Here is a 55096-nt window from a genome sequence, read left to right as displayed (position 1 = left end):
CTCGGGCTGCTCCCCCCGGAGACGGGCTGGGCGAGCTGGGACGAGTTCAGCACCTGGGCGGCCAAGGTCACCCAGGGCACCGGCGGCAAGGTGTCGGGCGTCCGCGACGAGAGCGCGAACATCAGCTTCTTCGAGTACTGGCTGCGGCAGAACGGCAAGGAGCTCTACGACGGCCAGAAGCCGGGCTTCACCACGGAGGACGTCACGGCGTGGCTGCAGCTGTGGGCAGACATGCGCCAGAGCGGAGGCGCCTCGTCCGCCGAGGTCGCCCAGCCCGCCAACGCCGGTGACATCTCCAAGAACACCGTCACCACGAAGCAGACGGCGGCGAGCTTCTCCTACGACAACCAGCTCACCGAGCTCAACAAGGCCACCGACCACGACCTGGTGCTCGTCCCGATCCCCGGCGCGGCGAGCGGCGCCTACGCACGGCCGTCGCAGTTCTTCACCGCCTACGCACGGGGCGAGAACGTGGGCACCGCCGTCGACGTCATCAACTTCTTCGTCAACGACCCCGAGGCCGGGGCGATCCTCGGCACCGAGCGGGGGCTTCCCCCCAACGACGACGTCAGTGCCGCCCTCGTCCCGACCTTCACCGACGAGCTGAAGTACGTGGCCGCCTACGACGACCGCGTCACGGGTCAGGCAGGGGACACGCCTCCCGTGCCCGCCCAGGGTGACAACCAGATGGGCCAGCTGCTCATCGCGGCTGCGGAGAACGCGGGCTTCGGGCGCCAGACCCCGCAGGAGGCCGCCGCGGAGTTCGTCTCCCAGGCCACCGCCGAGCTCGAACGCGCGAGCAGCTGACCGGGAGTCGCGCGATGAGCAAGACACTCGAAACGCCGGCAGGAGTGGTGGCGGGTGCGGCAGCGGTGGCCGCCCGGCCGTCCGGTGACCGCCGTTCGGACCGGAAGCGGGAGGCCGTCGCCGGCTACGTCTTCCTCTCGCCGTGGCTGCTCGGCCTCTTCGGCATCACCCTGCTGCCGATGCTGTACTCGCTCTACCTGAGCTTCACCGACTACGACCTCCTGCAGGACCCCGAGTGGGTCGGGCTGGACAACTACGTCCGGATGTTCACCGACGACCCCAAGTACTGGCACGCGGTGGGCGCCACCCTGGTGTTCGGCCTGGTCTCCGTGCCGCTGAAGCTCGCCGTCGCGCTCGGGGTGGCGCTGCTGCTCTACCGCAACCGGCGGGGTGTCGGTCTCTACCGGTCGCTGTACTACGTGCCCTCGCTCCTGGGTGGCAGCGTCGCGATCGCGATCGTGTGGCAGACGCTGTTCGGCGGTGCCGGTGCCGTCAACGAGGTACTCGGCTTCTTCGGCATCGAGGGTCGGAGCTGGATCGCCAACCCGTCCACGGCTCTGGGCACGCTCATCCTGCTCGCGGCGTGGCAGTTCGGTGCGCCGATGGTGATCTTCCTGGCGGGTCTGAAACAGATACCCGCCGAGATGTTCGAGGCGGCTTCGCTCGACGGTGCCGGGCGCCTGCAGCAGTTCTGGCACGTCACCCTGCCGCTGCTTTCGCCGGTGCTGTTCTTCAACCTCGTCCTGGAGACCATCGCCGGGTTCCAGGGGTTCACGGCGGCGTTCGTGATCAGCGGCGGCCTCGGCGGACCGGCCGACTCCACCCTGCTCTACACGCTCTACCTCTACCTGCGCGGATTCGGTGACTTCCAGATGGGCTACGCGTCCGCGATGGCGTGGGTGTTCCTCGTGGCGCTGGGCGTCGTCACGGCGCTGGTGTTCCGCAGCGGCTCTCTGTGGGTCCACTACGCCGACGAGGGGGAGCGCTGATGGGCGTCCCGACCACGATCGCCCCGGTCACGGTCACCCCGGAGCCGGCGACGCCACCTGCTGTGTCGCGGCGCTGGTACGACGGCGCGGCGGCGCACGTGGTGCTCGTCGTGCTGCTGGTCGTCGCGCTCTACCCGATCGTCTACATGATCGGCACCTCGTTCAAGGCGCCCCAGGAGATCTCCAACAACATCGACATCTGGCCACGTGAGTTCACGCCCGGCAACTACGCCGAGGGGTGGGCCGGCATCCCCGGGGTCTCGTTCGGCCGGTTCTTCTTCAACAGCATGGTCATATCCGTCGGGGTGGTGGTGGGCAACGTCGTGTCGTGCGCGCTCGCCGCGTTCGCGTTCGCCCGGCTGCGCTTCCCGCTGCGGGGCGTGTGGTTCGCCCTGATGATCGGCACCTTGCTGCTGCCCCACCACGTGCTGATCGTGCCCCAGTACGTGCTGTTCAACGCGCTGGGCTGGATCGACACCCCGCTGCCGCTGATCGTGCCGAAGCTGCTCGCCACCGACGCGTTCTTCGTCTTCCTTATGGTGCAGTTCATGCGCGGCATCCCCCGCACGCTCGACGAGGCCGCCGCGATCGACGGCTGTGGCCCCTACCGGCGGTTCTTCCACGTCGTGCTGCCGCTGACGAAGCCCGCCCTCGTCACCACGGCGGTGTTCTCCTTCATCCAGACCTGGAACGACTTCTTCTCCCAGCTCGTCTACCTCAACGACCTGACGAACTACACGGTCCCGATCGGCCTGCGGCTGTTCCTCGACTCCAGCGGCCAGAACGCGATCGCCCCGATGTTCGCGATGTCCGTCCTCTCGCTCCTGCCCGTTTTCCTGTTCTTCCTGTTCTTCCAGCGGCTGATCGTCGACGGGATCAACACGAGCGGGATCAAGGGATGAGCGAGCTTGCGAGCGAATCATCGATGCGGCGCCTTCGCGAAGCGTCGACCGAGCGTAGCGAGGGAGTGCGATGAGCGAGCTTGCGAGCGAATCATCGATGCAGCGCCTTCGCGAAGCGTCGACCGAGCGTAGCGAGGGAGTGCGATGAGCGTCGCGGGCCGAGGGAGTGCGGTGATCCGGCGTCGCGCGCCGGAGCCGACGGGTTCGGGGCGCGGCTGGAAGGAACAGCTGCGACGGGTGTCGGAGCTGTGCCTGCTCGGTCTGCTGGCCACGGCGCTCAGCCTGCCGCTGGTGACCGTCGGCGCGGTGGTGGCGGTGCTTTCGTCCGCGGTCGCGCACTGGGCCGATCACGACGACCTGCCGCCGTGGCGGATCATGGCGGCCGAGCTGCGCCAACGCCTGCTTCCCGGCGTCGCCGTCAGCGTGGTCGGCGTGCTCGCGGCGGTCGTGGTGGTGAATCAGGTGCGGTGGCTGGCCAGTGGCGCGGTTCCGGGCGGAACCCCGGCGCTGGTGGCGCTGCTCGTTGCCACCGCAGGCCTGCTCGCCGTGGTGCTGTTGGCCGTGCCCCGGCTCGCGGGAGGCGGCTCGTGGCGGGCCGCGCTCGCCGGGGGCTGGACCGCTCTGCTGCGGGTGCCGGCGGCCGGGGCGGCCGCACTGGGCGTCACGCTCATCGCGGCGCTTCTCGCCGTGACGCTGCCGGGGGTGGGGCTCCTGCTGCCGGCACTGCTGGTGCTTGCCCTGCACGCGCTGCACCGCGCACTGGTGCTGCCCCGGAGCTGACCCGAAGATCGCCTCGAGATCCGGATTTCGGCCTTGCGGAGGGCGAAAAGCCGGATCTCATGACGATCAGACGGGGCCGGTACCCCGCACGAGGGCCGCGCTCGCGCGAGTGGCGCGGTCGGCGATCTCGTCGATCGTCGGGTGGCTGCGGTCGAGGTTCGCCGCGGCGCCACCGCCTAGCCGGCGGCGCAGACGGGACGCCGGCTGAGCTGGCTTCGGCCGGCAGAGCGACCACATGTGGGCAGCGGTGACCGAACCCGGTCGCCGCCGCCCGGCGGATGGAGGTGAAACGACTGTCCGACGGCCATCACAATGACGAACGGATCTACGTCATGCGTCGCACCGGGTCGAGGGCCGCGTGCAATGCGGCCGGACGCCGCGCAGCATGTAGCGGTGCGCGGCCACCCAGCGATAGCCGCGTACGGCCAGCGGCCGGACCCCCGGGATGCGGAACAGCTGCAGTAGTGGGATCCCGACGGCCGCGGCCAGGGCTGCGGTCATCGCTTCGGCGCCTCGCAGCCGCGCACCATCGGCATGGATCCACCACGCCTCGCGGAGCGCTTCCTCGCGGGTCAGCCCGGTGAGCTCCAGTACCCGACTTCCCTGCAGCGGCAATGCCCTGACGCGCCCACGCCGGTCCCAGCGCTGCACGGCGTACACCGCCCGGGTGCAGAATCCGCACAGCCCGTCGAACACCAGCACCCCGCCGCTGCCGGGCACGGCGAGTACCTGTTCCCTGGGGCCGATCACCATGGCGTGGCGCTCGCTCTGATTCACGACGTCATCCCGCGAAGGGCGCGTTCGAGGTCGAACCAGGACGCGAACGCCACGCCCGTGAGCTGGTAGCGGAACCGGATGCCCATCACGGCAAGGATCCCCCAGTGCATGGCGAATGCGCCCAGCGCCCAGAGCCGCCCGAGCCTGCGGTCGACCAGTGCCAGCGGCGCGCCCAGCTCGAGGACGAGCGAGGTCACCGCCATTGCCGTGAACAGTCGCCGGTGTGGGTAGAGCCGGTAAGCCAGCGGGCTGGCGTGCGAGCCGAAGACCTCCTTGCGCAGGCCGTCGATCGCGACCTGTCGGCGCAGGCCGTCACCGCTGGCCCATGCCCAGCCCGACTCCCCTGCAACCTTGGCCACGCCCGCCAGCAGGTATGCGGCCGCCGTGCACCCGTTCATCAGGTGCAGCGGCCAGCCATACCGGGGGTGCGCGGCGGGTGCCGGCTCGCTCCGGAGCGCCGCGGCAATCGACACCGCATCGGCCGCACGGCCCGCGCTGAGCGCGAGCGTATGCAACACCAGCAGGTTCTCACTGTGGTAGACCATCGACCACGAGTTGCGGTAGGCGAGTGTCCATGTCAGCAGCGCAGCATGCATCCGCGCCACGACGGATCCGCCTATGCCGAGCGTGAAGAGCGCGGCGCTGACAAGAGTCGCGTCGTTGAGCGCGTCGGCGACGACGGGTGGCAACGGCCGCGCCAGCACCCGCACCGGACCGACGGGCGCGAAGAGTTCGGGCTTGGTCCGCACGATGTTGCGGAACTGCCGGCGACGGGATAACAGGTGCCGCAGCGTGTGGCCGCCGATCAGCACGCGCACCAGCCCGAGTCGGGCGGCCGGCACGGGCGTCACGAGGCCCGGCCGTAGCCGCCGGATCACGGCCGTACCTCCGCTGAAGCCAGCACCGTCGACTCACCGTCGACTCGTCTGCTGGTCAGGCAGTCGTCCAGGTCGAACAGGGTGCGCACGACCTCGACGCGGATGATGTTCCCCCAGTCCGGACTGCGGGCGACGCGGGCAGCCAGGTCGTCGGCGTAGGCGTCCGGCCGGGCCTCCCGCACGGCCACCCGGTACAGCTGGCGGCGCACCTGGTTGACACCACCAGTGCCGAGCGCGCCGGAAGGCAGGGAGCGGCGGCCGCCATCCGCGGTGACCCCGACGGCGTAAGTGACGGACATCTGACGGCTCCGCTTGGCGCTGAACATCGGGTACCACGACAGTGGGAATCCGTCGACGCGCTCGAGTCTCGGGCGCCGGTACTGCAGTAGCGGGCTCAGGACGGACGCCAGCACCGCTGCCGAGAAGACCACGGCCCGAGTACGTTCCCCGCGGTGCCATCCGATGTTCTTGTGCCGATCACCCATGATGCTCATCCAGAGGTCGCGGGCGATGTGTGGGCGACTGTGGGACAAGGAGCGTGCTCTGGCATGCGCCTCGACTTGCACTGATCACCACGTCCCGGAAAGGCTCTCGGCATGCCCCTTCTCCGATGACCACCGGCTGGCGGGGTGGCCGGCGCCTGCCGTCCGATTCCTGGCGTGAGCGGGACGTCCAGATCGGATCCATTCGGCGATCGAGGGACTCTTCACGGAGCTCCTCGGGTAGTGCATCCCACACATTGTGGACCAGGACGTTGGAAAACTCGATATCGGATATATTGTGACCTTCTCCGGCCTCTGGCCGTCCGACTCTTCGGTCGGCATCGGAAACGTACTCTTGCCGCGAAGCGGCTACCAGCACGCGGTACTCGTCAGAGGAGCTCTCGTCTATCATGGACAACCCGGTCTGTGCGTTGATCGGCTCGTGGAAACGCAAGCGCAGAAGATCGCGTTCAGGATCGGTGAACGCCGTGCGCCCGTGCATCGTGACGTGCGAATTGATGAATGCCGGAGTGACTCGTGATCGGCCTCGAATGAACTAGACAAGCCGCTACTCATTCGTTCACCAGGCGGCTGGGGTTGGTTCGGGCGGCTCGGGAGAGGTCGTTGTTGCTGACGCCGAGGTGAATGCCGTGGTCGGCCATGGCGGCCAGGACATGGGGAGCCAGGGCGGGATCGGCTCGGGCCATGGCGGCCATGAGCCGGGAGAAGTGACGCCGTTCGCGGAGGGCGTCGCGGTTGAGGACTGCGGGACTGTCGCGTCCGGCCAGTTCCAGCCCGCGTAGCAGCAGGGTGTCGAAGCGGGTGGGATCGGCACTGACGTCCGTGATGCGTTGGCGGGCGCTCCAGCAGGCGGAGGCCCAGACCATGCCATCGTCGTGGGGATCGCTGTCGGGCCCGCCCTGGAAGTGGGCCATCGTCCAGCGGGGGTCGAGTTTGCGTCGCCGTCGTTCGGTGTGCGGGATGGCGTGACGGTGCCAGCCGTAGATGTCGGGGGTGCCCAGCATTATCGCGGCGATCACATCGGCGGTGCCTTCGTCCAAAGCGGTCTTCTTGTTGGTCTGCTGCTCGGGTGGACGCAGCCGGTTGAGCCTGAAGTCCGCGGTGTGCCGGCACACGTGGTGGCCGACCTCGTGGCAGATGATGGCGGGATTGTGGGCGGGTGCACGGAAGTACTGCTCGGTTCCGGACCGGGCGACGAAGCCCGCGCCGCCACCCAGATGCACCTCTCCGGCTGGGCTGGTCGCCTCCGGGTCGGCCCCAGCTCCCTGGCCGGGCAGGCGGTAGTGCCCGCCACCCCACCCGCGGGACTGCTCGTGCATTCCGATGCGAACCAGCAGATGTGGCAGCGGGTGGCCAAGCAGCCCGCTGACATACCGCAACGTCCGCTGGGCATGGAACGCCGTGTTGACCACTCCGAACGCCCGCGCCGCCCGGTCGGCCGTCGCACCGGCCCACGGACCACCCCCGGCGGAAGGATCGAACACCAACCCCCCGCCGGTGAACAACGCCCCGCCGCGCTCGTCGCGGACCGTGACCTCGGGCAGCACTACCTGCGCCGACTCGGCCTCGATGACATCGAACTCGATCTCCTCGAGCCGGCCCGGTCCGTCCCGCCCCTCGGACCCGCCGAACCCATCGGGCAGATAGACAGCCGCGCGGGTCATGCCGGAACCGCCGCACCGCTCAGCAGTTCCAGCACGCCACCGGCGTTCACCTCCACCGACGACAACACCTCGAGCCCGCTCACCGCCGCCGCGTCACCGGCGGCCCGCAGGGCGTTTGCACGTATCCGCTCCTGCATCAGCCGCCGCCGGATCGGTAAAATGCGTCCACATCACTCGGAGCGCCTATGGCCGGTGCTAGACGCTCGACGCACGGCGGAAGGATCGAGCGGGTCAATGATCTGGTCGCCGGCCCCCACCGGCTGACGAAGATCGTCTCGTGCATCGTCTCCCCCCAAATGATGTGCCTGTTGTCGGTTTGCCGATGGCCACCGCAGTCCATTGGTCCTTCTTAAGGCGGTCTTTGGTTCGCCGTGGACGAGCGGCATGAGGTCGCGCGGCCTCGCTGGCGTCGATTCGGCGTCGTCGTCGCTGACGAGTGGATCAGGATCGGTGGAAACCCGCATCGCTTCCCACCGGCGACGTTTTCATCGCCTTTGTAGGCGGCGTCTGTCCGCCCTATCCTGTTCAGGGTAACCGGAGCTGAGTACGTGCTGCCAGTAGTTGTGGCGGGACGCTCATCATCCCCCTGATGACACATTAACATGCTCACTCTTCCTTCGTTGCCGTGCAAGTCGTACAGGGATTTAGCGGCGTTGGTTTGCGGAGAATAAGGGCCGAATGGCCGAGTAGGGCAAGCCGCACGGGTGGCGCGCCGGCGCAGAAAGTAAGGACAAGGACAATGTGCGGCAAAAGATCGTTCTTGACAGTTCGCGGCCTTCGGTCGGGGATGCGATGCGGCGCGTGATTCAAATGACCAAGCGACTGTTTTGCTTTCAGTCGCTCGGTGCGGACGGTGCCGAGTCGATCGAGGGGCTCGGTGAGCCGACCGGCCGCGCGTCTGTACCGGCTTCATCACCCGTAACTGCGCCACCGGACATGCTGGTGATCGAGCGGGAGCCGGCCTGACCAGTGCTCCGGACCGTCGGCCCGGCGGACCAGGACAACCCGGTGCTGGTCGGCGACGCGGCTGTCAGAGAGTGCCCTTGGTGGACGCGATCCCGGTGATGCGGGTGTCCGGCTCGACGGCCGCGCGTAGGGCGCGGGCGACGGCCTTGAACTCGGCCTCTGTGATGTGGTGCGGGTCGCGGCCGTCCAGTACGCGGACGTGCAGGGCTAGGTGGCCGTGGAAGGCGAGGGATTCGAAGACGTGGCGGTTGAGGACTGTGGGGTAGTGGCCTCCGACGACGAAGCCTTGCATGACGTCGGGTTCGCCGGTGTGCACGGTGTAGGGGCGGCCGGAGACGTCGATGACGGCGTGGGCGAGGGCTTCGTCCATGGGGATCCAGGCGTCGCCGAAGCGGCGGATGCCTTTCTTGTCGCCCAGGGCTTGGCGGATGGCTTGTCCGAGGACGATCGCGACGTCTTCGACGGTGTGGTGGGCATCCAGCTCCACGTCACCTTCGGCTTGCACCGTCAGGTCGAACGCGCCGTGTTTGCCGAGGGCGTCGAGCATGTGGTCGAAGAACGGCACTCCGGTGGTGACCTCGGTGGTGCCGGTTCCGTCGAGGTCGATCTCGACGAGGACCTTGGATTCTTTGGTGACTCGCTCGACGCGGCCGATCCTGCTGGTCATGTGTGTAACTCCCGCTCCACCACGTCCGCTGCGACCTGCAGGAACGTGTCGTTCTCCTCCGGTGTGCCGATCGTGACGCGCAACCGCTGCGCGATCCCGACATCGCGGATCAACACACCGCGGTCGAGGAACGCCCGCCAGGCCCGGGGGGCGTCGGCGAAACGGCCGAACAGTACGAAGTTGGCATCGCTGGGCACCACGTCGTACCCGATGGAGGCGAGATCCGCCACCACGCGATCACGCTCGGCGCGCAACAGCGCCACCGAACCGAGCGTGGCATCGGCGTGCCGCAACGCAGCACGCGCCGCGGCCTGGGTGAGGGAGGAGAGGTGATACGGCAGCCGGACGAGCTGCAGCGCGTCGACCACCGCCGGTGCGGCGGCGAGGTAGCCGAGCCGGCCGCCGGCGAAGGCGAAGGCCTTGCTCATCGTGCGGGAGACGATCAGCTTGCGCCCGTGGGTGGGCAACAGGGTGATCGCGCTGGGACGGTCGGAGAACTCGGCATAGGCCTCGTCGACCACCACCACCCCGGGGGCCGCGTCGATCAACGCAGCCAGCTCGGCGGGCTCCAACGACTGGCCCGTGGGGTTGTTCGGGCTGGTCAGAAACGTGATGTCCGGGGCGCGCTCACGCAGCACCGCCACCGCCGCGTCGACGTCGACCGCGAAGTCGGCGCGCCGCGGCGCCGGGAGCCACTCGGTGCGCGTGCCCGCCGCGATGATCGGGTGCATCGAGTACGACGGCTCGAACCCCACCGCCGTGCGCCCGGGCCCACCGAAGGTCTGCATGATCTGCTGCAGGATCTCGTTGGAACCGTTGGCGGCCCACAGGTTGGCCATGCCGAGCGTCACACCGCTGGCGCCGGTGAGGTAGGCGGCGAGGTCGGTGCGCAGCGCCTCGGCGTTGCGGTCCGGGTAGCGGTGCAGATCGACCGCAGCCGCATGGACGGCCTGTGTGACGTCCGCGACGAGCTCGGGCGGCGGCGGGTAGGGGTTCTCGTTGGTGTTGAGCCGCACCGCCACATCCAGCTGCGGCGCACCGTAGGGACTGCGGCCACGCAGGTCGTCACGAAGAGGCAGGTCGTCGAGGGTGACCTCGCCGCCCACTGCCGAGAGAAAACACGTCACTGGCCGAACCTCGCTGTGACCGCCTGGCCGTGCGCCGGCAGATCCTCGGCGGCGGCGAGCGTCACGACCTGGTCGGCCACGTCCCGCAGCGCCTCCTGGCTGTAGTCGACGATGTGTACGCCACGCAGGAACGTCTGCACCGACAGCCCCGCGGAATGACGCGCACACCCGCCCGTGGGCAGCACGTGGTTGGAGCCCGCGCAGTAGTCACCCAGCGACACCGGCGCATACGGGCCGACGAAGATCGCGCCCGCATTGCGCACCCGCAACGCAACGGCGCGCGCGTCCTCGGTCTGGATCTCCAAGTGCTCAGCGGCATACGCATCGACGACGCTGACGCCATCGGCCAGGTCGGACACCAGCACCGCCCCGGACTGCGGCCCGGTCAACGCCGTGCGGATCCGCTCGGTGTGTTTGGTCTGCGGCACCTGGCGCCCCAGCTCGGCGTCGACGGCGTCGATGAGCTCGGGTGAGGTGGTGACCAGCACTGAGGCGGCGTTGGGGTCGTGTTCGGCTTGGCTGATCAGGTCGGCGGCCACGTGGACGGGGTCGGCGGTGGCATCGGCGAGGACGGCGATCTCTGTGGGGCCGGCTTCGGCGTCGATCCCGATGTGCCCGCGCAGCAGGCGTTTGGCGGCGGTGACGTAGATGTTGCCCGGCCCGGTGACCATGTCCACCGGTGCGAGTTCGCCGCCGTCGGTGTCGGTGCCGCCGAAGGCCAGCAGCGCCACCGCCTGCGCACCTCCGACCGCCCAGACTTCCTCGACCCCCAGCAACGCCGCCGCGGCGAGGATCGTGGGGTGGGGCAGCCCGCCGTGCTCGGCCTGCGGCGGGGAGGCCACCACCAGCGACTCGACCCCCGCGGTTTGGGCGGGGACGACGTTCATGACCACGCTGGACGGGTAGACCGCCAGCCCGCCCGGCGCGTAGAGGCCCACCCGCCCTACGGGCACGAACCGTTCGGTGACGGTGCCGCCCGCCACCACGTCGGTGACGATGTCGGGGCGGCGCTGATCGGCGTGCACCGCACGGGCCCGCGCGATCGAGGTCTCCAACGCCGCCCGCACCGACGGGTCGAGCGCGGCGAGTGCACCGGTGAGGGTCTGCGCGGGCACCCGGATCCCGGCTGGGCGGACCTTCTCGAACTGCTCGGCGAACTCCAGAGCGGCCTGGGCCCCCCGCTGCCGCACCGCGTCGACGATCGGGCGGACTCGATGCAGCACCGTGTCCACATCCACCTCGGCACGTGGCAACAGCCCACGCAGATCGGCGGTGCGGGGTAGGGGCGCGGCGCGCAGGTCGAGTCGGCGGAGCATGGGCTCCCCGGACGGGCGAATCATCATATTCTTCGACAATGTAGAACTCCCATCTCGACCTGGTAAAACGAAGTTTCAGCTTCGGTGGGGGAACGTCCCGATCTTGTCGGCGCAGCTCACGGGGCGGAATCGGGCAATTTCAGATTCATGCCGACCGCCCGCCGTCGATGACGACGGCTGAACCGGTGATGTAGGCGGCCTCGTTCGAGGCCAGGAAGGCGATGGTCGCGGCGATCTCGTCGGGCTCGGCGACGCGGCCGAGCGGGATGTGCGCCAGGATCTCCGACAGTGTGGCGGGGTCCGCGAGAGACGGCTCGGTCATCGGGGTGCGGACGTAGCCGGGACACACGGCGTTGACCCGGATCCGCCGGTCGGCGAGGTCCAGTGCCAGGCTCCGCGCCAGGAGCACGGCGCCTCCCTTGGACGTGTTGTAGTCCGCGAAGCTCCGCTCCGTCTGGAACGCGTTGACGCTGGCCATGAGCACGACCGACCCACCCTCCGCATCCGCGCTCATGGCCCGGGCGGCCGATTGGGTCGCCAGCAGCAGGCCCCGGACGTTGACGTCGAGGACCCGCATGAACGCGTCCGGGTCCAGGTCGAGCGCGTCCTTACCCTCGCCGTCGATGCCCGCCGCGGCGACCAGGACGTCCAGGCGCCGGCCGATGCGCGCGGCCGTGGCGACCGCCGCATCCATCGCCGCCGGGTCCGTGACGTCGGCCGCCTCGCCCTCCACGGTCACGCCGGGCGGCGCCGCCGCCCGTGCCGCCTCGATCGCCGAGGCGACCTTGCAAGGGTCGCGGCCCACCAGGAACACGCCGGCGCCCTCCGCGGCCAGTCGGCATGCAGCAGCCAGCCCGATGCCCGAGGACCCACCCGTCACCAGCGCCGTCCGTCCCAGAAATCGCCGTCCGTCCCTCAGTTCCATCGCGGCGGACCGGTGTAGGGCGAATGCTTCTTGGTCATCATTGCTCCCAATTGTTCCCGGGGGCGACCTGGGTCACCGGCACCTACTGAAGACGATGTGGAGGCCTGCGTCTGTGACAGCCGGCTGCGGTTTCGTGGGCGCAGAGGGAGTGGTTTGCGTCATACGACGACCGGGTTCGGGAGCACTGAATTTCCGGTTCGCCGAATACGAGGGAATTCTGGACAGTCAGTTTCTCATCGGGCCGGCGCAACGGATCCGGCCACCGGGGACATGAAGGAGACAGTCCCGCTCCTGCAACGAACAGCGCCGGCATCCGAGATGGACCCGGCCGCTGCAACGTTTCGGTCGCGATCAGCGAGCCGTGGGTATGAGCCGCCGCCTTGGCCTCGCCCTGGTCGTGTCGGTCGCACTGGTGTCCGGCGCGGTCGGAGCGGTTGCCGCCCCGCCTGGCGGCGGCGTGGCGCTGGGCGGGGCGGTCTTCGCCGCGCCGGCGTCCACGCGAACCGAGGTGGCGGGGAAGGTGATCTTCATCGCCGACGGTGACACGGTGCACGTCAGAGACGCGCTCGGCTCAAGGGTGAAGGTGCGAGTCCTCGGGATCAACAGCCCGGAGGACCGCAATCCGCAACTGCCGGCGCAGTGTTGGGGACCGGAAGCCACTCAGTTCGCCCGGACCACGCTGCTGAACAAGCAGGTCACCGTCGTCAGTGACCCCACACAAGACGCTTTCGACCGTTACGGGCGCGTCCTGGGCTACGTGTACTTGGCTGACGGCTCCAACTACTCCGTCCTCGCCGCGAGAGCGGGCGCCGCCCGTACCTACGTTTTTCACCGCCGACCGGTGACCGAGTACCCAGCCATTGCCGCCGCCGAGGCCGAAGCCCGCGCCGCAGGCCGCGGCCTGTGGGGTGCCTGCCCAGCCTGACAGCAACTGGGAAGGGGCAGCAGCTCGGCCCGGGTGTGCCGGGACTTTAGGCCTTAGTTCGATCATCGCGAGATGCGGCACTGTACGCCCATGAGTACGCAGATGAGGACCTCTGCGGGCCTCTGGGGCGCCTTGCAGAGAGCGCAGCGGGCGCCGTCTGTTCACAACACCCAACCCTGGCGGTGGCGTCTTACCGACGTCGGTGTCGAGTTGTACGCCGATCGCACCCGCCACCTCGTCGATACCGACCCCGACCAGCGCGACCTGATCATCAGCTGTGGAGCCGCGCTGCACCACCTCCGCGTCGCCCTCGCCGCGGCAGGCCTCGCGGCAAGCGTCGGCCGCCTGCCCAACCCGGACAACAGCGACCACCTGGCGACGATTCATCTCCGGCCTGGATCACCCGAGCCCGCGGACACCGAGCTCGCACGGGCGATCGAGCTCCGCCATACCGACCGGCGCCGGTTCAGCGCCCAGCCGGTCCCCGCGAGCATCATCGCGGACCTCGCGGCCAATGCGACGGCCAACGGAACGGTGCTTCACTCCGTCACCGACGACGCCTCGCGACGACAGCTGATCGCCGTGCTCGTGGAGGCCGCGTCCCAGCAGCGCCACATCCCCGGCTACAGCGCAGAGCTCACGATCTGGACACGGCGCTACACCGACGCACGCGACGGCGTGCCCCCGGAATCTCGTCCCGCCACGGGTGCACAGCCCATGGGGGTGGGTCTGCGCCCATTCCCTCCGGGACGGCTTACCAGCCCCGCATATCCGAGTGAGCCCGATCAGGACGGCTCGACGCTGCTGGTACTCACCACCGCCGAGGACAGCATGTGCGACCGGTTGCGTGCCGGCGAGGCGACCAGCGCGGTCCTGCTCGCGGCCACCCGTCACCGGCTGGCCACAACCCCGCTCAGCCATGCCCTCGAGGTCCCCCATACCCGCCGACAGCTGGCGTCCCGTGTCCTGCGAATGCCTCGTGCTGTGCCGCAGCTCGTCATCCGCATCGGATGGGCCACAAGCGGGCTCACGCTGGTACCCACCCCGCGCCGGCCACTGGAGTCCGTGCTGCTGCGCCACTGACCCTCTCCTCGGCTCGGGGCAGGTTCGCAGTGGTGTCCCCGAGGCCCTTCGGCATGGGGGCCCCGGACCCCCTGGCCCTGTCCGGTTACCGCGCCTCCCGCCAGCCTTGACGAGGGCTGCCGCAGCAGCGCAGCCCGGACGGAGGGAAGCGTGATGGACGGTCACGCGACGGAGGCAACCACCCGAGACACGCGTCCCGTCGTCGTCGGAGTGGACCGGTCGGACTCGGCGCGGGACGCCACCGAGTGGGCTGCCGACCTCGCTGCGGTGTGGGGCGTTCCGCTGCGGCTGGTGCACGTCGTTCCCGGTACCCCGGACGACGGACCCACCCCGCCGACGCCGCCCTGGTTGGCAGAGCTGGCACGATGCGCCGAGCGGGTCGGGGCGGACGTCGGCCTCGCGGGGGTGGTGTCGGGAGCGACTGTGCAGATGGTCGCGGACGAGGCATCCCGAGCTCGGCTGCTCGTTCTGGGCAGCTACGGCGAGGGGGCATGGACGGGCATGCTCGCGGGTTCGGTCGCGCATGGTCTGATCGGCGGCGTCCCGTGTCCGGTTGTCGTCGTGCGTGGTCCCGCTCCGCAGGTGCCGCCGCCGCGGAGTGGCCCTGTCGTGGCGGGTGTGGACGGCTCCGCCGCCGGGCACGCTGCGCTGATGCTCGGCGCAGATCTCGCGGAATCACTGGGTGCGCGGCTCGTCGCTGTGCACACCTGGGCGGACATCGTGCCCGGCCCGCACGAAGGTGCTCCTCAGAGCCGGGAAGACAAGAGCGTTCTGGCTGAGGAAGGCGCGCACCTGCTCGACACCGAGCTCGACATCGTTGCAGCGGCCCACCCGGCGCTACCGGTCGAACGGATCCTGGCCGAGGACACGGCGCTGCGCGCGTTGATGCACCACGCTTCCTCGGCCCGGATGCTGGCTGTGGGGTATCGGGGCCGTCACGAGGTCAGCGAGATGACGCCCGGTTCGACGAGTGGCGGGCTCGTCGAATTTGCTCCGTGCCCGGTTGTGGTCGCAAAACCCGATTCCGTCGGTGATGAAGGCCGGGCGGCACGGACCTCCGCGACGGTGGCCGAGTGAAGACCGGTACGAGAACCGCGGACATCGACCTGCTGGTGGCCCCATGGGCTGTGGTCGCGGGTCTCGTCATCGGCCCTGCTGCGGCCGCCGCCACACGTCTCGGCTGCGTGTTCGCACTCAGACGCCGCTGGAGCGCATGTTCTCGCCGGCTCGGCGAGCGCCTGGGTCGATGCCGCGCCACACCCCCTCGGCGAGATGGAGGGACTCTGCGATCGGCTGGGAGGTCGCGATCGTGACAGCCTCGGGCCACGGGTCGGCATCCTCGCTCATCGCCGCGGCTATGGGCAGGTTTGCGTCCGACGCGCTGCCGACGCGGCGCGCGATGCGCTCCGCCGCCAACTCGGGCGGGGTTTCGCAGCGGAGCTGAATGATGCGGCTGTGGGTGCGTCGGGCCAGTTCGTCGGCGTGCTGTCGGTACGGCCGCGAGGTCCAGGAGGCGTCGAGCACCACCGATTCACCCTGCGTGAGCAGGCTTTCGGCCCGGCGCAGGAGCTCGGCGTAGAGCTTGTCGGTGCGCTCGGGGGAGTAGATGCCCTGCAGGTAGCCGGCGGTGGCATGCGTGGTGGGATTGATGCCGGCGAGTTCCTTCCGGATGCGATCGCTGGAGAGGACCGCGGCGCCGAAGCGGTCGGCGAGCCCACCGGCGAGTGTGGTCTTGCCGGTGCCGGGCAGGCCCCCGACCAGCACCAGACGCACCTCGCCTTCGCACAGGTGGCGCAGCGTGATGGCGGTGTGTTGCTCTGCCTCCTCGGCGGCGCTCGGGTCGCCCTGGGTGTGCCGGATCCAGGACACCTTCGCCCGGACGAGGGCGCGGTAGGCGATGTAGTGGTGGCGCAGCGAGACGGGCGCCGGGTCTCCGGAGAACTCGATGTAGGCGCGGAGGAAGCGGTGGGCGAGGTCGGGGCAGCCGAGGCGTTCGAGGTCCATCGCGAGGAAGCTCACGTCATCGAGAGCGTCGACGAAGCGCAGCCGGTCGTCGAACTCGAGGCAGTCGAGCACCCGTGGACCGTCATCGAGGAAGAACACGTCCGCCGCGATGAGGTCGCCGTGACCGTCGAGGATGCGGTCGTCGCTGACGCGGTCGGCGAACAGGGGGCCGCGTCCGTCGAGGAACCGCAGGGCGAGGTCCTCGATCGCGTCGATCGTCCGGGCGACCGGCCCGTGCACGGCCCGTAGCTCTGCGATGTTCGCCGTCCACCGGGCACGCAGTGCGTCGCGCCCGCCCTCGGCAGCGATCTGGGGGCCGCGGTCGGCGTGCGAGTGGAAGACGGCCACCAGACGGGCGAGTCCGCGCAGGTCGTCCTCGACGTCGGCACCGGCCCGCGCCAGGGCGGCGAGGCTGCGCTCGGCCGGCATCCGGCGCATCACCAGTGCGTGCTCGGCCGGGATGCCGTCGGGAGACGATCCGGTGGGGGAGAGTGCGGAGACGTGCACAAGGCCGAGATAGACGTCCGGTGCCATGCGGCGGTTGAGATCGAGCTCGCGCTGTAGTGCGGCCAATCGGCGTTGCGGGGTGGTGAAGTCGAGGAACGGAGTGCAGATGGCCTTCTTGATCTTGTACGCCCGGTCTCCCACGAGCACGACGAGCCCGGCGTGGGTCTCATGCACCGCGGCGGCCGGCGCACCTGCGGTCTCGTCCGGCATCGAGGTCTCCTTCGTCCGGGGCGCTCGTACGCCACGGTCACTCACGAAGCGCGTCCACCGGCAGGGACTGTGAGCCTCGAGATCAGAGCCGTGTGTCCTTGACAGCACAGAGATACCTCTGCTCGCTTCATCGCCGCGGCTGGCCGCGAGAGGGCCGAGTAGCCCCCAGCGCCGGTGCAGCCGTCACGATGGAGGCCTGCTCTGCTGATCGGCGGCGGATGTGAATGCAGCAAGCGAGCGGACGAGGTCCGTCGCCGTGACGATGCCGACGAGTCGGTCCTCGTCCATGACCAGCACGGCGTCCACGTGTTCGGTCTGCATCCGAAGGGCGGCGTCGTAGCGTCGTGCCGTGGTCGGCAGCGGTTCGGTCGGCCGCGTCAGGTCCTCGACGTGCAATGCCGCACGCGACATGGGCGAATCACCTCCGCTCGAGACGAAGCGGGCGACGTCCACCTCGTGCACGATGCCTCGGCACCGGTCACCGTCGAGCACCGGCAGGTGACGCACGCCGGTGGTCGCCATCAGGCGTAACGCGGTCGACAAGGGAGCGTCCGGGGTGATCCCGACCACCCGGGTGATCATCAACCGGGCGATCGGTGGGTCCTCGTCGACCGTCTCCGGTGGTGCCGCCAGGTGTTGTGGGCCAGTGGTCATGGCGGAGTCCTCCGTTTGGGTCGGGCTCGAGCATCGACCGTTCGAACCCCACGCGGAACAGGCTTGAGACCCTGTCGGCCTTGGCCGGAGGTCACTCCGTCCCGAGAGAACCGGGCGCCACCATGCTCAGCCGGCGTTCGTTCCCCCGGATGGTCTCTGCGCGTAGCCCGGCGAGCAGGGTGTGCCCGTGGTGGCGCGAACGAGCGGACATCACGGCGCCGACAGGGCCGAGAGTCCCTGGTCCACCGGGCCAATCGGCTGGGTCATCGGCACTGAAGACCTCGCGACGAAGGCCGGGAGCCACTGCCGCAGTCCTCCGTCGCCGGGACATCCTCGATGCAGACAATCGGGGGAGGCAAGGTGGGTGCGCAGCGCCATGGCCGCGCATGGTGCTCGTCGGGGTCGACGGCTCGGAGACCGCGCTGGATGCGGAGCGCTGGGGAGCCGCCGAGCAGAGGGACCTGCTTGAGGCTGCGCGCGACGACTTCACCGGTTGCCGACCGGGCTGGTCGGATGCGACGAGGGAGAGGCGGTTCCTGTGCCCAACGAGCAGAAGCGCCACGTGGGAAACACCGAAATGCCCCGTCGAATCACAGATCTCGTCGAGGACGCCGTCACGTGGATGTTGATCGCCGCGGCGCTGCTCCTCCTCGTCGCAGCCATGGTCGCCGGCGTGATCGCTCATGGACGGTTGGCCGAGCGTGCACTGGCCGAGGGACAGGAACGGACCAGGGTGACTGCCACTGTGCTCGAGACGTCGCCGCTGTTCGTCTCCGATTCCGGATACCACCCGCGGGTCGCCGTAGAGGCGACGTGGGTGGGTCTGGGCGGTGAGCATCGGACCGGTCGTGTTCCGGCAACGGCTGGAACACCTGTGGGCTCCGAGGTGGCGGTGTGGCTGGACCACAACGGCACCGTCGTGGAACCGCCCCCGACCGGCTTCGAAGTTGTTGCCGCCGGGGTCCTGACCGGTGTCGGCGTCCTGCTCTTGGGCGGGTCCGTGCTCGCCCTCATCTGGGTGAGGGTGAAACGAGCGATCAACGCGGCCAACGCCCGCCATTGGGACCGTGAGTGGGACGATATCGGTCCGAAGTGGACGCGATAGGTAGGTACCTATTCGTTTTTTGCCTGCTTGGTGCTGTGCACGACCGTGACCGGGCAGGCCGAGTGCAGTGCACAGGAAAGGCTGACCGAACCGAGCAGCATGCTTGTGAACCCGCCGTGTCCACGGCTGCCGACGACGAGCAGGTCGGCGTTCTCGGCGGCCTGCAACAGCGCTTGCGCGGCGCCCCCGGCGACGGCCCTCACGATCACCGGTGGCGGCTGTGTGAGCTCGTCCTTCATCTGCTCGATCATCTCGTGGACGATGCCCTCGGCATCCCTGCGCACGCCCTCCTGGATCTCGTCGAAGGGAATTGCAGGCGGCCCATAGAGCGGTACCCAGTAATCCGGGGGCGCGAAGGAGGCGACCACCTCGACCGTGGCCCCCCTGCGCACCGCGTCACGAAGGGCGTACGCGAGGGCTGCGCGGCTGTCCGGTGATCCGTCCACGCCGACGGTGATGTGACAGTGATCGTGTTCCATGGTCGCATCTCCTCCCGAGCGTCGATTCCCGAACTGCGCCGAGGTCCGGCATCAGGGGTATGCGACGGCGTGGACCGCGGGCGCAGGTCCCGAACCACTCGCCGCACGGGCCTGAGACTGCCGTGGCTCGGCCGGTCTGCGTGAAGCGATCGCCGGCCCCCGAGTGATCGCCTGCCCAGTAGTCCGCTGAGCGTTGTGGTTGCGCCTCATGCGATGTGGGCTCATGCGGCCGAGCGTCGGGTGCACAGGAACAGCCAGACGGCCACGCTCAGTATCGCCAGGCCGAAGAGGACGAGCGCGCCCGACCCGGCGGCGATTCCCGTCAGCACGCAGAGGAGACAGAGGAATGCCATCGCGATCGCGACCGGCCGCCGCCAGCGTCGCCGCGGTGAGGACAGATGTGCGAGCTGCTCCGCGAGCTGCGGGTCCTCCAGGCAGAGTTGGCGTTCGATCTCGCTGAGCCGACGCTCCTCTTCACGGTTCATCATCCTGGCCCTCCTCACGGCTCAGAAGAGCACGCCGGCTGCTTCGGCTCGCCACCTTGACCAGGTGATTTCGGGCGGCGCTGTCTCCATCCCCGAGGGCCGGAGTTCGTGGAGCGACCGGCATCGCGTGCGCAGCTCGACCAGGTCGTCGAGGTGGGCCTGGTGTACGCGTTCGGCCCGACGAGCCGCGCGGACGGACGCAATCCGTTCGGTTTCAGGTCAAGCGTCCTGTCAGGCGGCGCCCTTCCGGCCCTGCCGATCTGGCCGGCCGCGGCTGGACCATCGTGCGAGCGGCCGTCCGTCGGATGAGCAGGTGCAGAGCGGGAGGCGCAATGCGGGCAACGGTGTCGTTCGGGCGTATCTGTGGGATCCGTGTCGGCGCCCACTGGTCGGCGCTCGTCGGCGTCATGATTCTCGGCGACTTGCTGGCGGTGACGGTGCTGCCGGTGCTGGTGCCGGGCAGGGTGCCGGCGGCGTATCTGCTTGCCGGCGCGGTGGCGGCCGTGGTGCTCGTGCTCTCGTTGCTGGCGCACGAACTCGCTCACGCGCTCGTCGCGCGCCGCGCCGGCCTCGGCGTCCGGCGGATCACGCTGTGGCTACTCGGCGGGGTCTCCGAGCTGGAGCAGCAACCGGCCCGGGCCGCCGCCGAGATTCGCATCGCTCTGGTCGGCCCGTTGACCAGCCTCGCGCTGGCCGGGCTCTTCGCTGGTGTGGCACGAGCGACCACGTGGCTCGGAGCACCGGCTCTGATCGGCGCGGTCCTGTCCTGGCTCGCAACGGTGAACGTCATGCTCGGTGTGTTCAACATGCTCCCCGGGAGTCCGCTGGACGGGGGCCGTGTGCTCCACGGGGTGATCTGGTGGGCCACCGGTGATCGTGAGCGCGCCACCAGGGCTGCGGGCGGCGCCGGCCAGATCCTGGGTGGCGTGCTCGCCGGACTGGGGATCTTCCTGGTGCTCAAGGGCCGTTCGGATGGGCTCTGGCTCCTGTTGGTCGGTGGGTTCCTCGGGTTCGCAGCCGGTGCAGAGCGCGTCCACGGCGTACTCGCCGAGCGCCTCCAGGGCCTGACGGCCGCTGATGTGATGTCGAGAGAACCTGCGCTGGCCGAAGGCTGGTGGACGGTACAGGCCCTCATCGACCGGCTGCTCACCCCGGACAGCCCCCGGTATCGCGTGTTCCCCGTGATCGATTTCTCCGGGCGGCCCGTCGGCGTCCTGCGCCTCACCGATCTCGCTGGGGTTGATCCGGCGTCCCGATTCACCACAACCGTCCAGGCCGTTGCCCGGCCGCTGCCGTCCGAGCACAGGCTCGACGTGGAAACCCCGCTGGAGCGAGTGCTGGAGCGGCCGATCGCGCCGGGCCGCGACGTGCTCGTCGTCGAGCAGGGCGGCCGCGTCGTCGGTGTCATCACCTCGTCCGATCTCCAGCGGATCGTCGAGCTGCAAGCGCTGCGGCGCGGCTCCGGGCCGACGGCGTCACGGGATGGGGCAGGCTAGCGGGCGTCAGGGACGTGCGGGCGAGTCCGAGTGCGTTCCGTTGTTCATGGGCTCGGTCGAGTCGTCAACCGAGTGCCTCTCGCACCACGCTCAGCACCTCATCAGCGAGTTCGGGGTGACAGATGAGCAGGTCGGGGAGGAAGGGCTCGGGCTGATTGAAGCGCAGGGGGCTTCCGTCCATCCGTGATGCGTGCAGACCACAGGCCATCGCGAGAGCTACCGGGGCTGCGGCGTCCCATTCGTGCATGCCGCCTGCGTGGATGTAGATGTCGGCCTCGCCGGTGACGACGGCCGCGGTCTTCGCCGCGGCACTGCCGAGCGACCTCAGTTCGGCGCGAAGCTGTTCGGCCACCACCGCGGCGAACACCGGGGGCCGAGTTCGGCTCACGACGATGAGCGGCCATTGCGCGCGGGTGGGAAGGCGCGGGGGCTGTGAGGTGCTGAGGGTGTCTCCGACGCTGGGGACCGCCACGGCTCCGACGACAGGGACACCGTCGACGACGAGTGCGACGTTGACCCCCCAGTCGTCCCGCCCCTCTGCGAACTCGCGCGTCCCATCGAGGGGGTCGACGATCCACACGCGCCTTGACGCGAGCCTCGTCGTCGGGTCCTCTGCCTCCTCGGACAGGACAGGATCGTCCGGGTGACGGACAGCGAGCTGCTGCAGGATCAGGTCGTTGGCGGATCGGTCCGCTATGAGCTGCAGTTCGTCCTGGCGACAGGTGGCATCGAGCAGGTCGACCTGGAGATCGAGAAGCATTTCGCCGGCAGCGGTGGCGATCTCGGTTGCATCTCTGTGGTCCTGGGGAGTCGCCGTCCCTGGGTCATGCCTCATCACGGGGTGCCTCGTCAGGTCGCAAGGAACGGACACCGAGATGGCCGTCCGTAGGACGCTTGCCCCAGTTCCGCCACCGGGACACCGCCGATCGGGCCCATATGTCCGATTCGTGCGGTCATCGTGTGCGGCCGGTACGGCCGAAAGACCCGGGAGGACGGAGTCAGGGGCCTCAGGAACAGCGACCTCGGGTGGTTGTCGTCGTAACGCCGACGTGCCAGGTTCGAGCATCTCCCGCGTGGTCAGCCAGAAACCCTGGAGGTGTGATGCCCGGCAACCGTGGCGCTCCCTCCGCAGAGCGGTTGCGCCCGAACGCCCGCGCCGGGCTTCTGCTGGGCGAGTTGCCGAAATGGCGTTCCGGAGAGGCTCGCGGAGCAGCACGTGGACGCCCGATCGGGTTCCCGCCCAACCATCTGGCGCCGGCATCGGGGTCTTAGGACTCCTCGGTGGACGGCAGGCGGCCGGAGATCCGGAGACGATCAGGCACACAGGACGCAGGCATGGGTCGCCTGCGTCGGATCCGGCTGGCGCTGCTGGCGCTCTGCGGAGTGCTCGTGGTGGGGACAACCGGGTATGTCCTGCTCGGCTTCGGAGTGCTCGACGCGGCTTACCAGACAGTGACCACGGTCAGCACCGTCGGTTTCCGTGAGGTGCACCCGCTGGGGCCTGCCGGCCAGGTGTTCACGATCGTGCTGATCCTGACCGGTGTGGGGACTGCTCTTTACACCTTCGGGGTATTGCTCGAAGTGCTCATCGAGGGCGACCTGCGGGCCCACGTGGGAAGGCGGCGGATGGATCGCGCGATCAGCAGGATGACGGGCCACACCATCGTCTGTGGCTGGGGGCGCGTGGGGGTGTCGAGCACCCAGTACCTCGGCGGCACCGGGCAGGAGATCGTGGTCATCGACCGCGATCCGGCGCGGCTGAATGGTGTTCGGCATCCGAGCGTGCTGGGCGATGTCACGGATGACCAAGTACTCGTCGCGGCCGGGATCGCTCATGCTCGCGCGCTGATCGCCGCAGTGGACACCGATGCCGACAATGTCTACGTGACGCTCTCGGCCCGTTCCCTGCGTCCCGACCTGATCATCATCGCTCGTGCTCGGGGCGGCTCCTCGACAGCGACGCTCCTGCGGGCAGGTGCGGACCACGTGGTCAACCCGCAGCTGATCGGAGGCCGCAGGATGGCGGCATTCGCGCTGCAGCCGCATGTCGCCGACTTCCTCGACGTCGTCATGCACGACGAAACGCTCGACTACCGTCTCGAACAGATCGACATCGGACCGGGTTCAGCATTCGTGGGGCGATCCGTCGACGATGCCGCGATCCAGGACCGGACCGGGGCGCTGCTCCTTGCACTGCGTCGTCCGGCCGGTCCGTTTCTGGCCAACCCAGCGGCGGACGCACCCATCGAGTCCGGCTCGGTGCTCATCGTGCTGGGCACCGCCGACCAGCTCGCCGCTGTACGGTCGCACGCCGGCGGAATCTGAGAGCCCGATCGGGCGGCCGATGCCACGTCGGAATCAGGGGCCGACGTCGCCGCGGCCAGAGGTCGCCGGGCGCTGCCCCCGTCCCTGTGGTCTGCCGATGGTCGGTCTGGGGGTGCTACTGCAGCGCGAGCGTGCGGATGACCTGGCGGGCGGCGTCCCCGCCTGCCTCGACCGCGATCCGGACGGCGGTGGGCACGTCGAGATCGTCGAGAAGGGCGGCGCGTACGCCAGTGACCGCAGCCGCGGAGGTACCGCGACTGCCGGCCGCTGTGTACAGATCCTCCAGCAGCCGTGACGCGTCCTGGAGCGCGTTCGGCTGATAGTCCCATGCCTCGTTCCACCGCCTGTCCAGCAGCATGAGACGCACGGCTGCACCCGATGCGTCACGCAACAGATCGCTGATCATCACGAGGTTCCCCGTGGATTTGGCCATCTTGAGTCCGCCGAGGCCGACCGTTCCCACCCGGACCTCTCGCCTCGCGAACGGGGTGACGCCCATGGCGGCCCGAGCCAACGCAACTTGGTACGCGTGGTGCGGGAAGGCCAGGTCGGCGCCCCCGATGAGCACATCCACCACGCCGCCGAGCGTGGCGAGCGCCATCGCTGCACACTCCGCATGCCAGCCCGGGCGCCCGGGTCCCCACGGGCTCGGCCACGCCGGGTCGCCGCTGGCGGCGGGATGCCAGACGGCAACGTCGAACGGGTCGTCCCGCAGCTCATCGTCCGGCCGGTCCCCGTACTCCGACGACAGCGCCAACGCCTCGTCCCTCGGCAAGCCCACCGCGCTCGGCACGTCGGCGCCGCGGAAGAACACGTGCCCGTCGCGTTCGTACGCCGCACCAGCCGCCAGTAGCGCCGATGACAACCTGACCACGTGCTCGATGTGATGGCGTGCGTGCGGCGTGTGCGTCGGGGCCCGGACGTGGAGCGCACGCATGTCCCGGTCGAAGTAGTACTCCTGCATGAGGCCGAACTCGTCGTAGGGGCGACCCCGTTCGGCGGCCGTGCGCGTCAACACGTCGTCCACGTCGGTGACGTTGCGCGTGAGAACAGTGTCGACGCCCGTCATACGGACCACCCGCGCGACCACATCGGCCCACACGAACGTCGAAGCGTGGCCCAGATGCGTCACGTCATAAGGAGTGATACCGCAGACGTAGATCCGGGCAGGAATCGTCAGCGGCAACGGCGCACCCGCCAGTCTCAGCACGTCGAGCGGACTCGCCCGGCCGCGCGAGCCCGGGACGCCGTAGCCCGAGCCACCCGCAAGATCCACCGATCCCGCCATCGCCCCATCGTGGCACGGCGCATCCAGATCGACGACCCGGCACGTTCGGCTTCGGCCATCGTGACGTGTGCGGTCCCGCCGTGCCGGGGCCCGGCCGCTGCCGGGACTGCGCCAGCTGTCTGATCCCCTCAGGTCAGGGCATGTCCGGCAACGGCCGTCGCTGCTCCTTCTTGTAGCCGTCGACCGCTGTCGGCAGGGTTGGGAAGATCCGGTTGGCGCCGATGCGTTTGCTCACGCCGCTGTGCCGTAAGTCGGGCATGAGGTCCTGCTCGACACGGGCCAGTGCCGGAACCACATGGCGACGGTCGAGCTCGTCGCACAGCTGCTGGAGGGCGCCGGCGGCGGTGACGTCGATCCCCAGGACGGCCTTCATGGTGAGCAGCAGCCAACGGGCCGGCGGTGTGGCGGTGTCCACCGCGGCGAGCGCACGGCACCGGAAATTCTCGGCGCTGGCGAAGCGTGTCCCACGAAGGACTCTCGCCCCCGTGTCGCACATCCTTCGACCCGTCCCGGTGCTGCCGTTGCCGGCCGAGAGTCGAAGTCCCACGCGCACGGTGATCGAGCAGGAGAGGGGTGCTGAGCGCAGCATGTACGACTTCAGCGGAGTCCGGATCGGCACGGTTGCGGCGGACGGAGTGGTCCGTGACCACAGCGGTACTCGTATAGGTAAGGCGAATCCCGACGGGGTCGTCCTCGACTTCAGCAACGTGCGGATCGGCACGCTCGAGCAGGGGACGACGAGTGTCGTCGCTACCCCCCGCCCGGCTTCGCGAGCATGAATTCACCCCGCTCGAGCCGGTGGCCTCATCGGCAGTGCAGATAGAGAAACAGTGCTCGGCCTTCGCGCCGGGAGAGGGGCCGAACAGCTGGGCGGATGTCCCCTGGGCGACCTCGTAGGTCGTCGAGCAAGAACGTGGAGAGGCAGCCTCTCCTCGCCGGCTCGGAGGACGTGTGGTCTCGCGATTCGAGGAAGGGGAGCGACAGCAAGGTCCTGTGGCGCGTCGGAAGGGACTTCGTCCCCTGATCCTGTCGTGCCCACACAGCGCAGGATGACCTGATCGGAGAATCGGCACCACGTAGTGAGGAGATTCCGATGATGTACTGGTGGGGCAGTGACATGACCGGATGGGCGTGGCTGGCGATGACGGTCACGGTGATCCTCTTCTGGGCGCTGGTGATCGCGGGTGTCGCAGCGCTCGTCCGTTACGTGCGTGGGACCGATGACACCACGCCCGTCGCGTCGCGGCCGACCCCCGAACAGATGCTTGCCGAGCGATACGCCTGCGGCGAGATCGACGAGACCGAGTACCGGCGCGGTATGGACAATCTGAAGGCCATGAACGTCGACCGGGGCTCTGCGTCCCGGCAGTGAGCTCAGACATGCCGGAGATGCCGCAACAGCTCTAGTAGGGCATCCCGGCCCGGCCACGTGACGATGCGGACACGCGTGGGCCCAGTGGGGCCCGACCGGGGGAGCGCGGGTGGCAGGGCCGGCGTCACCCCGTGACCTCCCCGAGGTGGCCGAACGGCTGCGCTCCCTCGGCCCAGGCGTGGGGGCCGAGCACCGCCAGCACAGAGAGTCGCTCCGCGGTCGGGGTCCCCGGCACCGGGACGAACAGCGCGAGCATCTGCGTGAGCCCCTCCTCCAGGAGGGCCTCGCAGTCGAGCTCGAGCAGCCCGACCTCCGGGTGTACGAGCTTCTTACGCCTGCCACGCAGGACGGACACGTCGTGCTGGGTCCACAGTGCGGCGAACTCGGGGCTCGCCGCCCGCAGGCGCTCGACGAGCCCCTTGATCTGCAGGTCCCCGCGCCGTCCGAACGCCGCGCGCAGGTTCGCCACGAGCGCCCGCGACTCGTCGTCATGCTCCTCGGCCGGCCAGGCGGCGCGGGAGGCGGGATCGGTGAACCACCGGTGCACGACGGAGCGCGCGTCGCCCTCGTACTGCCTGGCATCGCCGAACACCGAGCGGGCGAGGTCGTTCTGCGCCAACGTCATCCCGAGGTCGTTCATGACCTGGGCCGGCACGTCGGTCAGTCGGTCGAGCACGGTGAGCAGGGCCGGCGAGACGTGGTCGTCCGGGCCGCGGCGATCGGGGACCCCGTGCCCGGCCAGCCGGAAGAGGTGGTCCCGCTCGTCGCGGCTCAGCCGCAGTGCCCGGGTCAGGGCGCGCAGGACCGAGGGAGACGGCTGCGGGGCGCGGTTCTGCTCCAGGCGCGTGTAGTAGTCCGTGGAGATGTCGGCGAGACGGGCGACCTCCTCGCGACGCAGCCCCGGCGTCCGTCGCCGTGTGGATGTGGGCAGCCGGACGTCTGCGGGCGTCAGCGACTCGCGGCGGGCCCGGAGGAACTCGGCCAGCTGTGCGGTGTCCACCGGACCAGTGTGCGGCGTCGTGCCCGGGCTAGGCAGGGACCGCCGATCCCTGGTCGGGTCGCCTCTGCTTGCCCCCGGCCGCCGCGCCCAGGATCGGTGTCAGCGACCGGGACCCGCCCGGCACCGCGCCACCCGCGCAAGGGAGCCACCATGACGAGCACCTCCAGCACCCCCCGGACCTGGTTCCTCACCGGGGCCTCCCGCGGCCTCGGTGCCGTCTGGGCCCGGGCGATCGTCGAGCGCGGCGACAATCTGGTCGCGACCGCGCGGGACGTGGACGCCGTGCGCCCGCTGGCCGACGCCTACGGCGACCGGGTGCTCCCGCTCGGTCTCGACGTCACGGACACCGCTGCCGCCGGCGCCGCAGTCGCCAGGGCGGAGGAGCACTTCGGCGGGATCGACATCCTGGTCAACAACGCCGGCCACATGCTGGTGGGGGCCGTCGAGGAGGCCACCGACGCACAGGTGCGCGAGCAGATGGAGGTCAACTACCTCGGTGCACTGTGGACCACCCGTGCGGTGCTGCCCGGCATGCGCGAGCGCGGCCGCGGGCACGTCATGCAGGTCACCTCGCTGGGTGGGGTCGTGGCCTACCCGGCCCTCGGCCTGTACCACGCGTCCAAGTGGGCCCTGGAGGCTGTGAGCGAGTCGCTCGCCGGCGAGGTCGCGCCATTCGGCATCCACGTCACCATGATCGAGCCGATCATGTTCCCGACCGGCCTCGCTACCCAGTCCCCGCAGACCACCCCGCACCCGGCGTACAGGCACGCCCGCGAGCTGCTCTACTCCGAGTCCGCGGCCCACGGCCTCGAGGTCGGGCGGCCGGAGTCGACCGGCGACGCGCTGCTGGCCCTGGCCGACCTGGCCGAGCCGCCGCTGCGCGTGTTGTTCGGCATCAAGGGCGTCGAGGCCGTACGCGGCGAGTACGACAAGCGGGTCGCCACCTGGGAGGCCGGCCAGGACCTGTCCCGCCTCGCCCACGGCGTCCGGGCCGGAGTCGCCTGACCTGGGCCTGCAAACTCAAGATCGATACCGACGAATGACCACGATGATCGAACCGGCCGCTAACGGGCTGGCGAGCTGGGTCTCGGCTGTGTAGCGGATGCAGCTGAGCCACGGCGTCCAGCGAAACGGTAACCATGCGCGGATGTGGGACGCCGGTGGCGAAGCAACAGCCTGATCCATAGCCCGTCCCGACGCGCAGAGCCTCTCTGTTGGTGACCAGCGGGTGGCCCTGCTGCCCCGACTTCAGGCGGACCGTCAGAGCCACCCAGACAGATCCCGGTATTACTGATCACGAGCTCGGCTCCACGGCGCGTCCGGGCAAACGATCGCACGCTCCCTCATCACCGTCGACGCCCCGGACAACCGGGGCGGCTACGCGGTCACAGTGTGCCGGGCTTGTGGAAGCGCAAGCGCAGGAGGTGGCGCTCGGGATCGGTGAACGCCGTGCGCCCATGCAGCGTGTTGTGGTTGTCGACGATCAAGATGCCGTCGGTGGGAATCACCGTCCGAATCTCGTCCGTGCCGTTGTCGAGCAGGTCGGTCAAGGTCGTCAAGGCCTGTCGTACCTCCGGTGTATCGTACTCTGGGTTGGCGGCGAGGCCCTTCCGGAGCCCCTTCTCTCGCCAACGCCACATGGGTTCCACGTCGGAGATGACCGGAGCGTAGAAGTTTCCGTCGTCTGCGACGTCGGCGTGCTTCCTGAACGCTTCGGGCATCCGCTTCGGGAGCTTTGTCTGGCTGAGCACTCGAACTGCCTCACGGCCCTCGGAGGTCTGCTCGAGCTGCTGCTTGAGGATCCGTCCGTCGCGCAGTAGCGAGATTCCGCCTCCGCAGTTCGCGGCGCGTACGGCGTACAGGAAGAAGAAGTGCTCCGGGATGGGCAGGGATGCGCTGTCGGTGTGATAGACCGCCTTGCGATCGCTCTCCGAGAAGCTCGCATGGCCAGATTTCTCACTACTCTTGTTCTTGACGTCCCAGAGTACGTTGTCGAACGGAATGTTCGCAGTGGGGTCGCCCAGCAGCACGGCGAGTGCGAAGGTTCCCTTGCGCTTCTCGTCGACCCCCGCCGCGTTCAGGCCGAGCTTCGGAATCATCACCGCGGCGGGCTGGTCCTCATCGAACGTCCTGCGAATCCGCTCTGTAAGAGCGGTCAGGCGTGGAGCGGCCTCTTGAAATCGGGTGCGCAGGTCCGCCGGTTCTCGCGGTGGGATCAGCGCCTCACCTGCGACCTCGCCGCTGTAGTGGTCGGCCAGCGCTGCAAGAATGGAATCCTTCTCAAGGCCCCACCACGATCTCTCGTCGTCCACGTCCAGCTGAACGACGCTTGTCCTCGTGGGTCTGGCTGCAGTCATAGACTTCTCCAAGTGTTGTGTCGTGCAAGAGTTCACACGTCGGAAGCTAATCCGATCCTAAGCACGTCGTCGCCCGCGTGGCAGATCTCGAAATGCGTAACTTGCTCGTTGTGGGATGACTTACGGCATACACCGTCGGGTCCGTCGCGATATCCGAGCGGACGGGGGTGTCGATCGTCATAGCTCATCGTGGCTTCCGTGCGCAGGTTGTTCCACGATGTCCCGGCGAGGCCTCGTCGATGGCCGATCGATGTTATCCGCTTCACAGCGTTACAAGCGCCACGACTAACGATGCCGCCGCTACGACAAAGCCCACAAGCGTGTCAGTCGGAGCTTCGTCCGCCTGTTCCCCAGTAGAAGGGTCCGATGGTCGGGTGCACCTGGATGTTCCATCCCAGCGCCGCGAGCTCCCGCTCGAGTCTCTCGGGGCTGTGAGGCACTTTCACCGCGCGATGCGGGGTGCCGTCGCCTAGTCGGCGCTGGATGGTCGTCGAAGCCTCTCCCTCTATGAGCTCCTCCTCGGTGCGGAAGGCGTCGTCGACGAACAGCACCCGGCCACCGGGACGCAGACTGTGATCGACACGAGTCCAGAAGTCCGCGAAGCGGTTCCAGGGCACGTGTGAGATCCAGAAGCCCATGAAGACGCCGTCGTAGCGATGGTCCGGTGTCCATGTGAACAAGTCAGCCAGAACGAACCTCACTCGTTCGAGGTCAGCTGCGACTCGTTGCTTGGCTAGGGCCTGCATTTCCGGGGATGCGTCAACCGCGGTGACGGTGTCGGCGTGGCGCAGCAGTTGCGGTGTCCATGTGCCCGGCCCGCATGCCAGTTCCAGGACGTCACCCGTGGGAGCGAACTTCTCGATCGCCGCAACGAGTTCGTCGCCGCCGGGCTCGTCGAGTTGGCCGTCGAGGTACTCACCGGCGACAGCCCGGTAGTAGCTGATCTGCTCCGTCAACAGTTCCTGGTCGCTATTGTCTGCGTCAACGCCCATCACAGCCCCCGCTCCTGGCTCCTCTGCTCCGATCGAAGAATGGACGCTGCCCCCAGGAGAGTGTCAAGCCGCTGTCTATCGAGAGGTTCCGGATCAGCGTCTTCCAGGTGCTCGCCTTGCGCACGTCGCCGACTCACGATGCCTTCGCCGACCGATTAGCGCGAGGGTTGCTGGGCTTCAGCGGATGTGAGGGAGTGTGTGTTAGTGCACGTCACAGCGTTGACTCAGTCACTTGGTTAGTCAGTCGGACCGCTTCCTCGGAAGTCTGTGGGCAGTCTGCAACTTGGTCTCGTCACCAGAGCCTGTCGCGATCATCTCGTCGGGGTGTCCGTGAGTTGATCCGCCTCGATGACCGCTGGCGGCTGGAAGTGCCGTTGGAGGGCTTGCTCAGCGTAGGGGTCGTCAGGCGTCCGGTCCTGCCGTTGGCTGTTGAGCCACTTGTTCAGCGGCGTGTTGCGTTCCGTGCTCCCACCGAGTCGGCAGTGATCAAGATGCCTCAACGCTATTGGCGAAGATTGGCCCCTCAACTCATCTGGCAGAGGACAGCTGTTCCGCTCGTCGACGACCTGGCTCGGATGTGTAGCGGATGTAACTCGCTGCACCCTGCCGGTAGCCGCTGATATTCGATCTGGCGTTGTTCGAGCCGTGGTGTCGTCTCGATGACGAGTAGTGACCAATGCTGCGTAGCGGTTGTTCGGGTGAACCTTTTCCACTTGGTGTCAGCCGACGTGGATGAGGACGAGGACGGCCTTGATGAGGTCGGTGTCCCGGCGGCGGCAGCAGTGGATCTTGTGCACGGTGCGGTATGTGGAGACGTTTCTGGGCGAGGACCCGCTGGACGTGCCGTGGTCGGGGTGGGCCACCTGGCCGAGCAGTGGGGGATCGGGGGCGCGCTGTGTGTGAAGCGGTACGCGGAGCGGCGGCAGACGATGTGTGACCACGCGTGAGAGATCTGATTGGTATTGCTATTACCAGTTCAAGACCATGCGGTGGACCGGAAGTTCCGGGCTTTCTACACGGCGGGCATGTACGGCGCAAGCGGAGGGGCCGAAAACGTTATTGAACACGCGCTGGCTTGGCTGCGCCACAATCGGTTAGTGTTGCCGAGGGTGAGCGTGCGGGCGCAACACGTGGCGCGCCTTGCGCAGGCAGCGTTCCACTCCTGGCATACCCGCGCCGGCGTGCGTGAACTTTGTCCTGTCTGTACGAGCAGTGAAGTGTGTTCTTTCGGCCCGGCTTCTCCATCCCTTCCTCGGGTATTTCAGAAGGACACACGACAGAAGGAGGATCGATGCGCGACCAGGACAACCGCAAAGCAACCGGCCATGAGTCCCAGCGCGCACCCGCCTGTAAATCAGTCACACAGTGTCGCATGCCCCTTATGGGCCTGATGGCTCTGCAAAGGAGCGTCGGTAACGCGGCCGTGGTGGAGATGCTTCGGCGGGCTCGACATCCCGGGGCGCAGGGGGTGGAGGGTCGGCATCAGCACGGTCTCGGCCAGAGTGAGGAGCCGGAGGTGCAGCGTTCCGCTGTCCATGACGTCTTGCGCTCCGGCGGTCGGCCCCTTGACGACTCGACCCGCACCGACATGGAAAGACGATTCGGTGAGGACTTCTCCGATGTTCGCATCCATGACGACCACGCCGCCGAAAGCTCCGCAGCCGAGTTGGGGGCCCGCGCCTATACGTCTGGCAGTCATGTGGTGATCGGCAGCGGCGGCGCCGACCGACATACCCTGGCTCACGAATTAAGCCATGTCGTGCAGCAACGCTGGGGCGCGGTCGCAGGCACCGACAACGGCTCCGGTCTGAAGGTGAGCGATCCCTCCGACCGGTTCGAGCGCGCAGCAGAGACGCATGCCATTCGGGTGATGAGGTCGGCCACCGCCAGCAGCACAGCTGCAACGGGCCCTGAGCCCATCGACGCGGCCCCGATGGATTCGGAGCTGACATCGTCCGCTCCTGCGGCTCGGTCCCTTACACCGCACCAGAAGCCCGCGATGGCCCCCGTCGTGCAGGGCTCGCCCACGGCACACAGCGGCGTACCGGACCAGGCTGTCGCGCCGTCAGGCGGTGCCATCGCCGTGCAGCGTGCCGTCGGGGTGGAACTCGAGACCGGATTCGCGGTGAGTCCACCCCCAGACATGGAATATGCCGGTGTCGTGGAGGGGCCTCGGATCGGTGATTCCGGGCCGCCTACCTTCGTCATCGACTTCGACACGTTCCAGGGCAATCACATCATCGAGATCGTGAGCACGCCGACCACCGCGATGACCGGGGAGCGCAGCCGAGCCGACAGGAAGCAGACGTTCTCCGCCATCGACGAAGCGGTTCGCCGGTTGAAGGCGGCCGGTCCAGGTGCGACGTTGAAGGACATCTTCCCGGCCAGCGAAGGTTACGTGGTCGATCCGGCCTTCGCCGATGTGCCGTTGGTCGAACCGACCGGCGGGATGACGCAATCGCACCGGTATGCCCAGTACACGGTCGGCGTGCCACTGAGCGGCGTCTACGACGTGATGGCGATGGCGCAGAGCGGGATGACCGAAGGGGCCGAGACGGTTCCGAGCTTCGTCTACGCACGCAAGAACGACCTGAACGCGTTGGCCTTCGCTGATCGTGTGGCCGCGAAGTTCGCCGGCCTGCGCACGAGCCTGGACCGTCCACCGGAGGAGCAGAGCGGGCAGGGTTATGACCAGGACCTGGCCGACTCGCTGGACGATCGATCGCACCTCAGGGACGTCGCAGAGCTGCGGGGCTTCATGGCGGTCGCGGCCGCGCAGGTCGGGGCAAGGTTGTCGAGCCTGGTCAGAGCGGAGGACGACCACGACCGCGCCGTGAAGAACCACACGCTCGTCGCCTCCCGCACCTCGCTCGCGGCGATGCGTGGGGCCTTGTCGGACGAGGTCAAGAAGTTCCTCAAGGAGAACCGCGACAGCTTGGCCGGGGAGTTCGAGTCCAGCTATCGAGCGGCGTTCTCCGATCTTGTCACGAAATCGTTCGAGCGCCGCGGTATCGACCCCCCGGAGCCGGGTCAGCTCCTCAAGCTCTCGGTGACGCCTGGAGGGAAAACCGCCGAAGCGTATCTGGACAACGCGCTGCGCCAGCTGAAGCCTGGGAAGCAACTCGACCAGTACGAGATGCTCGGTGTGCGCACCAACTCGAAGCGCATGGACGACGACCTCGGTAACCGAGAGGTTCCGATGGCGTTGTTGGAGTTGCGCCTCTTCGGGGGCCGCGAAGGGTTGTCGGTCGACCAGCTCGGGAAGAACACCGCCATGATCGCCGACAGGGTGCGGGCCGCTGACGATGCGGCCAGGGCAGGTCGCCCGGTGCGGCCGTCCACACGTCTCAATCCGCCAGGGCGGCTGGGTATCGTGTCGATCCCCTTCGAGGCGGGCGTGTCCGTCCTCCGTGACCTGCAGACGAAGCTGGTGTCCGTTCTGGCTGGCCAGGTTGCCGAACGTGCCGTACAGCCGCATGCGCCCGGCAGTGCTCGGATCACCATCGACGTGGTCGGATTCGCCAGCCCTCCACGGAGTCTGGTGCGCGACACCGCGAAGGACACCGGGCAGAGGCGAGCAGAGGCGGTCGAGGGCGCTCTTCGTGCTCACATCGCCGTTGCGCTGGCGGAGATCCAGCCACCCGGCACATCCGAGGTCGCCACGAAGGATGTGCGGATCACGACCTCGTCAGGAGGACGAGGAGATGAGCGGGTGGACGTGCACCTCGACGAGAACCGGGCATGAAGCTGGAGGCCGTCGTCGAGCAGCGGCCGCAGCAGCGCTGCGGCGCCCCCTGACCGTGCCGGGCGCGCCAGTTGTGGCGGCAGTCGGTCGCCCGGCACGGTGATCTTCCCGAGTCTCGCGGCACTGGGCCACCGCTGATCGCGAGACGGCTCCCTGCACGGTGGGGGTCGCCACTCACTCGCGTGGCGCCGAGGAGGGCGTCCTGGCGCAGCGTGCGCAACCCGGGTTCCTTGACGTAGCGGACTGGCCTCATCGCCTCCGTGATGAAGCCGATCACGCAGTTCGAGGCGTTATCGCGTTGCTGCTGATGGACGAGGGCGGCGCCGAGCCGGTGACGCTTGGTGATGCCGCTTCCAGGGTCGGGAATGCCCAAGACGGCGGGCAGGTGGCCGATCTCGGGGCCGGTGAGTCCGGTAAAGCTCTCACCCAGGACGTCGGCGACCTGTTGGACGAGCGGGGCGTCCCAGGCAGGGATTCGGGTTGTCACGGTTGCCCTTCGAAAGGTGGGAGCGGCGGTCGTGTTGCCATCGGATCGCGGCCGATGACCAGGGCTGCGTACCGGCTGTCGGGACCCGCGGCGAGTTCGGCGTGGCGCTGTGTAACGCCGGGGCTGTAGCCAGCTGTGATGCGACGATCGGCGGTGGGACTCGCTGGACGAGCGCCTTGATTGCGGAGTTGCGGGCGCCCCGCAGATCGATGCCCATGCCAGGTGGCGTACTGCTCGAGCGCGCGCCGGGCCCATGCAGGGTCGGTGCTGTCGAGTCGGATGCGCAGCCATTGCTGGAACCGGGGGAGGCCGCGGGCGCGCAGTGGTCGGAGCTCGTTCATCGCCACAACGTTCGCGGCGGTGATGTCGTCGGAGGTGCGTCGGGTGCGCCGAGACTCGGTCGCGGTCACGGTGATCAAATCGGCCGGCCCGCAATCGAAGATGTCGCAGAGCGCGGCCACGAGCTTGAACAGGCACCCGTTCCGGTCGTTGGGTGACGACTCGATAGACCTGCGAGGGGGAGAGGTCGATGCCTCGTTCGCGCAACAGCGGAGCGAGATCGGTGCTGTTGTTCAGGCCGCGACGAGCCATCAGCTCCGCGAGCCGCCACTGGTAGTCGACATCGCGTTTCATGATCTGCTCCTCGGAGTGACCTCGTTCTGCGACCCGGCCAGGGCCTCCTTCAGGCAAGTGTCGAGGGCGTGACGCAGCGTTCGGCTGCGGTAGTTGCTCCGGTCGTCGAGGCCGGTTCGAACTGTCATAACGTCGATTATCGGTTCGGAAGTGAACGGAACGAGATCGCGACGCCTGCGGCGACACACCAGAGCGGAAGCGGTGGCGATCGTTGCGCTCGGTCTTGCGCGCTGCCGCCGCGGCGCCGCCATCAGGAGTTCATGCGGGGACGCCACTCACCCCGAACTCCAGCGCAGCCGTGATGCGTCAACCTCTCGTCTTTCGAGCTGCGACGGGATGGACGGAAGCGTCCAACCCGTCAACACCCATGTCCCGCGCACCTTCAACCAACAAAGCTGGTCGCCATCCGACAGCGGTCTTTCGAGATCCGGTGCCGCGTCGAGATCTTCGTCATAGGGCCAGGGACGTGACCACCAGGCCTTCACCGAGGAAACGCGAACGGCCTTCAGGATGCCGCTGACGCGAGCTGGCCTGAGGCGTCGAAAACACTGCCAAAAATTTCGCTTCGGCCTGATGCTCATTGTGGTCAGAAATGTTCGAGGATTCCTTTTCACTGGATCTCATCCGATCAGTAACCAGCGGTTATGGTCGAACCCAACCGACGATCGTGCGGACGGCGCGCGAGCGAGTCAGACCGCCGGGCCGAGAGGGCGCTGTCGGCATCAAGGCCGAGACTTTGCCACGGGGTCGAGCCGGAACACCCGCTCGGCGTTGCGGTGCGCGATGCGAGCCAGGTCGGTCTCGCTGAACGGTGCCGACCGCAGGAACCGGACAGCGTCGGCTGTCGACTCATACGGGTAGTCGACGGCGAACATCACGTGATCGACACCGATCTCCAGCACGGCGCCCAGTAGCGCCGCGTGCGAGCACACGCCGCTCGTCGCGATCACCACGTTCTCCCGCACGTACTGCGAGGGCAACTTGGCGAGCGTGCGGAGAGGCTCGACGATGGCGTACGAGGCGTCCAGCCGGGCCAGCTGGAACGGCAGGAACTCGCCCATGTGGCCCAGGACGAGGGTGGCGCCGGGGTGGTCATCGAACACACCGCCGTAGATGATCCGCAGGGCGTGCCCACCGGTCTCGGCGGCCCAGCTGAACGTCGGCCCGGCCAGCTCCGGTCGTCCCCCGAGAACATGCCACTCCCCGGCCGGCACCGACGTCGGGTGCAGGTAGAGCGGGGCATCAAGCTCCTCGAGTGCCGCCCACACCACCCGGAACCGCGGTTCGTCCAAGTAGTGCCCCAGCGTCGGGCCGTTCACCAAAGCACCGCACAGCCCGAGCGTCTGCACCGACCGCACCAGCTCGGAAGCGGCGGCGTCCGGGTCCTGCAGCGGCAACGCGGCCAGACCCGCGTACCGGTCGGGGCGCTTCGCCACAATCTCGGCCAGCGCGTCGTTGGCGATCCGGGCGTCGTCCACGGCCACGGCGGCGTCCGGTTGGACCTGGATCCCGGGCGCCGTCAGCGACAGCACCGCGACGTCGACGCCGTGCTCGTCCATCTCGGCCAGCCGGAGCTCGTCGAACTCCGGCAGCCGCCGGGCCCACTCCCTGGCCCGGTCGGCCCGCAGCACACTATTGCTCCACGGGGTCACCTGCGTGGCCAGCTGCGGGAGTCTGAATGCCTCCTCAACCGCGATCGTCCTCATGTAGGTCGCCATCTCCTCTCTTCCTAACCTGGTGATATGTAGCCGGAGCCTGTGCTTGTTCGAGGCTGTGCGCCTGGGCGCGCTGCCGCACATCGGCCGTCGGCCGTGCGGATCCCGGAACGCCGCACTCAGCGGCGGAAGCGTGCGTGTATTGGAGTGCCGGAATTTAATGACGGACGCAAGAAATTCACGTTTTCATAGCAGAAACCCGCCGAGTCATCCGCTTCTGAGGTCCTGCCGGGCCATGACCGGGGACGTCCCGGGCATCAAGACCTTGCCTTTCCGGTCAAGGACGGAATGCGTCACCATTTTTCATGGACACAGGATGAACCGATCCCAATCAAACTCTTCGATCAGGCGATACGTGGCCTCGGTTGGTTCTCGACAGACGCTAGCCTAGGCGCCGGGCCGTTGCCACGGTGCGCGATGCGTATTCCGGCCGTCGGCGTGCATATCCCGGACATTCCATAACAAAGTCCAGTGTCAAAATTTGTTAACAGCGTCGTCGGAGTCGAAGGGGCATGCGCGAATGGCGAGGAGACGTTCCGCGCGGCGTAGGACACCACGCCGCAGGCCTACCTGCTCCGCGCGTGCCTGAGCGGCGCCCGTGCCGACCTGCTCGCGGCCCGAACGCCCCGACGGCGCCACCGTCGCGGGCATCGCCCACCGCTAGGGCTTCAGCAACGTCGGCCGGTTCGCCGAGCAGTACCGCCGCGCCCGCGGCGAACGGCCCGCGCAGGCCCTCCGCCGCACCTGACCACGCGCCTCCGGCACGCTCGCGGTCGCCTCAGCCGGGCACAGCCCAGCCCGATGGTCCGCTGGATTCATGCGGTGAACCCGGTCCTTGACCTTGTCGAGGTGTATCCGAGCATTCCAACGGTTGATGCCGGCCTTGATCAACTCCTCGTTGTAGGCGCCCATCGCCGCGAAGTCCTCGGTCTTCGGCAGCATCCCGGCCTCGGTGGCCGCCGTCGTCTTGCCCCCTGCTCGCGGCCGGCGGCCTCAAGCCGAGCTCCGCCAGCGCCCGCGTGCGGTTCTCGGGCAATGAGCGGACGGTGATCGACGGACCGTTCGCCGAGGCCGAGGAGCTGCGTCTGAAAACACCCACAGGCACCCGCCGAGCGTCAGGCGACCGAACCGCCGTTCGTGTAGATGACCTGGCCATTGATCCAGCGGGCCGGGCCGGCCAGGAAGGCGATGACCTCGGCGATGTCGGACGGCTGACCCAGGCGCTCCAGCGGCGGCTCGGCGGTGATCCGGTCGATGACTTCCTGGGACTTGCCGTCGAAGAACAGCGACGTCGCGGTCGGGCCCGGGGCGACGGCGTTGACGGTGATGTCGCGGCCGCGCATCTCGCGGGCCAGGATCAGCGTGATCGCCTCGACGCCACCCTTGGTCGCGGCATAAGCCGAGTACGCCGGCCGCGCCAGTTTGGTGAGCGAACTGGAGACGTTCACGATCGCACCGCCGTTGCGAACCCGACGGGTGGCCTGCTGGTTGACCACGAACGTGCCGCGCAGGTTGGTGCGGATGACCCGGTCGAGCACCTCGAGGTCGAGTTCGGCCAGCGGGGCCAGAGGCATGATGCCGGCCGAGTTCACGACCACGTCGACTCCGCCGAACTCCTGCTCGGCCCGGTCGAACAATGCTGCCACCGCGGTCTCGTCAGCGACGTCGGCCTGTATGGCGATCGCGCGGCCGCCGGCCTGCTCGACGTCCTTGACGGCCTGCTCGGCGCCGTCCTTGCTGCCGCCGTACCCGATCACCACCGCGTAGCCCTCGCGGCCCAACCGGGCCGCGGTCTCACGACCGATTCCCTTCGAACCACCGGTCACGATCGCAACGCGCCCAGAAGTCGTGGCCGCGGCGTTGTTTTCGGTCACCGTCTTGCTCCTGATCTCGATGGCTTGCTTGATGGCATCTCGATCTTGCTCTGGTCGATGGATCACGTCCGGCGAATCACAACGATGGGAGGATTAACTCCGTTGATGTATAGGCCGGCCATCCGGCAACGGCATGTTGCGAGAAATTGTAGACACCCAACCGCTGCGACATCAAAAATCCGTCCCCCTCGGTCGGGCATGCAAACCGTCGCGACGGCTCGTAGGTGGCGAGCACGAACGTCCGATCAGGCCCATCCGAGCGACTTCAGTTGATCGCGCCGGGCCACCTCGGTGGCGGGCAGCTTCTCGTCGGCGAGGCGGCATTTCTTCCTCGAGACCTTCGATGCCCGCCGCCCGTGCTCACCGCGAGTCGGGTCACCAGGCGTCCGGCTCGAACTCGGCGGTCGGTCCGAACCCGATGGAGGCCGGGTTCGTCCTGCCTGAGGCCCCGGAGGACGCCGGTGCGATCGGCTGAGCCAGGTCGACCAGCTACGTTCGCCGCAACAGAATGAGCGGCGTGACGTAGTGCTCGGTCACCGTCCCGCCGAGGTCGCGAGCTGCGTCAGCGGCCGCTTCCGCCTCGTCAGCCGTCCAGTTGCTGAAGGTGCGGAACAGGCCGTGGACCTGGTCCGCGCTGAGATCGATGTTCCATCGGAATTCATCGACGTGGACGACGGTGAAGTCGCCGCTCGACGACAAGCGGCGAGCCCAGTCCTCGGTGTCGAGTTCTCCGGGACCTGGCCTGACGGGCTCGTCGACACGGCGGGCGACGATCGCGTCGATGCGATCTCGGAACGGCGTGGTCGTACGGGGATCGCCGAAAGCTGTTCGCCATACCGCGAGATGCCCGTCTTGCACGATGGCTCGATGCAGCTTGGGAATCACGACGCCCAGATCGAGCCAATGCACCGATGTCGCGGCTACTGCCAGGTCGAACTGCGCCTCGGCCATTGCCGCATCCTCGGCGCGGGCGATGACGACCTGGGCACTCGGACAGCGCTGCCGAAGGCGCGCTGCGAGTGCGCGACCAGGCTCGACCGCCACGACGTCGGCGCCGGCTCGGAGCAGCCGCATCGTGGCCTCGCCGGTGCCCGCGCCCAGTTCGATCACCCGCACACCGGGCCTCAGCACCTCGAGCTCTCGCATGCGGTCCCACAGGGCTTCCGGGTAGGGCGGTCGCGCCTGCTGGTAGGTCTCGGCGAGAGCATCGAAGTGCAAGGGGCCGCCCACCGAACCGACACTAGGCGGGCACGCAGCGAGATGTCCGTCAGGTGCCGACGTACGCCGCCAGGTGCTCGCCGGTGAGGGTGGAACGTCCGGCGACGAGGTCGGCGGGTGTGCCCTCGAAGACGATCCGCCCGCCGTCGTGGCCTGCGCCGGGGCCGAGGTCGATGATCCAGTCGGCGTGCGCCATGACCGCCTGGTGGTGCTCGATGACGATGACCGACTTGCCGGAGTCGACGAGCCGGTCCAGCAGTCCGAGCAGGTGCTCGACGTCGGCGAGGTGGAGGCCGGTGGTCGGCTCGTCGAGGACGTAGACGCCGCCCTTCTCGCCCATGTGCGTGGCCAGCTTGAGCCGCTGCCGCTCGCCGCCGGACAGCGTGGTGAGCGGCTGGCCGATGGTGAGATAGCCGAGCCCGACTGCCGCGAGCCGATCGAGAATGGCATGCGCGGCCGGCGTGCGTGCCTCTCCGGCGCCGAAGAACTCCTCGGCGTCGGTCACCGACATCGCGAGCACCTCGCTGATGTCCCGGCCACCGAGGTGGTAGTTCAGCACCGACGCCTCGAACCGCTTGCCCTCGCACTCCTCGCAGGTGGTGGCGACGCCGGCCATCATCGCCAGGTCGGTGTAGATGACGCCGGCGCCGTTGCAGGTGGGGCAGGCGCCCTCGGAGTTGGCGCTGAACAACGCCGGCTTCACGCCGTTGGCCTTCGCGAACGCCTTGCGGATCGGGTCGAGGAGTCCGGTGTAGGTCGCCGGGTTGCTCCGGCGCGAGCCGCGGATCGCGCCCTGGTCGATCGCCACCACCCCGTCCCTGCCGGCCACTGAGCCGTGGATCAGCGAGCTCTTCCCCGACCCGGCCACGCCGGTCACCACGACCAGCACACCGAGCGGGATGTCGACGTCGACGCCCTGCAGGTTGTGGGTGTCGGCGCCGCGCACCTCCAGCGCCCCCGACGCCGTCCGCACCGACGGCTTCAGGGCGGCGCGGTCGTCGAAGTGCCGTCCGGTGAGCGTGCCGCTGGCCCGCAGCCCGTCGACGGTGCCCTCGAACACCACCTCGCCGCCCGCGGTTCCGGCGCGTGGGCCGAGGTCGACGACGTGGTCGGCGATCGCGATCGCCTCCGGCTTGTGCTCCACGACCAGGACGGTGTTGCCCTTGTCGCGCAGCTGCAGCAGCAGGTTGTTCATCCGCTGGATGTCGTGGGGGTGCAACCCGATGGTGGGCTCGTCGAAGACGTAGGTGACGTCGGTGAGCGACGACCCGAGGTGGCGGATCATCTTGGTGCGCTGCGCCTCGCCACCCGAGAGCGTGCCCGACGGCCGGTCCAAGGAGAGGTAGCCCAGCCCGATCTCGACGAACGAGTCGAGGGTCCTTCGCAGCGTGGTCAGCAGCGGCGCCACCAAGGGCTCGTCCAGGCTGCGGACCCAGCCGGCCAGGTCGTTGATCTGCATGGCGCAGGCGTCGGCGATGCTGATTCCCGCGATCTTCGACGACCGGGCCGCCGCGCTGAGCCGGGTGCCGTCGCACTCAGGACATGTGGCGAAGACGACCGCGCGGTCGACGAACGCCCGGATGTGCGGCTGCATCGCCTCACGATCCTTGGAGAGGAACGACTTCTGGATCTGCGGGATCAAGCCCGCATACGTCAGGTTGATCCCCTCGACCTTGATCTTGGTCGGCTCCTTGTGGAGCAGGTCGTGAAGCTCGCGCTTGGTGAACTTCCGGATCGGCTTGTCCGGGTCGAAGAAGCCGCAGCCCCGGTAGATGCGGCCGTACCAGCCGTCCATGCTGTAACCCGGGACCGTGATCGCGCCATCGTTGAGCGACTTGGTGTCGTCGTACAGCGCCGTCAGGTCGAAGTCGGATACCGAGCCCATGCCCTCGCAGCGCGGGCACATGCCGCCGGTGATGCTGAACTCGCGACGTTCCTTCACCTTCTGCCCGCCGCGATCCAGCGTGACGGCACCCGCTCCGCTGATCGAGGCGACGTTGAACGAGAACGCCTGCTGTGAGCCGATGTGCGGCCGGCCGAGGCGGCTGAAGAGGATGCGCAGCATCGCGTTGGCGTCGGTGACCGTGCCGACCGTGGAACGGACGTTGGCGCCCAATCGCTCCTGGTCGACGATGATCGCGGTGGTCAGCCCGTCGAGTACGTCGACGTCGGGCCGCGCCAGCGTCGGCATGAAGCCCTGCACGAAGGCGCTGTAGGTCTCGTTGATCATCCGCTGCGACTCCGCGGCGATCGTGGCGAACACGAGCGAGCTCTTGCCGGAGCCGGACACGCCGGTGAACACCGTCAGCCGGCGCTTAGGGAGCTCGACGCTGACGTCCTTGAGGTTGTTCACACGCGCGCCGTGCACGCGGATCAGATCGTGGCTGTCGGCGACGTGCAGCGCAGACGACTGCGTGTCGGTCCTCATGGCCGTGCTCATCGTGTCTCCATCTGTGTCGCCTGGGTCGGGCCGACCATCTTGGCGCAGTACGTCGGGTTCTCGTTCGTCGGCACGCTCTCCAACTGATCGGGCGTGCCGCATATCCGGGTCACCTCGCGCGAGCGGTCCGCCGCCCGCCGTTCCGCTTGGCGGCGTACGGCAGCGCGAACAGGTAGAGACCTGTGAGCAGGAGCAAGGCCAGCGGGAGCAGCGGCGTGTAGGACACCCAGATGACGGGCTCCTTTTGCAGCAAGGCGACGGTGGTGGCAACGACGGTGACCGTGAAGGCGATGGACAGCCAGCGATGGACCTGCCGAACCCTCTTGTTCCAGTTCATGGGGATTTCCTCCGAGAACGAGCGGAGCCCCGGCACCGCGCCGGGAAGGACGTCCAGCCGGTCGTCGACGTCGATGACGGCGTTCGACGGCAGCAGCGCATCGCCGTCCCGGCTGGAGGACAGCGGCACCGGGTACGGCGCACGGGGTGTTGCTACGACGCCTCGAGGTCGCCGAGCGCGGGAGCGGGACGGGGGCGGCACTCGGCGGCCGCCCTCCGCCGCGGGTGGTGTTCGCGCAGCAGATCAGGCCGTGGTGGCCGGACGGCTCAGCGCACCTCGAAGATGCGGACCATGCAGCCCGCGGGATCGCGGAAGGCGCAGTCGCGAACGCCCCATGGCTGGTCGGTCGGCTCCTGGACGACCTCGGCGTCGCCTGCCTGAAGCCGCTCGAAGGTGGCGTCGAGGTCCTTGGTGGCCAGGTTGATGCTGGCGTAGGTGCCCTTGGCCATCATCTCGGCGATGGTGCGGCGCTCGTCGTCGGTGATGCCGGGGTCGGCGGCGGGCGGGTGCAGGACGATCGACGTGCCGGGCTGGTCGGCGGGGCCGATCGTGATCCAGTGCATCCCCTCGTACTCGACGTCGTTGCGGACCTCGAAGCCGAGGGTGTCGCGGTAGAAGGCCAGGGAGGCCTTGGGGTCGTCGTGCGGGAGGAATGTCTGGTAGATGCTGAGATCCATGACGGTCACGCTAGGTGCGGCTCGGTGACCGGTGCTTCTCGATTCCTGATCGGTCTGGTCACCTGCTTCGCCACGCACGGCGGCATGCCCGCCATTGCGCCGGTCACCTGGCGCCGGTAGACGCTGGGCGGCACGCCGACCAGCTCGGTGAAGCGCGTGCTGAAGGTGCCCAGCGACGAGCAGCCGACCGCGAAACAGATCTCGGTGACGCTGAGGTCACCACGCTGCAGCAGCGCCATCGCGCGCTCGATGCGCCGCGTCATCAGATATGCGTACGGCGACTCGCCGTAGGCGAGCCGGAACTGGCGGCTGAGGTGACCGGCCGACATGTTCACGCCGCGGGCGAGCGCCTCGACGTCGAGTGGCTGCGCGTACTCCCGGTCCATCCGATCGCGGACGCGGCGCAGCAGCGCGAGGTCACGCAGCTGTTGGGTCGCGGCGGGTCTGCTGGGCACGCGCGAGATCGTGCCATGTCGCGCCGGAGTTGCGCTGGTGGACACGATGACGGGGCGGCCCCGCCACCCGCACCGAGTGATGTCGGGCTGTCATAACGTAGCGCCGACCAGCGTGGAGTGCCGGCGGGCCTTCGATGGTTCAGCGGCCGCGGCCGGTGCGTTCCTGCAGTTCATCGATCCGCTTCGAGGCATCAGCCTTGGACAGGTCGTCGGACGGCGCAGGCTCACCGGCTTCCCGCGCCAGTGTCTGCAGGTAGGAACTCTGCGCGCCCGTCATCGGCTCGTCGCCGGTGGTCCACTCGTCCGGGTCCTTCGCTGCGGTGGGATCCGCGGGGGCGTTGTTCTGACTCATGAATCGAACGTATCTTCGAACGGGGACCCTCGCCAGTCGGGGCTTCGGGCTGCTCGACCGGGTGTCGGCCGTCGCCGTGGAGCGTGCGGTGCGTGCGCTCACGCACGTCCCACGGCAGGCTGTGGCCCATGCCTCGAGGCGAGCCTGATGGCGTGCCCGACCCCGCGCGGGTCGCTGCCTCGCTGCGTGCCGTCCTGGCCGCCGTGGACGCCGGTGAGGTGGTGGCCGACGACGCCCAGCGGGCGTATCTCGCGGGCGCGGCCGAGGCGCTGGAGTCCCTGGGCCGGGGGCCGGCGGGGGACCACTCCCCTGGTTCGGATCTCTCCCCCGGCTCAGATTTACGTTAAAGGCCCGTATCTCGTAAAGTTGGGGCGTGACCAGTCCCCGCCGCACCCGCCGCGTGCGCTCGACCGGCGACCCCCGCGTGCTCGCCTACCTGCGGGTGAGCACGGAGCAGCAGGCCGAGTCCGGCGCCGGGCTCGACGCCCAGCGCATGGCGATCCAGGCCGAGATCGCCCGCCGCGGCTGGACCAGGGTGGAGTGGGTCATCGACTCCGCCTGGTCGGGACGCGACCTCGACCGGCCGGAGCTGGACTCCGCGCTCGCGCGGCTGGAAGCAGGCGGCGCCGAGGTGCTGATCGCGTCCAAGCTCGACCGTATCTCGCGGTCGGTGCACGACTTCTCCGGCCTGCTGGACCGCGCCTCGCGGCAGGGTTGGCAACTCGTGTGTCTCGATGTCGACGTCGACACCTCGACGCCCTCCGGTGAGCTGGTGGCGCACATGGTCGCCAGCACGGCGCAGTACGAGCGCCGTGTGATCTCGCAGCGGACGAAGGATGCGCTCGCGGCGAAGCGCGCCGCCGGTGTGCGGCTCGGGCGTCCGGCGGTGCTGCCGGAGCGCGTGGTGCGCCGCGTGCTCGAGGAGCGGGGTGCCGGTTCGACGCTCCGTGCGATCGCTGAGGGCCTGACTGCTGACGGAGAGCCGACCGCTCGAGGCGGGGCGGTGTGGTCGACCAGCAGCGTGCAGGCGGCGCTCGGCGGGCAGGACGGCATGCGGCTGCGATGGATCACCGCGCGCGAGGTGGCGCAGTCCGGTGGGCCCGCCGTGGTACACGCCCTGGACATGATCACGAACACGCCGGCGCACCTGATCGATGCGGACTGGGTGCGGCAGTCCGACACGACGTGGCAGGAGCTGGCGTCGGACGAGCGGTGTGAGCGTTGCGTCGAGCTTCTGCGGGCCGTATCGGGCGAGTGAGGCGACCCGCTCCCCCGGCCCGGCTCCCGTGAGAGCCGGGCCGGGCGGGCGTCACTCCACGAAGATGTCCACCGACGGCCGCAGCTCGGCGCAGACCCGCAGCACCTGGTGGATGACGTGGCCCTCGAACGACTCGAACGGCTTGGTGTCCACCGCCTGCTGCTCGTTGTCGACGGCGGGATAGGCCTGCTGGGTGAGCAGGTAGTCGAACCGCGGTGCCCACTTGCGGGCTCCCAGCCGTGCAGTGGTGGAGCAGTTGTCCACCATGTACGCCACGCCGCGGGCGTGCATGTACGGGTTGAGTGAGTCGACGGCTTCGATCACCGACTCGTTGGCGATCTCCGAGTACGGGTGCCCGCGCTCGAGCAGGACGTCCACCTGGGCCATCATCACGCCGCAGAAGACACCGGCGGTGAAGGGGTCGAGCGGGATGTCGTTCTCGACCCGGTCGGCCCGCACCTTCTGGCCCACCTGCCACATGTCGGCCTGGTCGATCTTGCCCATCGGGAAACGGGCGAGCCGCTGCCCGGCCAGCACCACGCTGTTGATCTCGTTGCCGGAGAGCACCTCGTCGTAGATCTCGTGGGTCAGCTCGACACCGACGGGGTACGCGGCGGAGTACGCCTGGGCGAAGACCGCCCGCCCGTCGCGGTCGAGCCGCCGGTACAGGCCGTCGAGCCCGTCCTTCGAGATGATCTTCGAGATCGGACCGGTGACCGACTCCGTGGAGTGCCGGAACGCGTTCTCGTCGCTCATTCCGTGGTCGCGGTAGCGCCGGTAGAGGCTCTCCACGATTCCGTGCACCCCGGCGAGCAACATCGCGCGCTCGCCCGAGAGGTCGGAGAGGTACTCCGAACGCAGGGTGGTCTGGAATGTGTAAGGCGCTCCGAGCGCGACCGACCAGGCCAGCGCGCGATCGGTGGCGTGACCGGTGACGTCCTGCTGCACGGCGAAGCTGGCGTTGATGCCGGCGCCGTTGACCTCGGCGCCCTGGACGTAGAGGGCCCGGACCGAGGCGCCCATCCCCTTCGGGCAGACGGCGATCACGTCGACCTCGGCGGGGAACTGCTTGCCCGCGGCGGTGAGGTGCCCGAGCAGGAAGCCGTGGGAGAAGCCCAGCGTGGTGCCGGGCCGCAGCGCCGCGAAGATCTGGTCGTGCAGCTCGGCCTGGGCGGCGTCGGAGATCAGCAGGATGACCAGGTCGGAGGCGCGGATCACCTCGAACATCTCGCCGAGGGTGCCGTCCTCCTCGCGGAAGCCCGCCGCTCTCGCCTGGTCGAACGAGCCCGATCCGGACCGCAGGCCGACCGTGACCTTGACGGCGCCGTTCAGGGAGTCGCGGAGGTTCTGCGCCTGGGCGGAACCCTGCGGTCCCCAGCCGATCACGCCGATCTGGTTCACACCGTCGAACGCGCGGGGAAGTCGGTCGAAGAGATGTCGGCCGCCGCGAATGATCGCCTCCCGCCGGTCGCCCAGAGTGATGTACTCCTTGTCGAACACGGCGGTTTCAAAATCCATGACCTGATCCTGCATGACTCTCTCTCGTCAGCTGCGCTTCGGTTCCGGGCACCGTCGATTATTGCCCTGCCCGCCCGAGTGGCTCGCAACTCAGTGGGGCAGGAATCGAATCGTCCTGCTTGTCGCGAATACGACCGGCGACCGTGCGGGCCTGCGCTTTCCGGTCCGCGACAGCCCGAGGCATCAAACATGGGATGTTAGGATCGATCCGTGGGCCTATCTGCCGTGCGCACCGGACGGGTGTGCGACGAGATCGTGACGCAGTTCGAGCAGCTGATCGAGAGCGGTGAGTGGCCGCTCGGATCGAAGATCCCGCCGGAGCCCGAGCTCGTCGCGGCCCTCGGAGTCGGTCGCAACAGCGTGCGCGAGGCCGTGCGGGCCCTCGAGCACGCCGGCCTGCTCGAGCCCCGCCGTGGTGACGGTACCTACGTGCGTGCGACCAACGGACTTCGCGCCGCCATTCTTCGCCGGGCCCGGCGCTCCGCTGCGCTCGACGTGCTCGCGGTACGGACGAGTCTGGAACGCGATGCCGCCGCGGTGGCTGCGCTGCGGCGCACCGACGTGGACCTGGCCGCCATCCAGGCCGCCGCGGACGCTCGCCGGGTCGCGAGCGACGGCGGTGACCGAGCGGCCTTCGTCTCCGCGGACCTCGCCTTCCACCTCGCTGTGATCGCCGCCACCGGCAACCCCGTGCTCATCGACCTCTACGCCGGACTCACCGAGGCACTACAGCGGACGGTCGCCGAGATCGCCGAGCTCGATCACGATCGGGCCGCCATTCCCGGCCATGACGAGCTCGCGGCGGCGATCGCCGCATCCGACCCTGCGGCGGCCCGTGCGGCGGCGGACAGTTACCTCGCGGCCGCACGGCGGCTCGTCGAGGGAAGCCGGTGAACGCCGCCGTCACGACGGAGTCCCGGCCACGCCTGTCCGCGCGCATGACGTCGTTGTGGATCGGCGTCGCCATCGTGCTGGTCGCGGCGAACCTGCGGCCTGCTGTCGTCGGTGTCGCCCCGGTGCTGTCGGAGATCTCGGCGGCCGAGGGGTTGTCGAGCACGGCTGCCGGGGTGCTGAGCGCGTTGCCCGTGTTCTGCTTCGGCCTGTTCGCGCCTGCTGCTCCCTGGCTGGCGCGGCGGTTCGGCATCGAGCGCACGGTTCTCGGCGCGCTGGTGCTGCTCTGCGCGGGCTTCGCCGTCCGCTCGGTGGGCCCGGTGGCTCTGCTCTTCGTCGGAAACGTGATGGCCGGCGCCGCGATCGCCACCGGCAACGTGTTGCTCCCGGCCCTGATCAAACGGGACTTCTCCCACCGGACCGGCGTGATGACGGGGCTGTACACGATGGCGGTCTCCGCAGGTGGTGCGCTCGCCGCCGGGATCACGGTGCCGGTGGCGCAGGCGGCGGGCCTGAGCTGGCGCGGCGCGCTCGCGGTGTGGGGCCTGTTCACCCTTGTCGCGTTGGTGATCTGGCTCCCGCAGACGCGGCGGGTCCACCGCATCGGTTCGACGGGAGGGGTGGGCGGGCTCTGGCGTGACGGGCTGGCCTGGCAGGTCACGGGGTTCATGGGTCTGCAGTCGCTCGGCTACTACGCCGTCTCGGCGTGGATCCCCGCTGTGTTCGTGGGCCGCGGGTTCGGCGCGGAGGCGGCAGGGTGGCTGCTGTCGCTGGCCAGCTTCGTCGGCATCATCGGATCCATGGTCGCGCCGATGCTCGCGGCGCGGTACCGCAGGCAGCGGGCGGTCGCCCTCGTCATCACGGGTGTCTCGGCGCTGGGCCTGATCGGCGTCATCCTGCTGCCGGGGGGCGAGATTCCGTCGATGGCGCTGCTCGGCCTCGGGCAGGGTGCGGCGCTCGGGCTCGCCCTGACCCTGGTGGGGCTGCGCTCCCCCGACGCTCCGCACACCTCGCAGCTGTCCGGGATGGCGCAGAGCATCGGCTACATGCTCGCGGCGGTGGGCCCGTTCCTCGTCGGCGTGGTGCACGACGCCACCGGCTCGTGGACGATCCCGCTCCTGCTGCTGCTCGTGCTGTTCGTGCCGCAGGCTGTCGTCGGTGTTCTCGCCGGACGCGATCTGCTGGTCGGGCGGAAACCGGCGTCGCAGCAGGCGTAACGGACCCGTTCACATCATCGTTGGTGGTTTTGTCGGTGTCGCCCCCTACGCTGCCCCGCACGGGCGCGAAGCCACACGCGCGAGGAGAGGGGACCCCGGATGAGTGATCTCGTCACCGAAGATCCCGCCCCGCCCACAACGTGGGAGCAACATCGGGTGGAGCTCACGGCGTACTGCTACCGCATGCTCGGTTCGTCGGCCGACGCCGAGGACGCCGTGCAGGACACGATGGTGCGGGCGTGGCGGTCGTTCGACCGTTTCGAGGGTCGCTCCTCGGTGCGTTCCTGGCTGTACAAGATCGCCACGAACGTCTGCCTCACCATGCTCGACGGCCGCAAGCGGCGGGCCCGGCCGATGGACTTCGGGCAGGCGGGGTCTGCTGAGGCGCCGCTCGACCCTCCCACCAGCGAGATCTCCTGGCTGGAGCCCATCCCCGACGCCCGTGTCCTGCCCACTGTGGCCGATCCCGCGGAGGTGGCGGTGTCCCGGGAGTCCGTGCGGCTCGCGTTCGTGGCAGCCCTGCAGCACCTGCCTGCACGGCAGCGTGCGGTGCTGATCCTGCGCGAGGTGCTGCAGTGGAAGGCGTCGGAGGTCGCCGAACTGCTCGGCACCACCGTCGCCTCGGTCAACAGCGCCCTGCAGCGAGCCAGGGCCACCCTCGCGGAGAACAATCTCGACAGCCCCGCGCCGGTCGACGAGATGGACGACGACCATCGCGCGCTCCTGACGCGCTACGCGGAGGCGTTCGAGCGGTACGACATCGCCGAGCTCGTCACGCTGCTGCACGACGACGCCATCCTCAACATGCCGCCGTTCGCGTTGTGGCTGCAGGGCCCAAAGGAGATCAGCACGTTCTGGACCGGCCACGGGATCGGCTGCGCAGGGTCGCGATTGGTGCCGCTGGAGGCCAACGGGCAGCCGTCGTTCGGCCAGTACCGGCGTGATCCCGACGGAGACGGCTACTTCGGGTGGGCTGTGCAGGTGCTGGATATCGACGAGGGCCGCATCCGCGGGTACACCTCGTTCCTCGACGTGGAGACGCTGTTCCCGATGTTCGGGCTCCCGCTGCGGCTCGACGCGGACGGCGAGCCCGTCGCGGACTGAGCCGCGCCGCTCAGTCCTGCGAGGAGCGGGCCCACAGGTTGATCCCGGCGTCCACGGCGTGCTGGTCGATGCGGTCCAGCTCGTCGCTGGTGAAGTCGAGGTTCGTGAGCGCGCCGAGGCTGTCGTCGAGCTGGCCGACACTGCTGGCGCCGATCACCAGCGATGTCATCCTCGGGTCGCGCAGGGCCCAGGCCAGCGCCATCTGCGCGAGCGACTGGCCGCGCGTCGCTGCCATCTCGTTGAGGGCGCGCACGTGGGCGATGGTCTTCTCGGTGAGCAGGTCGGGTGAGAGCGACTTGCCTTGCGCCGCGCGCGAGTCGCCTGGCACCCCGTTGAGGTACTTGCTGGTGAGCATCCCCTGCGCGAGCGGCGAGAACGCGATGCACCCGACGCCCGTCTCCCCGAGCACGTCGAGCAGGTCCTCCTCGATCCAGCGGTTGAGCATCGAGTACGACGGCTGGTGGATCAGCAGGGGGGTGCCGAGCTCGCGCAGGATCGCGGCCGCTTCCCGGGTGCGTTCCCCGTTGTAGGAGGAGATCCCGGCGTAGAGGGCCTTCCCCGAACGCACGGCGGTGTCGAGCGCCCCCATCGTCTCCTCGAGCGGAGTGGTGGGGTCGAAGCGGTGGCTGTAGAAGATGTCGACGTAGTCCACGCCCATCCGTGCCAGCGACTGGTCGAGGCTCGCCAGCAGGTACTTCCGGGATCCCCCGCCCTGGCCGTAGGGCCCGGGCCACATGTCGTAGCCGGCCTTCGTGGAGAGGATCAGCTCGTCGCGGTACGGGCGGAAGTCCTGGGCGAAGATCGTGCCGAAGTTGCGCTCGGCGCTGCCGTAGGGCGGCCCGTAGTTGTTGGCGAGGTCGAAGTGCGTGATGCCCCGGTCGAACGCGCGCCGCAGGATGGCTCGCTGTGTCTCGAGCGGTTTGTCGTCGCCGAAGTTGTGCCAGAGCCCGAGGGAGATGGCGGGTAGGTCCAGGCCGCTGCGTCCGCAGCGGCGGAAGGTGGACTCGTAACGGTCGGGCGCGGCGAGGTAGGTCACGGCATCATCCTGCCCCGCCGGTCATCTCCGCCGGGCCCGGGCACCGCTCAGTCACCGAAGGCCGCAACGAGTGCCTGGAGGCATTCCGGTCCCCCGGTGCGGGCCAGAAGCAGGTGGCCGGGCACCTCCACCGGCGGGTCGAGCGGCCGGGCGACCACGCCGGTCGCGCCTCCTGTGCATGCGATGCCAACTGTGGCGGTCCGTTCTCCCAGGCCGATCTCCACCAGCGCGTCCTCGACGGAGCGCACAGGCCGTCCGAGGCGGGGCGCGAAGCCCGCGTTCCGGCATGCGACGAGCACCGCGTCGTGCAGCACAGGGTCGGCCGAGCGCTCTGGCAGCCGAAGCACCAGATCGGCCAGCACTCTGATCGGTACGACGTCGTGGTCCGCGTCGGGGTGGTCGGCCGGCAGTACGACGTGAAGCCGGTCGCGCCAGAGCTCTACGGCGTGCAGCCCGTGGACGCGAATCGGGCCACGCACCAGGGCTGCGTCGAGCGCACCCGCCCGGAGGGCGCTGCAGTGCTCCTGCACGGAGCCGTCGGCGAGGGACACGGAGAGCTCGGGGGTGTGGTCACGCATCCGGGCCACGCCGCGGCGTACCCGTTCGCCCAGGCCCGGGCTGGTGCCCAGACGCAGGGTGGCGGCATGTCCCGCCGCCAGCTCTCCGGCGACCGCACGCACCCGGTCGACCGCGGCGAGCGCCGATCGCGCCTCGACGAGCAGCCGCTCACCGTCGCCGGTGAGCGCGACGCGGCGGGAGGTGCGCGCGAGCAGCCGCACGCCCAGCTCACGCTCCAGCCGCCCGACCTGCTGGCTGACCGCGGGCTGGGCAACGGCGAGCCGCTCTGCCGCCCGTCCGAAGTGCAGCTCCTCGGCCACGGCGACGAAGTAGCGAAGCTGACGGACTTCCACCAGTACCTCATCCACCGTGATCGATCACGATCTGTTATCGCTGTGCAGGCTATCTGCTCGTTGATCGCCTGCACAGCACGCGCTGGGCTGGGGACATGCAGATCGGGATGTGGATCGACGACGACCGGCCCCTCACCGCCGTGGCCGCCGACGTTGAGAACGCGGAACGGCTCGGATTCGCGCGAGCCTGGTTCGGACAGCGGAACGGGTGGGATCCGCTCACCCTGATCGCCGCGGTGGGCGCCACGGCGCCGCGGATCGGGCTGGGCACCGCGGTCGCGCTCACGTGGCCGCACCACCCGTTGGCCCTCGCCGCGCAGGCCCTCACCACGCAGGCGGCGGTGGGCGGCCGGCTCACGCTCGGTGTCGGCCCGAGTCACCAGGTCATCGTCGAGAGCCGCTACGGCTACCGGTGGACACGCCCGGGGCGGCACGTCGAGGACCACCTGGCGGTGCTCGCGCCGGCGCTGCGGGGCGAGGTCGTCGACGTTCGGACCGCGACCGTGGCGGCCGCAGGCCGGGTGGAGGTGCCGGACGTGCCCCGGCCGCCGCTCCTGCTGGCCGCGCACGGCCCGCGGATGCTGCGGCTGGCAGGCGAGAGGGCCGACGGGGTGATCACCACGTGGTCGGGCCCGCGTGGGCTTGCGGAGTACGTCGTTCCGCAGGTCTGCGCTGCGGCGGCAGGGAGACCCGACCCACAGGTCGTGGTCGGGGTGGTCGCCAGCCTGACCCACGACCCGGACGCTGCGCGCGAGTACGTGGCCGAGAACTTCGGTCGAGCAGGCGAGCTGCCGAGCTACCGCCGGTCGCTGGATCGGGAGGGCTTCTCCGGCCCTGCGGACACTGTCGTCGCCGGTGACGAGGCCGAGCTCGAGAAGGTGGTGCGGCGCTTCGCCGACGCCGGCGCCACGGAGATCCAGCTGTGCCCGGTCGGGCCGCCCACCGAACGGGCCCGCACGGTGGCGTTCTTCGCCGAGCTCGCACGCGGAGAGCTGCGGGCGTAGCGGCCCGGTGTGGTGCCGACCAGGCGGGCGAAATGTCGATGCAGGTGCGCCTGGTCATGGAACCCGACGGCGATGGCGACGTCGGCGGGCGGCTCACCGTCGAGCAGGCGGCGACGGGCGGCTTCGATCCGGCGGCCGGTGAGGTAGCGGTGTGGCGGGAGCCCGTAGGTGCGGGTGAAGCAGCGGACCAGGTGGGACGGGTGCGCGTGCAGCAGGGCGGCTGCGTCGCGCAGGGCGAGTCCCGACACGGTGTGGGCGTCGAGCAGGTCTCGCAGGTCCGCGGCGAGCCGGTCGGGTGCGGGCTCGGCGGCAGGTGCGCGCAGGTGCCGGCGGATCCGGTCGCCGATCAGGGCGAGCCTGCTCTCGGCCTCCAGGGCGGTGCCACCGATCTCGAGGGCCCGGTGCAGCTGGTCGACGCGGGTGCGAAGCAGCGCGTCGTCGAAGGTCGGGGCGTCGACGGAGGCGCCGACCAGCGACTCGTCGAGGATGTCCGTGTCGATGTAGAGCACTCGCTTGCGGAAGCCGTGCTCGGTGGCCGACCGTCCGGTGTGGGACACGTGGGGTGGGAGCAGTGTGACCGCAGGTCGCAGGGCCCCGTGCTCGTGGTGGTCCAGGTCGTAGCGGATGGCGCCCTCGTCGACGACGAGCAGCGTCCAGGTGTCGTGGGCATGCTCGGGATACGCGTGATCGGTGAACCGTGCGTGGAAGACCTCGACGATCCCGGGCACCGACGGCGCCCACGCCCGTACCGCAGGCATGCTCACAACGTACAAGAACGCGACGGTCCCACCTCGGCACGCTTCTACCGTGCGCTTCGAGACCAAGATCGCTGTACTGCTGCGTGATGACCTGCAGATGTGGCAACGGCTGAACGTCACCGCTTTCCTCGCCAGCGGGATCGCGGCCAACCCGGAACTGCTCGGCGAGCCCTACGCCGATGCGGACGACACCCCGTACCTGCCGATGTTCCGCCAGCCGGTGCTCGTGCTCACCGGCGACGCGGAGGTGCTCGCCGCTGCGCACGAGCGCGCGGTTCGACGCGGCATCCCGGCGGCGGTGTTCACCGAGGAGCTGTTCGGGACCGGGCACGACGAGGCGAACCGCGCGGCGGTACGGGCCGTCGCGCGCGACGATCTCAAGCTGGTGGGGCTGGCCGTGCACGGCCAGCGCAACGCCGTGGACAAGGTGTTGCGCGGCGCCACCATGCATCCGTGAGGGAGGTTCGCGGCTCGGCCCGGGGATGATCCCGGGCCGGGCCGGGGAGGCGATCAGCTGGTCGCGGCGGCGAACATGCCGGGCTCGTAGGAACCTCCCTTCTGGTGCACGATCACGGCGAGCCGGTTGGCCGCGTTGATCAGGGCGACCAGGGCGACCAGCGCGGCGATCTGGTCGTCGTCGTAGTGCTTGCGTACCTGGGCCCACGTCTCGTCGGACACGCCCTGGTGGGCGTCGGCGAGCCGGGTGCCCTCCTCGGCGAGCGCCAGCGCGGCCTGCTCGGCCTCGGTGAACACGGTCGACTCGCGCCAGGCGGCGACCAGGTTGAGGCGGACCGGGGTTTCGCCGGCGGCCGCGGCTTCCTTGGTGTGCATGTCGATGCACCAACCGCAGCCGTTGATCTGGCTGGCGCGCAGCGACACCAGT

57 protein-coding genes and 1 pseudogene (2 of these 58 running past the window's edge) are annotated in these 55096 nt (G+C 69.0%); 22 read left to right on the top strand and 36 right to left on the bottom strand.

The genetic code is table 11. The features are described from left to right. From ACQPZQ_RS23920 to ACQPZQ_RS23905, 4 genes are all read left to right on the top strand, one after another. A protein-coding gene (locus ACQPZQ_RS23920; protein ID WP_433284184.1) for an ABC transporter substrate-binding protein crosses the window boundary here: on the top strand, positions 1-807 show its 3' portion. It extends 543 nt beyond the left edge of the window; 807 of the gene's 1350 nt are visible here — the last part of the coding sequence; the start codon falls outside the window, past its left edge; the stop codon is at positions 805-807. Positions 808-821: 14 nt separating this feature from the next. After that, a complete protein-coding gene (locus ACQPZQ_RS23915; RefSeq protein ID WP_433284182.1) occupies positions 822-1796 on the top strand; it encodes a carbohydrate ABC transporter permease in 975 nt (324 codons plus the stop codon). After that, positions 1796-2698, top strand: a complete 903-nt coding sequence (locus ACQPZQ_RS23910; protein WP_433284180.1) for a carbohydrate ABC transporter permease — start codon at positions 1796-1798, stop codon at positions 2696-2698. The genes ACQPZQ_RS23915 and ACQPZQ_RS23910 overlap by 1 nt, the downstream gene beginning before the upstream one ends. Before the next feature lie 144 nt (positions 2699-2842). Continuing rightward, the gene (locus ACQPZQ_RS23905) at positions 2843-3478 is read left to right on the top strand and encodes a hypothetical protein (protein WP_433284178.1); all 636 of its coding nucleotides are present in this window, start codon (positions 2843-2845) and stop codon (positions 3476-3478) included. A 330-nt stretch (positions 3479-3808) separates the two neighbouring features. Here the strand turns inward: ACQPZQ_RS23905 and ACQPZQ_RS23900 are convergent, their stop codons facing one another. From ACQPZQ_RS23900 to ACQPZQ_RS23880, 5 genes are all read right to left on the bottom strand, one after another. Further along, entirely contained in the window at positions 3809-4255 is a 447-nt protein-coding gene (locus tag ACQPZQ_RS23900) for a thiol-disulfide oxidoreductase DCC family protein (protein WP_433284176.1), read from the bottom strand. Further along, entirely contained in the window at positions 4252-5133 is an 882-nt protein-coding gene (locus ACQPZQ_RS23895; protein WP_433284174.1) for a hypothetical protein, read from the bottom strand. The genes ACQPZQ_RS23900 and ACQPZQ_RS23895 overlap by 4 nt, the downstream gene beginning before the upstream one ends. Continuing rightward, positions 5130-5618: a hypothetical protein gene (locus ACQPZQ_RS23890; RefSeq protein WP_433284172.1), complete on the bottom strand. Its 489-nt coding sequence runs from the start codon at positions 5616-5618 to the stop codon at positions 5130-5132. Before ACQPZQ_RS23890 ends, ACQPZQ_RS23895 begins: the two co-directional genes overlap by 4 nt. A gap of 569 nt (positions 5619-6187) precedes the next feature. Next, positions 6188-7300: a hypothetical protein gene (locus tag ACQPZQ_RS23885; protein WP_433284170.1), complete on the bottom strand. Its 1113-nt coding sequence runs from the start codon at positions 7298-7300 to the stop codon at positions 6188-6190. Further along, complete coding sequence (locus tag ACQPZQ_RS23880) at positions 7297-7437, bottom strand: hypothetical protein (protein WP_433284168.1); 141 nt, start codon at positions 7435-7437, stop codon at positions 7297-7299. Before ACQPZQ_RS23880 ends, ACQPZQ_RS23885 begins: the two co-directional genes overlap by 4 nt. 604 nt (positions 7438-8041) lie before the next feature. On the opposite strand from ACQPZQ_RS23880, the gene ACQPZQ_RS23875 reads away from it, so the two are divergent. Next, complete coding sequence (locus ACQPZQ_RS23875; RefSeq protein ID WP_433284166.1) at positions 8042-8266, top strand: hypothetical protein; 225 nt, start codon at positions 8042-8044, stop codon at positions 8264-8266. A gap of 64 nt (positions 8267-8330) precedes the next feature. On the opposite strand, the gene hisB is transcribed toward ACQPZQ_RS23875, so the two are convergent. From hisB to ACQPZQ_RS23855, 4 genes are all read right to left on the bottom strand, one after another. Beyond that, positions 8331-8933, bottom strand: a complete 603-nt coding sequence (hisB, locus tag ACQPZQ_RS23870; RefSeq protein WP_433284164.1) for an imidazoleglycerol-phosphate dehydratase HisB — start codon at positions 8931-8933, stop codon at positions 8331-8333. Next, positions 8930-10060: a histidinol-phosphate transaminase gene (locus ACQPZQ_RS23865; RefSeq protein WP_433284162.1), complete on the bottom strand. Its 1131-nt coding sequence runs from the start codon at positions 10058-10060 to the stop codon at positions 8930-8932. Before ACQPZQ_RS23865 ends, hisB begins: the two co-directional genes overlap by 4 nt. Continuing rightward, positions 10057-11376: a histidinol dehydrogenase gene (gene hisD, locus ACQPZQ_RS23860; RefSeq protein ID WP_433284160.1), complete on the bottom strand. Its 1320-nt coding sequence runs from the start codon at positions 11374-11376 to the stop codon at positions 10057-10059. The genes ACQPZQ_RS23865 and hisD overlap by 4 nt, the downstream gene beginning before the upstream one ends. 145 nt (positions 11377-11521) lie before the next feature. Further along, the gene (locus tag ACQPZQ_RS23855) at positions 11522-12301 is read right to left on the bottom strand and encodes an SDR family NAD(P)-dependent oxidoreductase (protein WP_433284158.1); all 780 of its coding nucleotides are present in this window, start codon (positions 12299-12301) and stop codon (positions 11522-11524) included. Positions 12302-12668: 367 nt separating this feature from the next. On the opposite strand from ACQPZQ_RS23855, the gene ACQPZQ_RS23850 reads away from it, so the two are divergent. The 3 genes from ACQPZQ_RS23850 (at position 12669) to ACQPZQ_RS23840 (ending at position 15386) form a co-directional block, all read left to right on the top strand. After that, positions 12669-13226, top strand: coding sequence for a thermonuclease family protein (locus ACQPZQ_RS23850; RefSeq protein ID WP_433284156.1), 558 nt, complete (start codon positions 12669-12671; stop codon positions 13224-13226). Positions 13227-13316: 90 nt separating this feature from the next. Next, positions 13317-14309, top strand: a complete 993-nt coding sequence (locus ACQPZQ_RS23845; RefSeq protein WP_433284154.1) for an Acg family FMN-binding oxidoreductase — start codon at positions 13317-13319, stop codon at positions 14307-14309. Between the two features lie 153 nt (positions 14310-14462). Further along, positions 14463-15386 carry a universal stress protein gene (locus ACQPZQ_RS23840; RefSeq protein WP_433284152.1) on the top strand — a complete coding sequence of 308 codons (924 nt, stop codon included), beginning with the start codon at positions 14463-14465 and terminating at the stop codon, positions 15384-15386. Between the two features lie 117 nt (positions 15387-15503). On the opposite strand, the gene ACQPZQ_RS23835 is transcribed toward ACQPZQ_RS23840, so the two are convergent. Beyond that, positions 15504-17030, bottom strand: coding sequence for an AAA family ATPase (locus ACQPZQ_RS23835; RefSeq protein WP_433284150.1), 1527 nt, complete (start codon positions 17028-17030; stop codon positions 15504-15506). 183 nt (positions 17031-17213) lie between these two features. Continuing rightward, the gene (locus ACQPZQ_RS23830) at positions 17214-17684 is read right to left on the bottom strand and encodes a CBS domain-containing protein (RefSeq protein ID WP_433284148.1); all 471 of its coding nucleotides are present in this window, start codon (positions 17682-17684) and stop codon (positions 17214-17216) included. Between the two features lie 577 nt (positions 17685-18261). Between ACQPZQ_RS23830 and ACQPZQ_RS23825 the strand changes: the two genes are divergently transcribed. Next, complete coding sequence (locus tag ACQPZQ_RS23825; protein ID WP_433284147.1) at positions 18262-18789, top strand: Rv1733c family protein; 528 nt, start codon at positions 18262-18264, stop codon at positions 18787-18789. Positions 18790-18797: 8 nt separating this feature from the next. On the opposite strand, the gene ACQPZQ_RS23820 is transcribed toward ACQPZQ_RS23825, so the two are convergent. Both ACQPZQ_RS23820 and ACQPZQ_RS23815 read right to left on the bottom strand, forming a co-directional pair. Further along, positions 18798-19268 carry a universal stress protein gene (locus ACQPZQ_RS23820; protein WP_433284145.1) on the bottom strand — a complete coding sequence of 157 codons (471 nt, stop codon included), beginning with the start codon at positions 19266-19268 and terminating at the stop codon, positions 18798-18800. A gap of 221 nt (positions 19269-19489) precedes the next feature. After that, the gene (locus ACQPZQ_RS23815) at positions 19490-19756 is read right to left on the bottom strand and encodes a DUF3040 domain-containing protein (RefSeq protein ID WP_433284143.1); all 267 of its coding nucleotides are present in this window, start codon (positions 19754-19756) and stop codon (positions 19490-19492) included. A 329-nt stretch (positions 19757-20085) separates the two neighbouring features. Between ACQPZQ_RS23815 and ACQPZQ_RS23810 the strand changes: the two genes are divergently transcribed. After that, positions 20086-21249, top strand: coding sequence for a site-2 protease family protein (locus ACQPZQ_RS23810; RefSeq protein WP_433284142.1), 1164 nt, complete (start codon positions 20086-20088; stop codon positions 21247-21249). 64 nt (positions 21250-21313) lie between these two features. Here the strand turns inward: ACQPZQ_RS23810 and ACQPZQ_RS23805 are convergent, their stop codons facing one another. Beyond that, a complete protein-coding gene (locus ACQPZQ_RS23805) occupies positions 21314-22084 on the bottom strand; it encodes an inositol monophosphatase family protein (protein ID WP_433299325.1) in 771 nt (256 codons plus the stop codon). Between the two features lie 500 nt (positions 22085-22584). Between ACQPZQ_RS23805 and ACQPZQ_RS23800 the strand changes: the two genes are divergently transcribed. Continuing rightward, a complete protein-coding gene (locus ACQPZQ_RS23800; RefSeq protein ID WP_433284140.1) occupies positions 22585-23574 on the top strand; it encodes a potassium channel family protein in 990 nt (329 codons plus the stop codon). Between the two features lie 115 nt (positions 23575-23689). Here ACQPZQ_RS23800 and ACQPZQ_RS23795 read toward each other — a convergent pair whose 3' ends face one another. Both ACQPZQ_RS23795 and ACQPZQ_RS23790 read right to left on the bottom strand, forming a co-directional pair. Next, positions 23690-24862, bottom strand: coding sequence for a class I tRNA ligase family protein (locus tag ACQPZQ_RS23795; RefSeq protein WP_433284138.1), 1173 nt, complete (start codon positions 24860-24862; stop codon positions 23690-23692). Positions 24863-24995: 133 nt separating this feature from the next. Further along, positions 24996-25358, bottom strand: a complete 363-nt coding sequence (locus ACQPZQ_RS23790) for a sodium-independent anion transporter (protein WP_433284136.1) — start codon at positions 25356-25358, stop codon at positions 24996-24998. Between ACQPZQ_RS23790 and ACQPZQ_RS23785 the strand changes: the two genes are divergently transcribed. Together ACQPZQ_RS23785 and ACQPZQ_RS23780 are read left to right on the top strand one after the other, a co-directional pair. Then, positions 25348-25641 (top strand): hypothetical protein, encoded by a 294-nt coding sequence (locus ACQPZQ_RS23785; protein ID WP_433284134.1) that lies wholly within the window; start codon positions 25348-25350, stop codon positions 25639-25641. The genes ACQPZQ_RS23790 and ACQPZQ_RS23785 overlap by 11 nt on opposite strands. Positions 25642-25955: 314 nt before the next feature. Continuing rightward, positions 25956-26234: an SHOCT domain-containing protein gene (locus ACQPZQ_RS23780; protein WP_433284133.1), complete on the top strand. Its 279-nt coding sequence runs from the start codon at positions 25956-25958 to the stop codon at positions 26232-26234. Positions 26235-26358: 124 nt separating this feature from the next. Here the strand turns inward: ACQPZQ_RS23780 and ACQPZQ_RS23775 are convergent, their stop codons facing one another. Then, positions 26359-27234 (bottom strand): helix-turn-helix transcriptional regulator, encoded by an 876-nt coding sequence (locus tag ACQPZQ_RS23775; protein ID WP_433284131.1) that lies wholly within the window; start codon positions 27232-27234, stop codon positions 26359-26361. A 150-nt stretch (positions 27235-27384) separates the two neighbouring features. Between ACQPZQ_RS23775 and ACQPZQ_RS23770 the strand changes: the two genes are divergently transcribed. Next, positions 27385-28239 (top strand): SDR family NAD(P)-dependent oxidoreductase, encoded by an 855-nt coding sequence (locus ACQPZQ_RS23770; protein ID WP_433284129.1) that lies wholly within the window; start codon positions 27385-27387, stop codon positions 28237-28239. A 380-nt stretch (positions 28240-28619) separates the two neighbouring features. Here the strand turns inward: ACQPZQ_RS23770 and ACQPZQ_RS23765 are convergent, their stop codons facing one another. From ACQPZQ_RS23765 to ACQPZQ_RS23755, 3 genes are all read right to left on the bottom strand, one after another. Beyond that, complete coding sequence (locus tag ACQPZQ_RS23765) at positions 28620-29546, bottom strand: TauD/TfdA family dioxygenase (RefSeq protein ID WP_433284128.1); 927 nt, start codon at positions 29544-29546, stop codon at positions 28620-28622. Positions 29547-29914: 368 nt separating this feature from the next. Continuing rightward, positions 29915-30583, bottom strand: coding sequence for a class I SAM-dependent methyltransferase (locus tag ACQPZQ_RS23760; RefSeq protein ID WP_433299323.1), 669 nt, complete (start codon positions 30581-30583; stop codon positions 29915-29917). Between the two features lie 719 nt (positions 30584-31302). After that, positions 31303-31524, bottom strand: a complete 222-nt coding sequence (locus tag ACQPZQ_RS23755) for a hypothetical protein (protein ID WP_433284126.1) — start codon at positions 31522-31524, stop codon at positions 31303-31305. Positions 31525-31874: 350 nt separating this feature from the next. Between ACQPZQ_RS23755 and ACQPZQ_RS23750 the strand changes: the two genes are divergently transcribed. After that, a complete protein-coding gene (locus ACQPZQ_RS23750; protein ID WP_433284124.1) occupies positions 31875-34328 on the top strand; it encodes an eCIS core domain-containing protein in 2454 nt (817 codons plus the stop codon). Positions 34329-34811: 483 nt separating this feature from the next. On the opposite strand, the gene ACQPZQ_RS23745 is transcribed toward ACQPZQ_RS23750, so the two are convergent. From ACQPZQ_RS23745 to ACQPZQ_RS23695, 11 genes are all read right to left on the bottom strand, one after another. Further along, complete coding sequence (locus tag ACQPZQ_RS23745) at positions 34812-35276, bottom strand: hypothetical protein (RefSeq protein WP_433284122.1); 465 nt, start codon at positions 35274-35276, stop codon at positions 34812-34814. Positions 35277-35444: 168 nt separating this feature from the next. Further along, positions 35445-35576, bottom strand: coding sequence for a hypothetical protein (locus ACQPZQ_RS23740; protein ID WP_433284120.1), 132 nt, complete (start codon positions 35574-35576; stop codon positions 35445-35447). Positions 35577-36170: 594 nt separating this feature from the next. After that, entirely contained in the window at positions 36171-37166 is a 996-nt protein-coding gene (locus ACQPZQ_RS23735) for an amidohydrolase family protein (protein ID WP_433284118.1), read from the bottom strand. 657 nt (positions 37167-37823) lie between these two features. Further along, complete coding sequence (locus tag ACQPZQ_RS23730; protein WP_433284117.1) at positions 37824-38105, bottom strand: hypothetical protein; 282 nt, start codon at positions 38103-38105, stop codon at positions 37824-37826. A gap of 173 nt (positions 38106-38278) precedes the next feature. Beyond that, positions 38279-39037 carry an SDR family oxidoreductase gene (locus ACQPZQ_RS23725; protein WP_433284115.1) on the bottom strand — a complete coding sequence of 253 codons (759 nt, stop codon included), beginning with the start codon at positions 39035-39037 and terminating at the stop codon, positions 38279-38281. Positions 39038-39526: 489 nt separating this feature from the next. Continuing rightward, positions 39527-40267 (bottom strand): class I SAM-dependent methyltransferase, encoded by a 741-nt coding sequence (locus tag ACQPZQ_RS23720; RefSeq protein WP_433284113.1) that lies wholly within the window; start codon positions 40265-40267, stop codon positions 39527-39529. Positions 40268-40304: 37 nt separating this feature from the next. After that, complete coding sequence (locus ACQPZQ_RS23715; protein ID WP_433284111.1) at positions 40305-42695, bottom strand: ATP-binding cassette domain-containing protein; 2391 nt, start codon at positions 42693-42695, stop codon at positions 40305-40307. A 109-nt stretch (positions 42696-42804) separates the two neighbouring features. After that, entirely contained in the window at positions 42805-43161 is a 357-nt protein-coding gene (locus tag ACQPZQ_RS23710) for a hypothetical protein (RefSeq protein ID WP_433284109.1), read from the bottom strand. A 137-nt stretch (positions 43162-43298) separates the two neighbouring features. Then, positions 43299-43709, bottom strand: a complete 411-nt coding sequence (locus ACQPZQ_RS23705; RefSeq protein ID WP_241035690.1) for a VOC family protein — start codon at positions 43707-43709, stop codon at positions 43299-43301. A gap of 5 nt (positions 43710-43714) precedes the next feature. After that, positions 43715-44164, bottom strand: coding sequence for a helix-turn-helix transcriptional regulator (locus ACQPZQ_RS23700; RefSeq protein WP_433284107.1), 450 nt, complete (start codon positions 44162-44164; stop codon positions 43715-43717). A gap of 139 nt (positions 44165-44303) precedes the next feature. After that, positions 44304-44516, bottom strand: a complete 213-nt coding sequence (locus tag ACQPZQ_RS23695; RefSeq protein WP_241035688.1) for a DUF3072 domain-containing protein — start codon at positions 44514-44516, stop codon at positions 44304-44306. A 152-nt stretch (positions 44517-44668) separates the two neighbouring features. On the opposite strand from ACQPZQ_RS23695, the gene ACQPZQ_RS23690 reads away from it, so the two are divergent. Together ACQPZQ_RS23690 and ACQPZQ_RS23685 are read left to right on the top strand one after the other, a co-directional pair. Further along, positions 44669-44863, top strand: coding sequence for a hypothetical protein (locus ACQPZQ_RS23690; protein WP_433284105.1), 195 nt, complete (start codon positions 44669-44671; stop codon positions 44861-44863). Positions 44864-44889: 26 nt separating this feature from the next. Next, positions 44890-45774 carry a recombinase family protein gene (locus ACQPZQ_RS23685; protein WP_433284103.1) on the top strand — a complete coding sequence of 295 codons (885 nt, stop codon included), beginning with the start codon at positions 44890-44892 and terminating at the stop codon, positions 45772-45774. A gap of 51 nt (positions 45775-45825) precedes the next feature. Here ACQPZQ_RS23685 and ACQPZQ_RS23680 read toward each other — a convergent pair whose 3' ends face one another. After that, positions 45826-47292, bottom strand: a complete 1467-nt coding sequence (locus ACQPZQ_RS23680; protein ID WP_433284101.1) for a ketol-acid reductoisomerase — start codon at positions 47290-47292, stop codon at positions 45826-45828. Between the two features lie 210 nt (positions 47293-47502). Between ACQPZQ_RS23680 and ACQPZQ_RS23675 the strand changes: the two genes are divergently transcribed. From ACQPZQ_RS23675 to ACQPZQ_RS23665, 3 genes are all read left to right on the top strand, one after another. Beyond that, positions 47503-48186, top strand: coding sequence for a FadR/GntR family transcriptional regulator (locus ACQPZQ_RS23675; RefSeq protein ID WP_433284099.1), 684 nt, complete (start codon positions 47503-47505; stop codon positions 48184-48186). Next, positions 48183-49400: a CynX/NimT family MFS transporter gene (locus ACQPZQ_RS23670; RefSeq protein ID WP_433284097.1), complete on the top strand. Its 1218-nt coding sequence runs from the start codon at positions 48183-48185 to the stop codon at positions 49398-49400. The genes ACQPZQ_RS23675 and ACQPZQ_RS23670 overlap by 4 nt, the downstream gene beginning before the upstream one ends. 99 nt (positions 49401-49499) lie before the next feature. Beyond that, complete coding sequence (locus ACQPZQ_RS23665) at positions 49500-50504, top strand: sigma-70 family RNA polymerase sigma factor (protein ID WP_433284095.1); 1005 nt, start codon at positions 49500-49502, stop codon at positions 50502-50504. A gap of 10 nt (positions 50505-50514) precedes the next feature. On the opposite strand, the gene mgrA is transcribed toward ACQPZQ_RS23665, so the two are convergent. Together mgrA and ACQPZQ_RS23655 are read right to left on the bottom strand one after the other, a co-directional pair. Further along, complete coding sequence (mgrA, locus tag ACQPZQ_RS23660) at positions 50515-51540, bottom strand: L-glyceraldehyde 3-phosphate reductase (protein ID WP_433284094.1); 1026 nt, start codon at positions 51538-51540, stop codon at positions 50515-50517. A 47-nt stretch (positions 51541-51587) separates the two neighbouring features. Further along, the gene (locus ACQPZQ_RS23655; RefSeq protein ID WP_433284092.1) at positions 51588-52451 is read right to left on the bottom strand and encodes a LysR family transcriptional regulator; all 864 of its coding nucleotides are present in this window, start codon (positions 52449-52451) and stop codon (positions 51588-51590) included. Between the two features lie 95 nt (positions 52452-52546). Here ACQPZQ_RS23655 and ACQPZQ_RS23650 point away from each other — a divergent pair, with 95 nt between their 5' ends. Continuing rightward, positions 52547-53455, top strand: a complete 909-nt coding sequence (locus ACQPZQ_RS23650) for a TIGR03564 family F420-dependent LLM class oxidoreductase (protein WP_433284090.1) — start codon at positions 52547-52549, stop codon at positions 53453-53455. Here the strand turns inward: ACQPZQ_RS23650 and ACQPZQ_RS23645 are convergent. Beyond that, positions 53443-54213: pseudogene (locus ACQPZQ_RS23645) on the bottom strand (AraC family transcriptional regulator); the annotation flags it as partial. The gene ACQPZQ_RS23650 and the pseudogene ACQPZQ_RS23645 sit on opposite strands and share 13 nt — an antisense overlap. On the opposite strand from ACQPZQ_RS23645, the gene ACQPZQ_RS23640 reads away from it, so the two are divergent. Continuing rightward, positions 54212-54670 (top strand): DUF2000 family protein, encoded by a 459-nt coding sequence (locus tag ACQPZQ_RS23640; protein ID WP_433284088.1) that lies wholly within the window; start codon positions 54212-54214, stop codon positions 54668-54670. The pseudogene ACQPZQ_RS23645 and the gene ACQPZQ_RS23640 sit on opposite strands and share 2 nt — an antisense overlap. Before the next feature lie 53 nt (positions 54671-54723). Here the strand turns inward: ACQPZQ_RS23640 and ACQPZQ_RS23635 are convergent, their stop codons facing one another. Then, positions 54724-55096: the 3' portion of a carboxymuconolactone decarboxylase family protein gene (locus ACQPZQ_RS23635; protein WP_433284086.1), read on the bottom strand. Its footprint extends 113 nt past the window's final position; the window shows 373 of its 486 coding nt (coding positions 114-486); its start codon lies beyond the right edge, outside the window — the gene reads right to left on this strand; it ends in the stop codon at positions 54724-54726.

Source organism: Pseudonocardia sp. CA-142604, assembly GCF_050948475.1.
Classification (GTDB): domain Bacteria; phylum Actinomycetota; class Actinomycetes; order Mycobacteriales; family Pseudonocardiaceae; genus Pseudonocardia; species Pseudonocardia alaniniphila.
This window is presented reverse-complemented; position numbering and strand designations above follow the sequence as displayed.

Excerpts from the sequence above, each read along its gene's own strand:
- ACQPZQ_RS23915 (WP_433284182.1), top strand. The coding sequence starts at position 822 with ATGAGCAAGACACTCGAAACGCCGGCAGGAGTGGTGGCGGGTGCGGCA.
- ACQPZQ_RS23910 (WP_433284180.1), top strand. The coding sequence starts at position 1,796 with ATGGGCGTCCCGACCACGATCGCCCCGGTCACGGTCACCCCGGAGCCG.
- ACQPZQ_RS23905 (WP_433284178.1), top strand. The coding sequence starts at position 2,843 with ATGAGCGTCGCGGGCCGAGGGAGTGCGGTGATCCGGCGTCGCGCGCCG.
- ACQPZQ_RS23890 (WP_433284172.1), bottom strand. The coding sequence starts at position 5,618 with ATGGGTGATCGGCACAAGAACATCGGATGGCACCGCGGGGAACGTACT.
- ACQPZQ_RS23885 (WP_433284170.1), bottom strand. The coding sequence starts at position 7,300 with ATGACCCGCGCGGCTGTCTATCTGCCCGATGGGTTCGGCGGGTCCGAG.
- ACQPZQ_RS23880 (WP_433284168.1), bottom strand. The coding sequence starts at position 7,437 with ATGCAGGAGCGGATACGTGCAAACGCCCTGCGGGCCGCCGGTGACGCG.
- hisB (WP_433284164.1), bottom strand. The coding sequence starts at position 8,933 with ATGACCAGCAGGATCGGCCGCGTCGAGCGAGTCACCAAAGAATCCAAG.
- hisD (WP_433284160.1), bottom strand. The coding sequence starts at position 11,376 with ATGCTCCGCCGACTCGACCTGCGCGCCGCGCCCCTACCCCGCACCGCC.
- ACQPZQ_RS23855 (WP_433284158.1), bottom strand. The coding sequence starts at position 12,301 with ATGGAACTGAGGGACGGACGGCGATTTCTGGGACGGACGGCGCTGGTG.
- ACQPZQ_RS23850 (WP_433284156.1), top strand. The coding sequence starts at position 12,669 with ATGAGCCGCCGCCTTGGCCTCGCCCTGGTCGTGTCGGTCGCACTGGTG.
- ACQPZQ_RS23845 (WP_433284154.1), top strand. The coding sequence starts at position 13,317 with ATGAGTACGCAGATGAGGACCTCTGCGGGCCTCTGGGGCGCCTTGCAG.
- ACQPZQ_RS23840 (WP_433284152.1), top strand. The coding sequence starts at position 14,463 with ATGGACGGTCACGCGACGGAGGCAACCACCCGAGACACGCGTCCCGTC.
- ACQPZQ_RS23835 (WP_433284150.1), bottom strand. The coding sequence starts at position 17,030 with ATGCCGGACGAGACCGCAGGTGCGCCGGCCGCCGCGGTGCATGAGACC.
- ACQPZQ_RS23830 (WP_433284148.1), bottom strand. The coding sequence starts at position 17,684 with ATGACCACTGGCCCACAACACCTGGCGGCACCACCGGAGACGGTCGAC.
- ACQPZQ_RS23825 (WP_433284147.1), top strand. The coding sequence starts at position 18,262 with ATGCCCCGTCGAATCACAGATCTCGTCGAGGACGCCGTCACGTGGATG.
- ACQPZQ_RS23820 (WP_433284145.1), bottom strand. The coding sequence starts at position 19,268 with ATGGAACACGATCACTGTCACATCACCGTCGGCGTGGACGGATCACCG.
- ACQPZQ_RS23815 (WP_433284143.1), bottom strand. The coding sequence starts at position 19,756 with ATGATGAACCGTGAAGAGGAGCGTCGGCTCAGCGAGATCGAACGCCAA.
- ACQPZQ_RS23810 (WP_433284142.1), top strand. The coding sequence starts at position 20,086 with ATGCGGGCAACGGTGTCGTTCGGGCGTATCTGTGGGATCCGTGTCGGC.
- ACQPZQ_RS23805 (WP_433299325.1), bottom strand. The coding sequence starts at position 22,084 with ATGAGGCATGACCCAGGGACGGCGACTCCCCAGGACCACAGAGATGCA.
- ACQPZQ_RS23800 (WP_433284140.1), top strand. The coding sequence starts at position 22,585 with ATGGGTCGCCTGCGTCGGATCCGGCTGGCGCTGCTGGCGCTCTGCGGA.
- ACQPZQ_RS23795 (WP_433284138.1), bottom strand. The coding sequence starts at position 24,862 with ATGGCGGGATCGGTGGATCTTGCGGGTGGCTCGGGCTACGGCGTCCCG.
- ACQPZQ_RS23790 (WP_433284136.1), bottom strand. The coding sequence starts at position 25,358 with ATGTGCGACACGGGGGCGAGAGTCCTTCGTGGGACACGCTTCGCCAGC.
- ACQPZQ_RS23780 (WP_433284133.1), top strand. The coding sequence starts at position 25,956 with ATGATGTACTGGTGGGGCAGTGACATGACCGGATGGGCGTGGCTGGCG.
- ACQPZQ_RS23770 (WP_433284129.1), top strand. The coding sequence starts at position 27,385 with ATGACGAGCACCTCCAGCACCCCCCGGACCTGGTTCCTCACCGGGGCC.
- ACQPZQ_RS23760 (WP_433299323.1), bottom strand. The coding sequence starts at position 30,583 with ATGGGCGTTGACGCAGACAATAGCGACCAGGAACTGTTGACGGAGCAG.
- ACQPZQ_RS23750 (WP_433284124.1), top strand. The coding sequence starts at position 31,875 with ATGCGCGACCAGGACAACCGCAAAGCAACCGGCCATGAGTCCCAGCGC.
- ACQPZQ_RS23740 (WP_433284120.1), bottom strand. The coding sequence starts at position 35,576 with ATGACAGTTCGAACCGGCCTCGACGACCGGAGCAACTACCGCAGCCGA.
- ACQPZQ_RS23735 (WP_433284118.1), bottom strand. The coding sequence starts at position 37,166 with ATGGCGACCTACATGAGGACGATCGCGGTTGAGGAGGCATTCAGACTC.
- ACQPZQ_RS23730 (WP_433284117.1), bottom strand. The coding sequence starts at position 38,105 with ATGCTGCCGAAGACCGAGGACTTCGCGGCGATGGGCGCCTACAACGAG.
- ACQPZQ_RS23715 (WP_433284111.1), bottom strand. The coding sequence starts at position 42,695 with ATGAGCACGGCCATGAGGACCGACACGCAGTCGTCTGCGCTGCACGTC.
- ACQPZQ_RS23705 (WP_241035690.1), bottom strand. The coding sequence starts at position 43,709 with ATGGATCTCAGCATCTACCAGACATTCCTCCCGCACGACGACCCCAAG.
- ACQPZQ_RS23695 (WP_241035688.1), bottom strand. The coding sequence starts at position 44,516 with ATGAGTCAGAACAACGCCCCCGCGGATCCCACCGCAGCGAAGGACCCG.
- ACQPZQ_RS23680 (WP_433284101.1), bottom strand. The coding sequence starts at position 47,292 with ATGGATTTTGAAACCGCCGTGTTCGACAAGGAGTACATCACTCTGGGC.
- ACQPZQ_RS23665 (WP_433284095.1), top strand. The coding sequence starts at position 49,500 with ATGAGTGATCTCGTCACCGAAGATCCCGCCCCGCCCACAACGTGGGAG.
- ACQPZQ_RS23650 (WP_433284090.1), top strand. The coding sequence starts at position 52,547 with ATGCAGATCGGGATGTGGATCGACGACGACCGGCCCCTCACCGCCGTG.
- ACQPZQ_RS23640 (WP_433284088.1), top strand. The coding sequence starts at position 54,212 with ATGCTCACAACGTACAAGAACGCGACGGTCCCACCTCGGCACGCTTCT.